This window comes from Stenotrophomonas sp. CASM106, assembly GCF_049384825.1.
In the GTDB taxonomy this organism is placed as follows: Bacteria; Pseudomonadota; Gammaproteobacteria; order Xanthomonadales; family Xanthomonadaceae; genus Stenotrophomonas; species Stenotrophomonas muris.
In genome coordinates, this window is the sequence record NZ_JBMRFS010000004.1 from 284,527 (window position 1) to 341,682 (window position 57,156).

50 protein-coding genes, 6 pseudogenes and 1 other annotated feature (2 of these 57 cut by a window edge) are annotated in these 57,156 nt (G+C 61.4%); of the genes and pseudogenes, 27 read left to right on the forward strand and 29 right to left on the reverse strand.

Annotated features, from left to right (window positions below; all coding sequences use genetic code 11):
* The 4 genes in view from cyoB to VG556_RS11820 are tightly spaced (at most 11 nt apart) and all read left to right on the forward strand, a layout consistent with a single transcriptional unit that may run on beyond the window.
* On the forward strand, positions 1-1,371 hold the 3' portion of the coding sequence (gene cyoB, locus VG556_RS11805; protein WP_032958781.1) for a cytochrome o ubiquinol oxidase subunit I. The gene continues 606 nt to the left of window position 1, outside the view; the window shows 1,371 of its 1,977 coding nt (coding positions 607-1,977); its start codon lies beyond the left edge, outside the window; the stop codon is at positions 1,369-1,371.
* Positions 1,368-2,003, forward strand: a complete 636-nt coding sequence (gene cyoC, locus VG556_RS11810; RefSeq protein ID WP_080281857.1) for a cytochrome o ubiquinol oxidase subunit III — start codon at positions 1,368-1,370, stop codon at positions 2,001-2,003. Before cyoB ends, cyoC begins: the two co-directional genes overlap by 4 nt.
* 1 nt (position 2,004) lies before the next feature.
* Entirely contained in the window at positions 2,005-2,337 is a 333-nt protein-coding gene (cyoD, locus tag VG556_RS11815; RefSeq protein ID WP_006399830.1) for a cytochrome o ubiquinol oxidase subunit IV, read from the forward strand.
* An 11-nt stretch (positions 2,338-2,348) separates the two neighbouring features.
* Positions 2,349-3,029 (forward strand): SCO family protein, encoded by a 681-nt coding sequence (locus VG556_RS11820; RefSeq protein ID WP_014648727.1) that lies wholly within the window; start codon positions 2,349-2,351, stop codon positions 3,027-3,029.
* Positions 3,030-3,288: 259 nt separating this feature from the next.
* On the opposite strand, the gene VG556_RS11825 is transcribed toward VG556_RS11820, so the two are convergent.
* Complete coding sequence (locus tag VG556_RS11825; RefSeq protein WP_111144159.1) at positions 3,289-3,867, reverse strand: DNA breaking-rejoining protein; 579 nt, start codon at positions 3,865-3,867, stop codon at positions 3,289-3,291.
* Positions 3,867-5,633 (reverse strand): S8 family serine peptidase, encoded by a 1,767-nt coding sequence (locus VG556_RS11830; RefSeq protein WP_049408020.1) that lies wholly within the window; start codon positions 5,631-5,633, stop codon positions 3,867-3,869. Before VG556_RS11830 ends, VG556_RS11825 begins: the two co-directional genes overlap by 1 nt.
* Positions 5,634-5,942: 309 nt before the next feature.
* Between VG556_RS11830 and VG556_RS11835 the strand changes: the two genes are divergently transcribed.
* From VG556_RS11835 to VG556_RS11845, 3 genes are all read left to right on the forward strand, one after another.
* Entirely contained in the window at positions 5,943-6,383 is a 441-nt protein-coding gene (locus tag VG556_RS11835; protein WP_100450738.1) for a DUF2231 domain-containing protein, read from the forward strand.
* Complete coding sequence (locus VG556_RS11840; protein WP_100450737.1) at positions 6,376-7,686, forward strand: PQQ-dependent sugar dehydrogenase; 1,311 nt, start codon at positions 6,376-6,378, stop codon at positions 7,684-7,686. The genes VG556_RS11835 and VG556_RS11840 overlap by 8 nt, the downstream gene beginning before the upstream one ends.
* Positions 7,687-7,761: 75 nt before the next feature.
* A complete protein-coding gene (locus VG556_RS11845; protein ID WP_146257702.1) occupies positions 7,762-8,442 on the forward strand; it encodes a hypothetical protein in 681 nt (226 codons plus the stop codon).
* Between the two features lie 65 nt (positions 8,443-8,507).
* Here VG556_RS11845 and VG556_RS11850 read toward each other — a convergent pair whose 3' ends face one another.
* A complete protein-coding gene (locus VG556_RS11850) occupies positions 8,508-9,164 on the reverse strand; it encodes an exopolysaccharide biosynthesis protein (protein WP_100450735.1) in 657 nt (218 codons plus the stop codon).
* A 149-nt stretch (positions 9,165-9,313) separates the two neighbouring features.
* Between VG556_RS11850 and yidA the strand changes: the two genes are divergently transcribed.
* From yidA to VG556_RS11870, 4 genes are all read left to right on the forward strand, one after another.
* On the forward strand, positions 9,314-10,147 hold the full coding sequence (gene yidA, locus VG556_RS11855; RefSeq protein ID WP_100450734.1) for a sugar-phosphatase: 834 nt from the start codon (positions 9,314-9,316) through the stop codon (positions 10,145-10,147).
* A 673-nt stretch (positions 10,148-10,820) separates the two neighbouring features.
* Complete coding sequence (locus tag VG556_RS11860; protein ID WP_111144158.1) at positions 10,821-13,139, forward strand: TonB-dependent receptor; 2,319 nt, start codon at positions 10,821-10,823, stop codon at positions 13,137-13,139.
* Positions 13,140-13,316: 177 nt separating this feature from the next.
* Positions 13,317-13,706: a hypothetical protein gene (locus tag VG556_RS11865; RefSeq protein ID WP_049408008.1), complete on the forward strand. Its 390-nt coding sequence runs from the start codon at positions 13,317-13,319 to the stop codon at positions 13,704-13,706.
* Positions 13,707-13,799: 93 nt separating this feature from the next.
* The gene (locus VG556_RS11870; protein WP_032958800.1) at positions 13,800-14,234 is read left to right on the forward strand and encodes an NUDIX hydrolase; all 435 of its coding nucleotides are present in this window, start codon (positions 13,800-13,802) and stop codon (positions 14,232-14,234) included.
* A gap of 25 nt (positions 14,235-14,259) precedes the next feature.
* On the opposite strand, the pseudogene VG556_RS11875 reads toward VG556_RS11870, so the two are convergent.
* A pseudogene (locus tag VG556_RS11875) lies at positions 14,260-14,862 on the reverse strand (ATP-binding protein); the annotation flags it as partial.
* A gap of 40 nt (positions 14,863-14,902) precedes the next feature.
* Between VG556_RS11875 and VG556_RS11880 the strand changes: the two are divergent.
* From VG556_RS11880 to VG556_RS11890, 3 genes are read left to right on the forward strand one after another with little or no spacing between them, the layout of a single operon-like run.
* Positions 14,903-16,024 (forward strand): tyrosine-type recombinase/integrase, encoded by a 1,122-nt coding sequence (locus VG556_RS11880; protein ID WP_053451501.1) that lies wholly within the window; start codon positions 14,903-14,905, stop codon positions 16,022-16,024.
* Positions 16,021-17,643, forward strand: coding sequence for a hypothetical protein (locus VG556_RS11885; RefSeq protein ID WP_053451502.1), 1,623 nt, complete (start codon positions 16,021-16,023; stop codon positions 17,641-17,643). The genes VG556_RS11880 and VG556_RS11885 overlap by 4 nt, the downstream gene beginning before the upstream one ends.
* Before the next feature lie 2 nt (positions 17,644-17,645).
* Entirely contained in the window at positions 17,646-19,448 is a 1,803-nt protein-coding gene (locus VG556_RS11890) for a hypothetical protein (protein ID WP_032964222.1), read from the forward strand.
* Positions 19,449-19,913: 465 nt separating this feature from the next.
* Here the strand turns inward: VG556_RS11890 and VG556_RS11895 are convergent, their stop codons facing one another.
* The 3 genes from VG556_RS11895 to VG556_RS11905 all read right to left on the reverse strand — a co-directional run bounded on the left by VG556_RS11895 (position 19,914) and on the right by VG556_RS11905 (position 22,749).
* On the reverse strand, positions 19,914-20,138 hold the full coding sequence (locus tag VG556_RS11895) for a helix-turn-helix domain-containing protein (RefSeq protein ID WP_032964219.1): 225 nt from the start codon (positions 20,136-20,138) through the stop codon (positions 19,914-19,916).
* 512 nt (positions 20,139-20,650) lie between these two features.
* Complete coding sequence (locus tag VG556_RS11900) at positions 20,651-22,009, reverse strand: amidohydrolase family protein (RefSeq protein WP_080374809.1); 1,359 nt, start codon at positions 22,007-22,009, stop codon at positions 20,651-20,653.
* Between the two features lie 275 nt (positions 22,010-22,284).
* The gene (locus tag VG556_RS11905; RefSeq protein ID WP_053451503.1) at positions 22,285-22,749 is read right to left on the reverse strand and encodes a carbohydrate porin; all 465 of its coding nucleotides are present in this window, start codon (positions 22,747-22,749) and stop codon (positions 22,285-22,287) included.
* Between the two features lie 306 nt (positions 22,750-23,055).
* Here VG556_RS11905 and VG556_RS11910 point away from each other — a divergent pair, with 306 nt between their 5' ends.
* Positions 23,056-23,340, forward strand: coding sequence for a helix-turn-helix domain-containing protein (locus VG556_RS11910; RefSeq protein WP_077684463.1), 285 nt, complete (start codon positions 23,056-23,058; stop codon positions 23,338-23,340).
* A 307-nt stretch (positions 23,341-23,647) separates the two neighbouring features.
* On the opposite strand, the gene VG556_RS11915 is transcribed toward VG556_RS11910, so the two are convergent.
* Positions 23,648-24,154 carry an NIF family HAD-type phosphatase gene (locus VG556_RS11915; protein ID WP_194434212.1) on the reverse strand — a complete coding sequence of 169 codons (507 nt, stop codon included), beginning with the start codon at positions 24,152-24,154 and terminating at the stop codon, positions 23,648-23,650.
* A gap of 399 nt (positions 24,155-24,553) precedes the next feature.
* Here VG556_RS11915 and VG556_RS11920 point away from each other — a divergent pair, with 399 nt between their 5' ends.
* The gene (locus VG556_RS11920) at positions 24,554-25,582 is read left to right on the forward strand and encodes a hypothetical protein (protein WP_053451504.1); all 1,029 of its coding nucleotides are present in this window, start codon (positions 24,554-24,556) and stop codon (positions 25,580-25,582) included.
* A 110-nt stretch (positions 25,583-25,692) separates the two neighbouring features.
* On the opposite strand, the gene VG556_RS11925 is transcribed toward VG556_RS11920, so the two are convergent.
* From VG556_RS11925 to VG556_RS11940, 4 genes and pseudogenes are all read right to left on the reverse strand, one after another.
* Positions 25,693-27,861 carry an AAA family ATPase gene (locus VG556_RS11925; protein WP_053451505.1) on the reverse strand — a complete coding sequence of 723 codons (2,169 nt, stop codon included), beginning with the start codon at positions 27,859-27,861 and terminating at the stop codon, positions 25,693-25,695.
* An 804-nt stretch (positions 27,862-28,665) separates the two neighbouring features.
* Positions 28,666-29,394 carry a hypothetical protein gene (locus VG556_RS11930; protein ID WP_024957969.1) on the reverse strand — a complete coding sequence of 243 codons (729 nt, stop codon included), beginning with the start codon at positions 29,392-29,394 and terminating at the stop codon, positions 28,666-28,668.
* Between the two features lie 196 nt (positions 29,395-29,590).
* Positions 29,591-30,370, reverse strand: coding sequence for a hypothetical protein (locus tag VG556_RS11935; protein ID WP_125358468.1), 780 nt, complete (start codon positions 30,368-30,370; stop codon positions 29,591-29,593).
* Positions 30,371-30,754: 384 nt separating this feature from the next.
* Positions 30,755-30,871, reverse strand: a pseudogene (locus VG556_RS11940) (antibiotic biosynthesis monooxygenase); the annotation flags it as partial.
* A gap of 35 nt (positions 30,872-30,906) precedes the next feature.
* Between VG556_RS11940 and VG556_RS11945 the strand changes: the two are divergent.
* Both VG556_RS11945 and VG556_RS11950 read left to right on the forward strand, forming a co-directional pair.
* Entirely contained in the window at positions 30,907-31,428 is a 522-nt protein-coding gene (locus tag VG556_RS11945; RefSeq protein WP_223224751.1) for a substrate binding domain-containing protein, read from the forward strand.
* Between the two features lie 130 nt (positions 31,429-31,558).
* A pseudogene (locus VG556_RS11950) lies at positions 31,559-32,721 on the forward strand (IS3 family transposase).
* Positions 31,786-31,902: a sequence feature (AL1L pseudoknot), on the forward strand. Its footprint overlaps the pseudogene before it by 117 nt.
* A 255-nt stretch (positions 32,722-32,976) precedes the next feature.
* Here VG556_RS11950 and VG556_RS11955 read toward each other — a convergent pair.
* Positions 32,977-33,279, reverse strand: coding sequence for a putative quinol monooxygenase (locus VG556_RS11955; RefSeq protein WP_024957965.1), 303 nt, complete (start codon positions 33,277-33,279; stop codon positions 32,977-32,979).
* Positions 33,280-34,047: 768 nt separating this feature from the next.
* Here VG556_RS11955 and VG556_RS11960 point away from each other — a divergent pair.
* From VG556_RS11960 to VG556_RS11970, 3 genes and pseudogenes are all read left to right on the forward strand, one after another.
* Positions 34,048-34,356 carry a helix-turn-helix domain-containing protein gene (locus VG556_RS11960; RefSeq protein WP_414608459.1) on the forward strand — a complete coding sequence of 103 codons (309 nt, stop codon included), beginning with the start codon at positions 34,048-34,050 and terminating at the stop codon, positions 34,354-34,356.
* Positions 34,357-34,566: 210 nt separating this feature from the next.
* A complete protein-coding gene (locus tag VG556_RS11965; protein WP_053451506.1) occupies positions 34,567-35,631 on the forward strand; it encodes an alkene reductase in 1,065 nt (354 codons plus the stop codon).
* 193 nt (positions 35,632-35,824) lie between these two features.
* Positions 35,825-36,432: pseudogene (locus tag VG556_RS11970) on the forward strand (conjugal transfer nickase/helicase domain-containing protein); the annotation flags it as partial.
* Positions 36,433-36,512: 80 nt separating this feature from the next.
* Here the strand turns inward: VG556_RS11970 and VG556_RS11975 are convergent.
* From VG556_RS11975 to VG556_RS12020, 10 genes and pseudogenes are all read right to left on the reverse strand, one after another.
* The gene (locus VG556_RS11975; protein ID WP_053451507.1) at positions 36,513-39,164 is read right to left on the reverse strand and encodes an excinuclease ABC subunit UvrA; all 2,652 of its coding nucleotides are present in this window, start codon (positions 39,162-39,164) and stop codon (positions 36,513-36,515) included.
* Between the two features lie 25 nt (positions 39,165-39,189).
* The gene (gene nhaA / locus VG556_RS11980) at positions 39,190-41,142 is read right to left on the reverse strand and encodes a Na+/H+ antiporter NhaA (RefSeq protein ID WP_321187947.1); all 1,953 of its coding nucleotides are present in this window, start codon (positions 41,140-41,142) and stop codon (positions 39,190-39,192) included.
* Positions 41,111-42,423 (reverse strand): annotated as a pseudogene (locus VG556_RS11985) (replication-associated recombination protein A). The gene nhaA and the pseudogene VG556_RS11985 overlap by 32 nt, the downstream one beginning before the upstream one ends.
* A gap of 161 nt (positions 42,424-42,584) precedes the next feature.
* Positions 42,585-43,109: pseudogene (locus tag VG556_RS11990) on the reverse strand (DUF3422 family protein); the annotation flags it as partial.
* 181 nt (positions 43,110-43,290) lie between these two features.
* Complete coding sequence (locus VG556_RS11995; RefSeq protein ID WP_024957960.1) at positions 43,291-43,689, reverse strand: VOC family protein; 399 nt, start codon at positions 43,687-43,689, stop codon at positions 43,291-43,293.
* 43 nt (positions 43,690-43,732) lie between these two features.
* The gene (locus tag VG556_RS12000; RefSeq protein ID WP_024957959.1) at positions 43,733-44,842 is read right to left on the reverse strand and encodes an S-(hydroxymethyl)glutathione dehydrogenase/class III alcohol dehydrogenase; all 1,110 of its coding nucleotides are present in this window, start codon (positions 44,840-44,842) and stop codon (positions 43,733-43,735) included.
* 59 nt (positions 44,843-44,901) lie between these two features.
* A complete protein-coding gene (locus VG556_RS12005) occupies positions 44,902-45,174 on the reverse strand; it encodes a metal-sensing transcriptional repressor (protein WP_050426966.1) in 273 nt (90 codons plus the stop codon).
* A complete protein-coding gene (locus VG556_RS12010; protein ID WP_024957958.1) occupies positions 45,111-46,001 on the reverse strand; it encodes a carbon-nitrogen hydrolase family protein in 891 nt (296 codons plus the stop codon). Before VG556_RS12010 ends, VG556_RS12005 begins: the two co-directional genes overlap by 64 nt.
* Entirely contained in the window at positions 45,998-46,606 is a 609-nt protein-coding gene (locus tag VG556_RS12015) for a GNAT family N-acetyltransferase (protein ID WP_024957957.1), read from the reverse strand. Before VG556_RS12015 ends, VG556_RS12010 begins: the two co-directional genes overlap by 4 nt.
* A gap of 1 nt (position 46,607) precedes the next feature.
* Positions 46,608-47,015: a ketosteroid isomerase-related protein gene (locus tag VG556_RS12020; RefSeq protein WP_024957956.1), complete on the reverse strand. Its 408-nt coding sequence runs from the start codon at positions 47,013-47,015 to the stop codon at positions 46,608-46,610.
* Between the two features lie 154 nt (positions 47,016-47,169).
* Here VG556_RS12020 and VG556_RS12025 point away from each other — a divergent pair, with 154 nt between their 5' ends.
* Positions 47,170-48,075 (forward strand): LysR family transcriptional regulator, encoded by a 906-nt coding sequence (locus VG556_RS12025; RefSeq protein ID WP_024957955.1) that lies wholly within the window; start codon positions 47,170-47,172, stop codon positions 48,073-48,075.
* Positions 48,076-48,171: 96 nt separating this feature from the next.
* Here VG556_RS12025 and VG556_RS12030 read toward each other — a convergent pair whose 3' ends face one another.
* Entirely contained in the window at positions 48,172-48,801 is a 630-nt protein-coding gene (locus tag VG556_RS12030; RefSeq protein ID WP_024957954.1) for an IS30 family transposase, read from the reverse strand.
* A gap of 133 nt (positions 48,802-48,934) precedes the next feature.
* On the opposite strand from VG556_RS12030, the gene VG556_RS12035 reads away from it, so the two are divergent.
* Entirely contained in the window at positions 48,935-49,714 is a 780-nt protein-coding gene (locus tag VG556_RS12035; protein ID WP_223224753.1) for an SDR family oxidoreductase, read from the forward strand.
* 82 nt (positions 49,715-49,796) lie between these two features.
* Here VG556_RS12035 and VG556_RS12040 read toward each other — a convergent pair whose 3' ends face one another.
* Positions 49,797-50,039 carry a helix-turn-helix domain-containing protein gene (locus VG556_RS12040; protein WP_100442916.1) on the reverse strand — a complete coding sequence of 81 codons (243 nt, stop codon included), beginning with the start codon at positions 50,037-50,039 and terminating at the stop codon, positions 49,797-49,799.
* 144 nt (positions 50,040-50,183) lie between these two features.
* Here VG556_RS12040 and VG556_RS12045 point away from each other — a divergent pair, with 144 nt between their 5' ends.
* The 3 genes from VG556_RS12045 to VG556_RS12055 all read left to right on the forward strand — a co-directional run bounded on the left by VG556_RS12045 (position 50,184) and on the right by VG556_RS12055 (position 53,714).
* Positions 50,184-51,173 carry a zinc-dependent alcohol dehydrogenase family protein gene (locus VG556_RS12045; RefSeq protein WP_024957952.1) on the forward strand — a complete coding sequence of 330 codons (990 nt, stop codon included), beginning with the start codon at positions 50,184-50,186 and terminating at the stop codon, positions 51,171-51,173.
* A 417-nt stretch (positions 51,174-51,590) separates the two neighbouring features.
* On the forward strand, positions 51,591-53,069 hold the full coding sequence (locus tag VG556_RS12050; protein WP_033834881.1) for a SulP family inorganic anion transporter: 1,479 nt from the start codon (positions 51,591-51,593) through the stop codon (positions 53,067-53,069).
* Positions 53,070-53,180: 111 nt separating this feature from the next.
* A complete protein-coding gene (locus VG556_RS12055; RefSeq protein WP_072167338.1) occupies positions 53,181-53,714 on the forward strand; it encodes an arsenate reductase ArsC in 534 nt (177 codons plus the stop codon).
* On the opposite strand, the gene VG556_RS12060 is transcribed toward VG556_RS12055, so the two are convergent.
* From VG556_RS12060 to VG556_RS12075, 4 genes are read right to left on the reverse strand one after another with little or no spacing between them, the layout of a single operon-like run.
* Positions 53,675-54,760: an ArsO family NAD(P)H-dependent flavin-containing monooxygenase gene (locus tag VG556_RS12060; RefSeq protein WP_033834879.1), complete on the reverse strand. Its 1,086-nt coding sequence runs from the start codon at positions 54,758-54,760 to the stop codon at positions 53,675-53,677. The genes VG556_RS12055 and VG556_RS12060 overlap by 40 nt on opposite strands.
* A gap of 33 nt (positions 54,761-54,793) precedes the next feature.
* The gene (gene arsB / locus VG556_RS12065) at positions 54,794-55,852 is read right to left on the reverse strand and encodes an ACR3 family arsenite efflux transporter (RefSeq protein WP_033834878.1); all 1,059 of its coding nucleotides are present in this window, start codon (positions 55,850-55,852) and stop codon (positions 54,794-54,796) included.
* Between the two features lie 20 nt (positions 55,853-55,872).
* On the reverse strand, positions 55,873-56,364 hold the full coding sequence (locus tag VG556_RS12070) for an arsenate reductase ArsC (protein ID WP_024957947.1): 492 nt from the start codon (positions 56,362-56,364) through the stop codon (positions 55,873-55,875).
* Between the two features lie 25 nt (positions 56,365-56,389).
* Complete coding sequence (locus VG556_RS12075) at positions 56,390-56,704, reverse strand: ArsR/SmtB family transcription factor (RefSeq protein WP_024957946.1); 315 nt, start codon at positions 56,702-56,704, stop codon at positions 56,390-56,392.
* Between the two features lie 39 nt (positions 56,705-56,743).
* Here VG556_RS12075 and arsH point away from each other — a divergent pair, with 39 nt between their 5' ends.
* Positions 56,744-57,156 carry the 5' portion of an arsenical resistance protein ArsH gene (gene arsH, locus VG556_RS12080; RefSeq protein WP_024957945.1) on the forward strand. 328 nt of this gene lie beyond the right edge of the window, so the window shows 413 of its 741 coding nt (coding positions 1-413); it begins with the start codon at positions 56,744-56,746; the stop codon falls past the right edge of the window.

A 57,156-nucleotide genomic window follows, 5' to 3' on the forward strand; every position in this document is an offset into this window, starting at 1 on the left:
CTGACCGGCGTCAACCTGTTCATCACCATCCTGCGCATGCGTGCGCCGGGCATGACCCTGATGAAGATGCCGGTGTTCACCTGGACCGTGCTGGTCACCAGCGTGATCATCATCGCCGCCTTCCCGATCCTGACCGTGGCGCTGGGTGCGCTCACCCTGGACCGCTACCTGGACTTCAACTTCTACACCAACACGTTGGGTGGCAACCCGATGATGTACGTGAACCTGGTGTGGGCCTGGGGCCACCCGGAGGTGTACATCCTGGTGCTGCCGGCGTTCGGCATCTTCTCTGAAGTCACCGCCACGTTCGCGCGCAAGAAGCTGTTCGGCTACAAGTCGATGGTGGGCGCCACGCTGGCGATCGGCATCCTGTCGTTCATCGTCTGGCTGCACCACTTCTTCACCATGGGTTCCGGTGCCAGCGTCAATGCCTTCTTCGGCATCATGACGATGATCATCGCCATTCCCACCGGCGTGAAGATATTTACCTGGCTGTTCACCATGTACGGTGGCCGCGTCGAGTTCAGCGTGCCCATGCTGTGGACCATCGCCTTCCTGGTCACCTTCACCATCGGTGGCATGACCGGCGTGCTGCTGGCCATCCCGGGCGCGGACTTCCTGCTGCACAACAGCCTGTTCCTGGTCGCGCACTTCCACAACACCATCATCGGCGGCGCGCTGTTCGGCTACCTGGCCGGCTTCGCCTACTGGTTCCCGAAGGTCTTCGGCTTCACCCTCAACGAGCGCCTGGGCAAGTGGTCGTTCGCCTGCTGGGTGATCGGCTTCTACCTGGCCTTCATGCCGCTGTACATGCTGGGCTTCATGGGCATGACCCGCCGCATGAACCAGTACGACAACCCGGCGTGGACGCCGTACCTGATTGCCGCCTTCATCGGTGCACTGTTCGTGTTCGCGGGCATCATCCTGATGCTGGTGCAGATCTACGTGAGCGTGCGCGACCGCAAGCGCAACCTCGACCTGACCGGCGACCCGTGGAACGCACGCACGCTGGAATGGGCCACGCCGTCGCCGCCGCCGTTCTACAACTTCGCCGTGGTGCCCAAGGCCGATGAGCTGGATGCCTTCCACGAAGCGAAGAAGCGCGGCCTGCCGCCGCCGCCGAAGACGTACGCCCCGATCCACATGCCGAAGAACACCGGCGTGCCGCTGATCCTCAACATCTGGATCCTGGTGCTGTGCTTCGCCTTGGTCTGGCACATCTGGTGGATGGCCGCAGCCAGCTTCATCGCGATGATCGTGACCCTGATCGTGCGGTCCTACGATGAGGACGTGGATTACTACGTCAGTTCCGAAGAGGTGGCGCGCACCGAAGCGGCCAACCTTGCCAAGCTGAAGGAGGTACGCGCATGAACCTGTTGACCCGCCCGGAGCTGGCCAGCGACACGCAGGCGCACGAGGACCACCACGAGCACGACCATGGCCACGAACAGGGCGGCATGAAGGTGTTCGGCATGTGGGTGTACCTCATGTCCGACCTGGTGCTGTTCGGTTCCCTGTTCGCCTCGTACGCGGTGCTCAGCACCGCCTACGCCGGCGGCCCCACCGGCAAGGACCTGTTCTCGTTGCCGTTCGTGATGGCCGAGACCTTCCTGCTGCTGGTCTCCAGCATCACCTACGGCCAGGCCGTGCTGGCCATGCATCGCCACGACACCTCGGCGGTGTTGCGCTGGCTGGGCGTGACTTTCGTGCTCGGTGCCTCGTTCATCGGCATGGAGATCTACGAGTTCTCGCACCTGATCCACGAAGGCGCGGGCCCGAGCACCAGTGCCTACCTGTCGGCGTTCTTCGCGCTGGTCGCCACCCACGGCCTGCACGTGGCCAGCGGCCTGATCTGGATGGCGGTGGTCATGCACCAGGTCTACCGCCGTGGCCTGACCCCGACCAACATCACCCGCGTGTCGTGCCTGAGCCTGTTCTGGCACTTCCTGGACCTGGTGTGGATCTGCGTCTTCACCTTCGTCTACCTGATCGGAGCCTTCTGACATGGCCCACGTCGAAACCTCGCGCGCCGGCAATGCGCACGGCTCCACCAAGTCCTACCTGATCGGTTTCGTGCTGTGCGCGCTGCTGACCGTGGTGCCGTTCGCACTGGTGATGAATCCGGTGCTGTCGCGGCCGCTCACGCTGTTCCTGCTGGTCGGCTTCGCAGTGGCGCAGATCCTGGTGCAGCTGGTCTATTTCCTGCACATGGACCGCAAGTCCGAAGGTGGCTGGAACCTGGCCAGCTTCGTGTTCACCCTGGTGATCCTGTTCATCGTCGTCGCGTTGTCGGTCTGGATCATCTGGAGCATGCACTACCACATGATGATCAACTGAGCCTGCGAACCGTGAAAGGCATTGCGTTCCCCCATCGTGGCCTGCGCCTGGCCGCAGGCCTGCTGCTCGGCCTGCTGGCCGGCTGCAGCGCGCAGTCGCGCATGGACTTCTATGCGAAGGACATCGCCTGCGAAGAACTTGGCCAGCAGTGGTCGATGCCCGACAGCCACGGCACCGTGCGTGGCCCCAAGGACCTGCAGGGGCAGGTGACCTATCTGTTCTTCGGCTTCACCAGCTGCCCGGACGTGTGCCCGACCACGATGGTCGAGCTGAGCCAGGTCAAGCACCTGATGGGCAAGGATGCCGATCAGCTACAGGTGGTGTTCGTCAGCGTCGACCCGGCCCGCGACACGCCCGAGGTCGCGCGCACCTATGTGGAAGCGTTCGATCCCAAGGCAATCGCGCTGGTTGGCAACGATGCGCAGCTGGCCGCGATGGCCAGCGACTTCAAGGCGTTCTACGAAAAGGAACCCGGTCAGGTACCGGATACCTACACCATGAGCCACATTGCCGGCGGCTACGTGTTCGACCGCCAGGGCCGCCTGCGCCTGTTCGCGCCGTACGGCATGCCGGTGGAAAAGCTGTTCTCGGACGTGCAGCGCCTGCTGCTCGAGCCCGGCCACCCGGCCGCCGGCAACGACGCGCTGGCCAGCTGCCACCTCAAGCACAGCGGCACACTGGCCGCGCGGTAACGCCGGTGGGTGCCAACCTTGGTTGGCACGTCCGAATCTGCTCCTGGTAGATGCCAGCCTTGGTTGGCACAGCTGTAGAGCCGAGCCCATGCTCGGCGCCGCGCGCACCGCGCCTGCGGCACCCCGTAGACAGCAGCCGAGCATCGGCTCGGCTCTACACGCGCACGGCCCCGGCAGGTGTCGACCGTTGGTCGGCACACCCCCACACCAATCCCCGGCCGGCCAGGAGAGCCAGCCGGCCGGGGCACCGCTCAACGCCTTACTTGGTCTCTTCCCACTGCACCACGTCCGGCTCGGTGGCGCGGATACCGGCGGTGGACAGCAGCTTGGTGCTCGCATCCAGCGCCGCGTTCACCGACGGGTACTCCACGATCGCCTGGCCCGACGCCTTGGAGACCTTCACCACGGTGCCACCGGTGGCCGTAGCCGCGCGCTGGGCCGATGCTGCATCGGTGAAGAACACCTTGACCCGCGAGGTCGCCACCACCGGCGCTCCGTCACGGGAGACCGCCGCCGCGAACTTGCCGGGACCGGCATCAGCAGGCGCCGCCGCGGCGCCATCCAGCGAACGCTTGGTACGCGAGCTGGTGGTCGCCGCCGCCTGCGGGGTGATCGTGAACTGGCCGCCGCTGGCCTGCTTTACCGTTGCCGAGGGCGACAGCTGGAAACGCGTGCCGCCCACATCGAACGAGCGGCCGGTAGCGGACGCCTTCAGTTCCTGAGCATCCACGGTCGACAGGGTCCTAGCCGGAGGGGTCTGCCCCGAGCTCTGTGCCCAGGCAGGGAAGGTCATCGCCGCGAAGGCGAGCGTGCTCAACAGAATGGTGGTCTTCATCATCAGTGCCCCAGAACGCGGATCTTGAAGAATTCGAGGTTGCCACGCGATGCAGCGGTCGCGGCCTGCCCCATGTCGGTCACTTCCAGCGTCCAGGTGCCCGTGGCGTTCTCATCCAGGAAGGCATTGCTGGACAGCAGGTCCCAGCTGGTGAAGTTGCTCTGCGCGCCACCCGTGCCCGAACCGATCGCGGTGAACGCCGGTTGCACCACGCTGCGGGTACCGCTGGGTGACACCAGCACGAACTGCAGCTGGCGCGTGTTGCGGTGGTTGACCCGGAAGCCCAGCTGCACGCTTTCGATGTTGCGCGCGCCGTTGGCCAACTGGAAGGTCAGGCGTGCAGCGGCGGCCGAGGTGTTGCCGATGGCCACGGTACGCGTGGTGTTGCGCCAGCCGCTGTCGACCAGCGCACCGAGCGACTGGAAGTTCTCGGCCACCTGCACCGCGCGTGCAGCGTTGACCACGCCGAAGCCATACCAGTTGCTGTAGGCACGGCCGGCAGCATTCACCGTCCAGCCTGGCACCAGCGTGCGCCCGTCGGCCAGCGTCACCGCCGGCTGGTTCGGGTGGTTGCGGGTGGCGGTGGTGGCCAGGATGTACTTCACATCGCGATAGGACAGGTTCGGATTGGCTTCCAGTACCAGTGCCGCCACGCCCGAGACCATCGGCGCTGACGCCGAGGTGCCGTTCATCTTGGCGGTGTAGTTGCAGGTGCTGTCGATGGCCGACAGGTTGCTGTCCAGCGTGTTCTGGCGGTTGGTGTTCTTGTTGCTGCCCTGCGCGCACCCGGTCACGTCGGTGGTGACGATGGCCGGGTCGTAGGCGCGTGCCACCAGGCCGGGGGCGTACTGGGCCTGCAGGCCGTATTCGCCGCCGAAGGCCGACACCCACAGCGCCGAGCCGGTGGAGGAATACGACGAGCGCACGCCATCGGCACGCACCGCGCCTACGGTGATCACGTTGAAAAGGTTGTTGCGCGGATCGCGTCCGGCCGGCACGCAGCCGGTGTTGCGGTTCTTGGTGTCGGTGGTGCAGACATCCTGGGTCTGGCTGATCGAGGCATTGTTGAAGTTGTTGCCCGCCGACTTCACGTAGATGCCGCCGCGGCCACCGCGCGTACCCGACAGTGCCTGCTCATACGAACGAATCGTGTTTTCGCTGTACGCCAGCGGCAGGTTCGGATTGCCCGGGCCGGCGCCCCAGCTGTTGTTGAACACCTGCACGTCGGCCGACTCCGCGCCGTCCCACCAGGCGTACTCGATGTTGCTCTGCTGGTTGCCCAGGGCTGAGCGCGAAATCGGGTTGAAGCCCTTCAGCGTCGCCGCCGGCGCCACACCACGTACGCCCAGGTTGTTGGCGCCCACCGCGCCAGCAATGCCGCCGACCATGGTGCCGTGGTTGTCGACGTCCGGGTTGGTCGGGGTGGGGTTGTTCGAGCCGTTGGTGAAGTTCTTGCCGGCCACCGCCGCCACGTTGGCCGCCAGGTCCGGATGCGCGATCTGCAGGCCATCATCGACGATGGCGATGGTGACACCCTGGCCACGGATGCCGTTGCGGAACAGGCCATCCACGTTCAGGTCGTTGCCGGCCACCGGCAGGGTGTCGGCCGGGACGGTCTGCCCGGTGTTGAGCAGGTGCCACTGGATACCCGCCAGCGGATCGGCCTGTTGGGCCTGCGCGGTGGCGGCCAGGCTGCCCAGCACCAGGGCAGTGGCAAGGGCCAGGCGCGCAGAGCGCGGTGGCGCGGAGCGTTGCGTGTGTCGCTTCATACACGAATCCTTCTGTTGTGAATCGGCATGGCAGGACGGCGGGGCGGAACTGCCCCATCGCAACGAGCCAAACGCGACACAACGGAGAACCCCCTACCTCTTCACATCCGCAATGTACGAATATGCAAATTGCGTCACAAACACTTATTCCGTGGGGTAATGACGGCTGCAGCGGCCCGCATCTGGTGGGTGCCAACCTTGGTTGGCACGCGTATCCACGCATGGCGCGAATCTACCCAGCATCATCGCGCGCCCTCACATCGCGCTGTGCTACTACAGCCCGTGCACCCTTCCGCACGGAGCACGATGATGGTCAATCCGCTCGCCCAGGCCCATCGCGGCCTCGGCACCACGCTGTTCAGCCTGTTGAACCCGATACCCTTCGGCTTCTTCGTCGGTGCACTGATCTTCGACGCGATCTACCTCAACAGCGCCGAGGTGATGTGGGGCAAGGCCGCCGCCTGGCTGATCACCTTCGGCCTGCTGATCGCCATCGTGCCGCGCCTGATCAACCTGTTCGCGGTCTGGCGCCGCAACGGCACGGCCACCCGCATCGACCGCATCGACTTCTTCCTCAACCTGGTCGCGGTGGTGCTGGCCATCTGGAACGCCTTCGTGCACAGCCGCGATGCGTATGCCGTTGCTGTGCTGGGCACGATCCTGTCGGCGCTGACCGTGGCCCTGATCGCCCTGGGCCTGATCCTGTTGTCATTGCAGCCGCCGGTGCTGCAGGGAGGTCGTCATGGCTAAGCACATCCTGCCCACCGTCGCCGCGCTGGCACTGGCCGTCATCCTGTCGGCCTGCGCGGGCAAGGCCGAATACCATCCGGCCGACCAGTCGGGCCCGCAGCCGCCGCTGCCCAAGCCGGCCAACTTCCTGATGCCGCCGATGCAGGTACCCAAGGGCGTTGGCTGGGCTGATGGACAGACCCCCACGGTGGCCGAAGGCCTGAAGATCGAGCGCATCGCCGCCAATCTGCTGCACCCGCGGCGCCTGCTGACCCTGCCCAACGGCGATGTGCTAGTGGTGGAAGGCAATGGCCCTGGCGAAGAGCCGGTCACCACGCCCAAGCAGTGGATCGCCGGCAAGGTGAAGGCGCGCTCGGGCAAGGCTGGCAAGGGTGGCAACCGGGTCACGCTGCTGCGGCGCACGCCGGGCACCAACACCTGGACCCAGCACGTCTACATCGAAGGCCTGCATTCGCCGTTCGGCATCCAGTTGATCGGTGACACGCTGTACGTGGCCAACACCGGCAACATCATGCAGTACCACTACGTGCCCGGCGAAACCCGCATGTCCGACAAGGGCCGCGAGTTCACCGACCTGCCCAGCACCATCAACCACCACTGGACCAAGGAACTGCTGGCCAGCCGCGATGGCAGCAAGCTGTACGTGGGCGTCGGCTCCAACAGCAACATTACTGAAAATGGCCTGGCCGTCGAATACCGCCGCGCGGTCGTGCTGGAGGTGGACGTAGCCACCCGTGGCAGCCGCATCTTTGCGTCGGGCATCCGCAACCCGACCGGGCTGGACTGGGAGCCGAGCACTGGCCAGCTGTGGGCCGTGGCCAACGAGCGTGATGAGATCGGTGCCGACCTGGTGCCGGATTACCTCACCTCGGTGAAGGAAGATGGCTTCTACGGCTGGCCCTACAGCTACTACGGCCAGCACGTGGACGAGCGCGTGCAGCCACAGCGGCCGGACCTGGTGGCCAAGGCGATCGTGCCGGACTATGCCATCGGCTCGCACGTGGCACCGCTGGGCCTGTTGTTCTACACCGGCCAGGCACTGCCGGCGCAGTACCACGGCGGCGCCTTCATCGGCGAGCACGGCAGCTGGGACCGCTCGCCACTGAGTGGCTACGAAGTGGTCTACGTACCGTTCAAGGACGGCAAGCCGACCGGGCGGCCGCAGACCGTGGTCAGCGGCTTCACCTCGAAGGACGAGAAGACCCTGATGGGCGCGCCGGTGGGCATGGCGATGGATGCCGAGGGTGCATTGCTGGTGGCCGACGACGTGGGCGACGTGGTGTGGCGGGTGTCGGCACGATGAAGGCCGCTGGCCGGCACCGGATGACCCGATGCTGGTCATTTCGTTACGATGCTCCCCGTCGATAGGGAGCATCGTATGAAGTTGAATCATGAAACGTCCAACGTGGCCGCGTTCAGCAGGAACCTGGAACGCGAGCTGGAGAACCTGGGGCATAGTGCCTATATCGCGCCAACCGACCATCAGGATGTTCGGCTGGGTGCGGACGTGCTTGCCTCAGATGGCCGGAACTTCTCGCTGATAGAGTTCAAGGATGAGAAGCGTGATGCAGCCAGTGAAGCAAGAAAGCCGCGCAGGAAGACGCTGTGCCGTCGCCTGGATGGGTGGTCTGACATCCATGCAAGCTGCCATCTGATCGGCTGGCGATCGCGCCAGGGGTCCAGTATCGAGTTTCCCGTGAGGAGCTACGGAACCTATGTCTGTACTCCCGCGATCATCCAACTTCCTCAGGCTGATATCACCTTCAGCAGCACCATCTCCATCCAGTGCGAGACGGTCCAGGAGTTTGCACAGGCGATGGTGTCGCAGAAGGTCGGAGTCGACTTTCAGGATTTCAGGGACTACGTGCGATGGCTGCTGTCACTGGACGATGACACCGACGATAAAGGCGAAAATGACGATGCCAACGACGTCGAACTGCTGATGTGTTGTGTCGTAGACGGTAAGCTGTACACCAAGGAGTTCGCAAACCTCGCCGAACTCAAGCTCTGGATCGACAACGCGCCCGGCCCCAGCCCGCGTAGAACCTTTGTGATGTGACGTGACGTGCGTCCGCGTCCACCGTGGCGCGGCCTTGCCCGTATGCCCAACCCCGCAGCCGAGTATCAGATTGAGTTGCCACGCACCCCGTTGAACACGGACTCGGCAGCAAACCCGACGCCGCCCAGCAGTACGCCGAAATACACCACCGTGGCCACCACGAAGCCATAACCGGCCGCCACCGCAGCGCCATCGCGCTGGATGAAGCCTATGGCGAAGGACATCAGCGCCAGTGCGGGCAGCGTGTTGCTGAAGGGAATCGGCCCGGCCGGCGCCATCAGCAGCAGGGTGGCCACGACCAGCGCCAGGTTGTTCAGGCGCATCATCCTCTTCGAGCGCACCATCACCGCCAGCCGCATCGGCCGCGACAGCCGCTCCATGCGGTGCACCCATTTCAGCGCACGGCCCAGGTTGGCCTTCAGCTTGTCGGTGGCGATCTCGCGGCGCGCCAGCTTCTGCGGCACCCATAGCGGGCGGTTGCGCACCCGGCTCAGGCCGATCAGCAGGATCGAGGCGCCGAACACGGTGCTCAGCCCGGGAATCGATACGGGAATGATGAAGATGGCCGACAGCAGGATCACGATCAGCAACAGGCCTTCATCGCCCAGCGCACTGAGCAGGGTGCCGACCCTCACCTGGTCGCCGGGCAGCTCGTCGATCATCTGCTCGATCTGCTGGGCCAGAGGGGCGCTGTCGTCGGTTTCGGGGGCACGGTAGGTCATGCGTCGCAAGCTTCTCCAGGGAAGGGCGGTCAGCGGGCCGTCCTGCGGTGGGGGACGCACAGGATCCTGCAGTATCCCGGCCAACGTGGGCAAAGAGGTGAACCGGGCATGAGGGGTTAAACTGGCGTGCCCCGCACGAGTTGAACGCAATGGACATGGGCCGCAGGCAATCGACCATCGAACTGGTCGCCATCGACATGGATGGCACCCTGCTGGACCCGTCGCACCAGCTCACCCCCCGCGCCAGGAAGGCCATCGCGCAGGCGCGGGCGCTGGGCGTGCACATCGTGCTGACCAGTGGCCGCCCGGTTCCGGGCCTGGCGCCGTACCTGCACGAGCTCGGCATCACCGGCAACGACGACTACTGCATCGCCTGCAATGGCGGCCTGGTGCAGCGCGTCGGCACGCGCGAAACCGTGGTCGAGTATCCGCTCAGCTTCGACGATTTCCTGTTCTGCGAGCAGGTGGCCCGCGAAGTGGGCGTGCACTTCCAGGCGCTGGACAGCCAGCGCATGTACACGCCCAACCAGGACATCAGCTACTACACCGTGGCCGATTCGCATCTCTCGCGGATGCCGCTGTCCTATCGCCGCGTGGAAGACATGGACCCGTCAATGTCCTTCATCAAGCTGATGATGATCGACGAGCCCGAGGTACTGGATGCCGCCATCGCGCGCCTGCCCAGCGAACTGACCGAGCGCTTCGCGGTATTGAAGAGCGCGCCGTTCTTCCTGGAAGTGTTCGACCACCGCGCCGGCAAGGGGCCGAGCCTGCAGAAGTTGGCCGAGCACCTGGGCATCGACCGCGCCAACGTGATGGCCATCGGCGACCAGGAGAACGACCTCACCATGCTGCAGTACGCCGGTACCAGCGTGGCCATGGGCAATGCCATCGATGCGGTGAAGGCGGTGGCGCGGTTTGAGACCAGCAGCAATGCCGATGAAGGCGTGGCGCGCGCGATCGAGCGTTTCGTCCTGCAGTAGCCGCGCGTCCCTATGCTCTGGTAGCTGCCAACCTTGGTTGGCACACACAATCGGCAAGCGCCGACCAAGGTCGGCCTCTACCAGGCCCCATTCGTCCCGGCAGGTGCCAACCTTGGTTGGCACACGCAGGCGGCCAGTGCCGACCAGGGTCGGCCTCTACCAGACCCCATTCGCCCCGGTAGGTGCCAACCTTGGTTGGCACACACAATCGGCAAGCGCCGACCAAGGTCGGCCTCTACCAGGCCCCATTCGTCCCGGTGGGTGCCAACCTTGGTTGGCACACACAAACGGCAAGCGCCGACCAAGGTCGGCCTCTACCAGGCCCCATTCGTCCCGGTGGGTGCCAACCTTGGTTGGCACACGAGCACCGACCAAGGTCGGCCCCCACCATGCCGGGGCTATACCCACGTATAACCCACCCATCCCCATCGCCATCGGCGCTGTACCACCGCGCAATGGCGGATGCGGCAGCGCGATGCAAGAATTCCGCACGTCGAAATCACCCCACCGAATCCCACGGCAGATGATCGTCTTCGTCTGCCACTGACCGGCACGCACCGCGCCGTCAAGCCCTCAACGCAATCGCATCGCCAGCCAGGGCGCCGACACCGGCGCTGCAACGCGCTGGGCGTGCGCCTGCGCGGCTCTCTCCCTGCACCCTGGATCTACTGCCATGAACACCCCACCCACGACGCGCCTCGCCCTGGCCATCATCGCGGCCACCACTGCACCTGCCTACGCCGCAGACACGCACGACGCCGCGCTCGACACGCCCACCACGCTCAACGCCCTGCAGGTCATCGCCACGCCGCGCGGCGCGGCCGTGGCACCGACCCAGGTGGTCGGTCCCAACCGCTACATCATCAACGCCGAGGACCTCGACGCGATGGTCACCGGCAACAATGGCCTGGCCATGCTGAAGCAGGTGCCGGGCGCGAGCTATACCGCCACCGATGGGCTGGGCCTGGATATCTCCGCCACCAGCCTGTTCGTGCGCGGCTTCCGCATGAACGAAATGGGCATCACCTTCGAAGGCGTGCCGCTGAACGACAACGGCTTCCTCTCGCTCACCGGCACCAGCGTGGTGAACGTGGGCGTGCCCGATGGCATCGGCGCGATCACGGTCAGCCCCGGCGGCGCACCGGTCAGCGTGTTCTCCAGCAGCGTCAACGGCGGCAGCCTGGAATACCGCCTGCGCGACCTGCAGGACACGCCCAGCCTGCGCGTGAAGCAGGGTGTGGGCAGCAACAGCACGCTGGTCACCACCGTATCCGGGCAGAGCGGCCAGCTCGGCGAGCATGGCCCGAAAGTGCTGGTCGACCTGCAGCGTGTGTCCGCCGACAAGTACCAGGGCGAGGGCACGCAGAACTTCCTGCGCGGCGACCTGAAGCTGCAGCAGGACGTCGCCTGGGGCGATGTCACCGTGTTCCTGTCCGACAGCAAGGCCAAGGTCTGGGGTTACAACAACATTTCCTTCGACATGATCAGCAAGCTGGGCTGGAAGGCCGACATCTTCTACCCGGACTACGCCTGGGCGTACTACGTGGCCTCGCCGGAGAACGCAGACAAATCCTGCGGCGCCTATACCTGTGGTGAACTGTCCGGGCTGATTCCCTACGACACCGGCCAGAGCACGCGTGACCGCGTGTCCTCGATCAACCACCGCTTCCAGATCAGTCCGGCGCTGAGCGGCAACGTGCAGCTGTACAACGCCAACAGCCACACCCAGGCCACGCTGACCGACCCGAACGTGCCGTCGCCCAACGGCGCGCCGTTCTCCGAACAGGTGCAGACCCCGCGCCTCAACCGGCTGGGCGGCATGGTCAACCTGCAGTTCGAGACCGGCGCGCACACCGTCACCGCCGGCTTCTGGCAGGAGAAGAGCAAGGCCGCCGCCAAGACCGAGTGGTACCAGCAGCCGCTGCTGGGCGAGGGTCCGCCGCTGAAGGCCACCGGCCCGTTCGATGTGTACGGCCCCGCGTTCAAGACCGACAACGCATCGAGCTGGGTGACCCGCTCGCGTCAGTTCTACCTGCAGGACGACATCGTGCTGAACGACACACTGAAGCTGGGTGTCGGCTTCAAGGCCGTGGACTTCCGCACCAGCGGCGGCGGCCTCGGTGATGCCAAGGACCGGCCGGTGAACGGCACGCTGCGCGCGAAGAGCAACTTCCTGCCACATGTCTCGCTGTTCTGGAGCCCGACCGAATCCACCGATGCCTTCATCGACCTGGCCAATACCATGAACGGCTACCGCGTGGCCCAGCGCGGCAACATCGGCTACACCGCCTCGGCGTGGACCATCACCGACCAGGAGGAGTTCGACCGCGTGGCCGGCACGCTGCGCCCGGAGAAGAACTGGAACCTCACCGTGGGCGCATCGCATCGTTTCGACCGGCTGACGATCACCGGCGACGTGTTCTACAACGACATCCACAACCGCTTGCTGTCGGCCGCCATCGGTACCCAGTTCGCGCAGATCAACACCGTGCGGCTGATGCCGAAGATGCACGTGATCGGCGCTGACCTTGGCATCACCGCCGACCTGAGCGACCACCTGCAGTTCTACCAGGGCGTGGCCGTGGCCCGTTCGTACTACGACAGCGATTTCGTGGTGGGTGACACGGTGTACCCGATCAAGGGCAACGCCCAGCCGGGCTACCCGCAGATCTCGCTGGTCAGCGACCTGTCCGCCCACTTCGGTGACTGGCGCTTCGGTGCCACCAGCACCTCTTACCTGCGCCAACCTTTCACCTACGAGAACGACATCCGCGTGCCGACGTTCTGGCAGGTCAATACCTATGCCGCCTACCGCTTCGGTACGGACAGCGCGGTGCCCGGCCTGGAGCTGCGGCTGGACGTGAGCAACCTGTTCAACCGCCACAGCATCGGCACCGCCACCATTGCCGGCTCGTCGTTCTCGGGGGATTACCAGACCCTGCAGCGCAGCGCGCCACGGCAGCTGATGTTCAGTACCTCGATGGCGTTCTGAGGCGATGAGGGTGGGGTCAGAGCCCTTTGCTGCGCAAAGGGATCCGACCCCGCAGCCACCCCGTGATCGGGGTCAGATCCCTTTGCGCAGCAAAGGGCTCTGACCCCCAAAACCCGCCCGGAAGCCCGCCTTGCGCAAACAACAGGGGTTTTCTGGCAGCGACGCAAGGTTCCCACAATGTTGCTGGGTCATCCTGTTGGCATGGCACAGCACAACCCGCGAACCCCGTTGTTCGGCATCCGGGGCCCAGGACGGCCCCGGCAGGCGCTGTCCGTGGCGCCGGCGATCGATCTGCAGGGCGAGTACCAGTTCTGGCAGGTCTACGAACGCGTGGTCCGCCCGCTGCCCGGCGGTGGGCTGCGCCGGGCCTGGCTGGTGTGCCAGAAGGTGTACCGGGACCGCCTGCGGTTCCCGCATGACACCCGTGAAGCCGCGCTGGCGCGTGTGCTTTTCGGCAGCAACAGCACGCCCGAGCGCGCAGCCGAACTGCAGGACCTCTTCGGCCTTGTCAGCCGCCGCATGGCGTCCGTTGCCGTCCGGCGACAGGCGCCCATCCCGGGAAAGTGAATCACTGGCCAGGAATCGACACGCGTTGATGGCTTTCTCTTGGTCCGCCTGCTTTTGGCCTATTCTGGGGCGGGCCGGTAAGGACGGGAAACGATGGAAATCAGACGATCTGCACGCCTTGTGATCGTTGCTGAGGATGCGGTGTTGCTGTTCCGGTATCACGATGAACACCACGCTCCCTTCTGGGCTACACCGGGCGGGGAGCTTCTGCCCGGGGAGGGATATGCGGACGCCGCACGGCGTGAGCTCAGGGAGGAGACCGGATTGGATCTGCCGATAGGCGTGCGGCTGGAAAAGCGCGATGCCGTCTACGCGGTCGCCCGATCAACGCCCGCGCGATGGCTGGAAGAATATTTTCTGGTCCGCAGCCCCAACCAGCCCGACATCCAGCGTGACGGGTGGACGGAGGAGGAAAATGCCACGATCAGGGCGTGGAAATGGTGGCGCGTAGAAGAGATGAGAGAACAGCCTGCTTCCCTGTTCAAGCCGGAATGGCTGCCGGATCTTTTTGAACGTGTGCCCGCATGACGCGGCCTGATTCTGCCCGCTGCGATTACGTGCTCGCCTTCCCCCGGTCCAGCTGCCGGTAGCCAATGGCCTCGGCCAGATGCGCCGTCTGGATCGTTTCGCAACCCGCCAGATCGGCAATCGTGCGCGCCACCCGCAGAATCCGGTGCATCGCCCGCGCCGACAGCTGCAGGCGCTCGATGGCCTGTTCCAGCATGTCCTGATCTGCCTCGCTCAGTCGGGTACAGGCCCGCAGTGCCGCCGGCGGCAGATGCGCGTTGAGCCCGCCACGCACCTGCTGCTTGGCATGGGCGGCTTCCACCCGTGCACGTACCGCCGCACTGGGCTCCCCCAGCGGCGTGCTCTCCCGCAACTCCACTGCGTCCATACGGGCCACACTGATATGCAGGTCGATACGGTCCAGCAACGGACCAGACACCCGCGCACGGTAACGGTTGATACGCTCGTCGCTGCACAGGCAGCGGTTGCTGCGGTCACCGGCCCAGCCGCAGGGGCAGGGATTCATCGCCGCCACCAGCTGGAACCGCGCCGGATATTGCACGCTGCGTGCCGCGCGGGCGATGCGGATGTGGCCGGATTCCAGCGGCTCGCGCAGGGTCTCCAGCGCGCTGCGGTTCCACTCTGGAATTAGGGTAGCATGGTACATGTAAACCCCCGAGGAGTGCTCAATGCATCTGCTGCGGACTTCAGAGATCCCGCTTACCGAGCTGAACAAGCTCATTCCGGCTTCTGCGGCGCTTGAAGAGACTCCCCTCCCGAGACTCGAGCCCCGCTTCCCCCTTCTGGTTTCTGAAGAAGGGCAGCTTCATTGGGGGGCCTTTGCGTTTCTCCTGGACACATTTCGAATCGACTCCACCCGTAGCAGGGAGAAGACGCTCTCCACTTACGCCGAAGGGCTGAAGAGCTGGCTGGAATTCGTCGAATGCAACGGAGGCGACTGGACGAGGCCGACTGCATTGCTGCTCAGCGAGTACCGTCGCTTCTTGTCCACGGCACCGAATCGAAAGAGAAGACTAGCTAGCGAAACGATCAACCTACGGACGACCACCGTTCGAGAGTTCTACAAGTTTCTGGAGCATTGGGACGGTGAGGGCCTGGCAGACTCAGGCGGGTCCTGGGAGACGGAGCCGATCAAACAGTTCCTCGCTCGAACTAGTCGGCTGCGGCGGGCAAAGGCTTACAAGAGAAAAGTGCGTGCCATGAGTCCGGAGGAGACTTCGCTCATGGCGGCAACCCTGAAAATGCCTTACTCACTGATGTTCCTTTGGACTCTCGGGACGGGCGCTCGTCGCACCACCGTTGCAGATCTCGATCTCACACAGCTTCCAAAGAACGCACTGAATGTCAACTACATCGAGACTCGGACGAAGGGCGGAAAAGTCATCAATCTGGTGGTGACCTCCCGCTTGGCACAACGAACACTCGATTACTGCCAGACAAGTAGGAACAAGGCAGCTGCGAACTCCACTGAGAAAACAAGCCGGGTCTTTCTGAACTCGAGAGGCAGGCCGGTCACATCGAAGTCCTACTACCAAGCCTTCAGGCGAGCTGCGAAAGTGCTTGGCCTGAACGTGACACCGCACATGTCGCGACATACCTTCGCCGCGCATATGAAGAGTCGTCTCGAGGAGATGGAGAGGCGAGGTGCAAACATCAACTCGATCAAGGTCATTCAGCATCTTCTTGCGCACAACAGTGCAGAGACAACCGAGCTTTACTTGGCCTCCGTCAGCTCCATAGATTCAGGCACGCTTAGGGCAATCCTTGAGACAGAGGAGGCATTGGGATGAGTGGCGTCTCGGAGGCCGTCTTCGCCGGCGATGCGCCTGGCGACCCAGTCAACATCTATGACTTCTCCCGGCTAGGCCTTCCCCGCAAGCCCACTCACGCGTTGCTGAATGCCTTCACCGGCGTGACCTCTACTTACAGGGTGCAGAGTCGAAAGCAAGCATGGGGCTCAATCCGAAAGTTCGCAAACTTTCTGACCGAGCTGGACGGCGACCCGTGGAAGAATATGAGGTCCTCTACGATCTCGCAGAGATACGCGGAGTGGCTTAAGGCGAAGCTCTTGCTAAAGACTGGGGGAAGCCATTTTAACCTGCTTCGACAGATATATGCTTGGCTCGCCACTAACGACACCGAGAACTCGGTGACATGGATGAACATATACTTCCCCCGAGGTCAGTTCCAGAGGGAAGAGGAGTGTTCTCGAGAAAACATCCTTTCCGAAGAGGAGATGCGTGGCATTCTCATCGCTTCAAAGAAGGGGATCGATGAGGTAAGGGCGCGTACAAGGGTGATGGCGTCATTGGCAAATGGAGCTGATGTGCAATGCCTTACAGCCAAGGATAGAGCTGACCTAGATGGCATGCGTCGAGGGATGGCCCAAGGCGTACTCGGAAAGATAAATCTCTGTGCGGCGGGCTTTACGCCATACAGCGTAAAGTACCGGCCTCTAAAGAGGTACCTATTTCTAGAGATCTGCGACTACATCCCATACCTGCTGTACATAGCAATCGAAACGGGCGGGAATCCTGGGGGTTTGATGGCCTTATGCGTTGATTGCATCAGTGATCATGCCGTCGACCCATTAAAGAAAGAATTCACCTGGGATAAATTCAGGGCGACTGAGCAGAGCTCGGCTTCAGTCAGTACCGAAGGTGCGTACGCCATCCCAAAATTGATCGGCGAGGTAGTCGAATTCACTTCGGTACTTCGTATCGCTGCGGGTGCTCGTGCGGACACGGTCTTCCTTAGTTTGTGTCGTGGCAGCATAGGTCGCGTGTCGATTCAGTCATGGCACAACGAACTGGCGCTGTTCATAGACCGGCATGGCCTACCCGACTTCAATTTTGTTGACTTGAGGTTGTCCGGCGCGAGGCTCCTTGGGAATCGAGGCGAGAAGATTGAGCGAGTCCAATCCGAGCTTCAGCACAAGAATTCCAAGACCACCGGCCTCTATATTAGGTCGCCTGAGCGCAAGGGGGCCGCACAAGCGAAATTGTTGGGATTTATGGGGAAGGTAGTCCAGTCCGCAAAAGCGGTGGGCTTGCATCCAAGAAACTACGAGACTACCCAGGGTTACGACTGCACCGACGCGCTCTCAGGTGAAGCGCCCGCATCCAAGAAGGGTCAGAAGTGCCTGGATTTCCTTTACTGCGCCTTCTGCCCCAATAGCGTAGCTGTGCTGGATAGTCCGCGGCACGTTGCACGCATGATTGCTGCTCAACGGGAACTTGACGAAATCAAGAGACTGGCGGTGACCTCTCGTGACGTGGCTGCCAGGTACAAGCACGCGTACGAGAATTCGCACGAAATCCTGTCTGCGTTGCTTGGCAGGGTTACGAAAGTGGTTCTTCGTGAAGCAGAGAAGCTCTCCGTATCTGTCCCTGTTATTGGTCTGGAGTAGCCATGAAATCCTTGCGCCAAGCCACGCCGCCGGTCAGCGAATTGTCTCTCGACGGTCTCGGTATCAACTTCGAGGATGATGAGTGGTTCCTCAGACGAAACGTTATCGACGGGATTGTGGAGACGCGAAGGCTCGATTTCTCGTGCATCCCTGATGGCTGGAAAGTGCCGATAAAGATCTATTTGGCACTTGCTATGCTTGGTAGGCTGGAACGATCGACACGCTATGCTCTTGTCCTCTACGAACGATTTATCGTCCTTAGAAGCTTTGCCGTTTGGTGTTATGAGGAAGGCGTGGATTCGCCAAGCGATCTGAGTCCCGAGCTCATTTGCCCATGGACCGATGCTAGTCGCGCAGTCGGCCGTGTGGAGGCGGGTGCTACTCGGATGCGGGCCAAATTCATCTGTGTCGAGGATTTTCTACTCAACGTGGGAGATGTGTCTGCAGTAGTGCGCGCAGAGATGGTCCGCGTAGGAAAAAGGATGTCGAAGGAGGCATCAGTTGCAGCTAAGAAAAGAAAGGTGGATGACGACCTGAGTGAGCAGGAATGTCTCATGCTCTTGGCAGATGCAATCAAGCTAATAGAGGAAGATGGGCCCACAATAGAAGCCTTCATGGGTGAGGTAATGGCGATAGAGGCTGGGAGGCTGTGCTCAGCAGGCCGAAGGATGAACTCCTTCTACATCGCTAAGCGATCTTTGCCCTTCAATGGTTTCAGGTCAAAAGCTCTAGCTAAGTTGGATCCAAGAGTTGGCTATGGCGAGCAAATAATGCTGAAGATCGCTGAGGGAGCGGCGATCTTCATTATATCTTTGCTCAGTTCCATGAGGCCATCCGAATCTCGTCGGCTCACGACTGCAAGCGTAAAGCCATCCAATGCGCTCGGTATGCCGGCGGGTGCAGAGACCTCCGATTTGATCGAAGGGGTTCTGAGCAAATCTGGTAGGCCGCATGAATGGGTCGCAGCGCCAGCAGTCTCTGACGCAATTGCATTCTTGGAGCGATTGGGGCGCCCGATTCGTGATCATGTCGGGACCGCCGCGCTCTTCGTGCTGAATATGTATAGAGGACGCGGACCGGCTGAAGCTCGAGATGATCAGCGTGGTGCTAGAGTCGATGGCTATGTTGCACTCCGCAGGAGCATGAGAGCATTCGCTGAGGCTAGTATTCCTGGGCTTGATTCTGAGAAATTGAACTTTCGACCATTACGCCGATTCATGGCGCGCTTCATTGCGCGGCGCGACCGCTCGAGTTTGGGTGCTCTGGCATATCAGTACGGACACTTGGAAGCCAGGATCACTGACACCTACTATGTTGGTCTGGATCGTGATCTCTCAACTTTGCTTGAGGAGGAGAACGCAAATGAGGTAGTGAGCGCTATGGATGATTTGATTAGTGCTGAGCACGTCTATACGAACTTGCCTACACCTGTTATCGCGGAAAGCATTTCACGGATGAACGGGGTCTTGGAGCGAGCATCGACAAATCTTGAAGTGATGAGGATGCTGGGTGCCGGTGTGGTACTCGGTCCTTGCGACTGGGGCTATTGCTTCTATCGCGAGGCGCGAAGTCGCTGTGACGGCGATGCGAATGGCCCAAATCCCGGCAAGCGCACTCCTTCCACATGTGCTGGTTGTCTCAACTTTACGGCTACAGCCAAGCACGCCCCTTGGTGGGAGTTGCGAAGGCAAGATCTGATCAGTTTCCTCAAGCTGAGGGGAATTCCCGAGCAGTCTCGTCGCATTGCTGAAGAGCGCCTGGCTTCGACGGAGCTGATCCTGAAGAAAATAGGGAGTAGCCTCTGATGCGCCAGATAGTTCTAGCCGAGACTGAGGCGCAGATTGCTCGCTGGAGGGCGGGTGGCCCTAAGCCTACGGTGGTCTCCATCGCTTCCGCATGCGGTATCAGTAGACAAGCTTTCTATAAATCACACAGAGTGGCCTTGGGCAAGCTCAATGATGCGGTATCTGCGCAGGATGCTCCGAGCGCCCGGGCGGCTGATGCTCTGAAGCTGGAGATGTTGAGAGTCAGATATGAATCTGAGAAGGCGAAAGTGAAGGTACTTACAACGCTGTGTGGGGAGCTGGCCTGCGAGCTGACAGATGTTCGCGAGAAGCTCGCGCAGGAGCGTGCGCGTAGTGACAGGCTCAAGCGGCGTACCGACAAAGGACCGAAGCTAGTTCGATAGTTGGATCCTCATCGGTAGTCGTGTCGCTAACGTCACGACCCCGCGTGCTAGCGCCAACTTGCTGGCGTGACTGGTTGGCCCATCAAAGGCCAGCTGATGTAAGTAAGGACGAAGCCGGCACATCCAGAGCCGTTGCAATCCGGATGATCGTGGAGAGCCGGCAGTCCTTCTTGCCTTGCTCGATATGGCCAAGCTGCGTCCGATGCATACCGAGTTGAGCTGCAAACTCTTCCTGGGAGACGCCCAGCGCCAGCCTGCCCTCCTTAATGGCAGTCCCTAGAGCTTGCTGGGGCGGTGGCGCTTTCACGCCCTAAGCTTTCGTCGTGCAGTACTTTTGGTCTACAGTACTTACGGTAGCGTCCGGCCGGCACTGGTGATCGAGGCCTTGGCGCTGGTGACTGTCCCGTAACCTGCTGGGGTGCTGAAATGAGCTTCTTCTTGGTGGATTCAGACTCAGAGTTCACGTTGGAGCTCTCCCTAACCAAAGAGTCGGAGCTCGACCTACGTCGTCAGCTCGAGAAGCTCCAGCAGGGAGGCCATTCAGGTGCGATCTCGAGGCGACTGGCTGCCGAATTCTCGCGCCTGGTGCCGGAGCTATTGGACTGGGACATAAAGCGGCCAACCAAAGCCCAGATCGCCTATGCAAGATCAATCTGCTATCGATTGAGAATCGAGCTGCCATTGGAGGCCATGGAGTCAAGGCAGGCCATGCACCTATTCATTTCCTCTCGCGGGGCGTGTTCCCACCAATCTCTCGAGCCCTCTATTGGGGATAGCACTTAGCACTACTAGCTGGGACGTGGATGTCCTCGAAGGCTATCAATCGCGTTCCGCTACCCTTGACGTAAGAGCACGCGCAGATCCTTCCGCATCCTGCAGAAGCTTGGGTCGATCTACATCGACCAAGTCGCCATCGATCTTGACTACCCGTCCGCCGATTATCACTGTGTCAACGTCGCTTGGGTGTGCCGAGTGGACCAGCAAGGCTGAAGGGTCTCCGCCGCCAAAGCCTGCGAGATTCAACGAGTCCAAGCGGATGATCTGCAGGTCAGCGCGCTTACCCACGGACAGTGTGCCAATTTCGCTTGCCATACCGACGACCTCTGCGCCGCCTATCGTTGCCAATTCAAGCAAGGACCGCGCATCCGGTGCCGTTTCGCTACGTGCCCCGCCACTCCAAGTAAGGGATGCAAGTCTCATGGTGGCGAACATCTCCGCGCTGCCAGCTAGCGAATTACCATCGATGCCGAGCCCTTGCTTACTGACGAGTGCGAACTGATCAAAGCGGGTTAACCCGTATCCAACGCGCTGTTCGCTGATAGGCGTCACGGCCAGGCTGCTGCCAGCTGCCTCTAGAACTCTGAGTTGTTCCGCGCTGGCATCCGGGGCATGAACCACGGTCAGGTTTGGATATAGGTACTCACGCTCAATGAGTGCATCAAGCATTGGGCCAGGTTCGCCACTCACATGCACCTGGATAGGCAGTCCCAGCTCATTTGCTGTATCGAACTCTTGCTGACGCATGGCCCAGTTGCGAGCATCGGTACGATTACGTGGTAGCCGCCACGCCAAGCCGACGCCCACTTGGGCACTCTTGTCCAGCCTAGAGGCAATAGAGCGAAGTTGATCGAGATTCATCGGGTGCTTCGTGGTCTTATCTGGTCCCCCGTAGTACAGCGTCCCACGAATTCCAGATCGCTGAAGTGCGCGCAATCCCGCCTCCCCATGCGCGGGGCCAATAACGTTGTCGAAAAAGTCTGCCGTGGTGGTGATTCCGCTGCTGATCAGCTCCAGTGCACCAAGATGCATTGCGGTTTCGACATCATGTGGTGTCATTGATCCTGCAAGCTTCGAGCTCACAGGAAAGAACTGACCTTCCTTGTTCCGGAACTGACCACGCATTGTCGTGACGTAAAGATGGGAGTGGGTGTCAACGAATCCCGGCAACACGATCGCACCCTTTGCTTGGATGCGCCTAGCGGTGCCCGCCTTGAGGCCTCTGCCGATGGCAACAATGCGTCCTCCCTTTATCAGAACGTCAGTCTGTTCTAGATCGCCGACGCCGGGATCCATCGTCATCACATATCCGCCTTCCACCAGAATGTCCTCGGCGTATGACGTCGAAACGGCAGTCAGAAAGACGGAGCTGGCAAGAATGGTCGCGCTAGTAAGCCGCATGCGTACGTCCTCAGGAAGTCGTGGATGACTAGATTGGCTGCGGTCGCTTTTTGAGCATTATTGCCATAAGGAATCTCATGCCAGCTCACACGAGCTTCATATGGGAGGCTCTGTCGCCGCCCAAATGAAGTAGAGAACTTGAGGGGGAACTAGCAAGCGATACGGGCACTACCGTCAGACACGTTTTTGGTTCTGAAGTAAGCTACTTACGCCGAAAGGCGTGCAGAACCGATGGCGCGCAAGCGGATGATCACCTACCTACGCTTCTAGCGGCCTCAGAACGATACGGACGTACGGGCACCGATGATGACGACATCTCCACGGTCTCCGTTGCCGCCGGGCCTTTTGATCCACTGGAGATCTGGGCTGAATGACAGGTGCGGCCCGAGTTTCACTCGGTAGTAGAACTCCGCCGCGAACTCATCGTTGCCTGGCCGGACGCCAGATCCGTAGACTTCCCGCAAGCGGCGGTCTGCTGAAACCCGGCTGTTCAGATGGCTGGTTGCGATGGATAGGCCTAGCTCGTCATCCGGCCGTGTGACGAAGCCTGAGAGCGACGCGCCAATAGCAATCGTGCGGTCAACGGTGCTCGTTCTCCGGTCAACCACTGTGCCATTGAGGTACAGGCTCAACCGTCTCTGATAGCCCTCATGGGATAGGTGGACGTCGTGCACCGCGCTGAGGCGCCCGGAAGCTGTGCTATCGATGATCTTAGACGCCTCAGAAATAGCGTCCAGCACTAAATGGCACGTAGCCCGACCTCCTCAGGAGCACCGGCTCCGAGGCGCTAGCGCTAGAGAAGAACTCGGCCGCCGCATGGTCATGGCGGCCGCCCGCTTGCCCTCGGGAGGACATGATGGTCGCTACAGTGCGAGCATTAGTCGGAACCGCTAAGCTGGCTGCCCTTATCCGAGTGTAACAATGGGGCGCTGCCTTGCTTTCATTGCCATTTTTACGGGGCACGGAGAGGCTGGGATTGCGCAGCATTCCGCGCACAACCTGTGAAGAGAGGCCCTAATGAGCACTTTTGCGCGCAAATGAGTCACATGCCAGTCCAGTCTCCTGAAGAGATTGCGGAAGCCCTGGGAAAGCGGTTGAGGGCGCGTCGCCTTCTCTCCAACGTGTCCCAGGCAGCGTTGGCCGATAAAGCCGGGATCTCTCGCAGAGCATTGGTGCAGCTTGAGAGTGGGCAAGGATCAACGGTTCACACGCTGATCTCTGTCCTCAAGGCATTGGGATTAGAACAGCACCTGACCACGCTAGTACCAGTGCCCACCGTTAGTCCAATGGCCATGCTGAAGGCTAAGCGATTGCGCAGCCGGGCGAGCTAGAGGTTGGAGCGGCCTTGGGTCGGCGCCTGCGCTGCACGAGTAACAATTCCCCGACATTGGCTGATTACTTGAGGCTCGAACCAGTTGCAAGGTCCTTGTGGTCATAGCGCTCCAGGTGGTCGATAGCACACCGAACTTCGGCCGACCTGGCGCTTCATTCAGTACGCGATTTCGGCGACAGAAAGAGCCGTAGTGTATGGAAGGACATGCCGGGACGGCTTGCGCCCAGTATAGCGTCGGCCGTTCATAGGGTTGAGGGCCGAACGCCGCCATGGCGGTCGCGGATAGCTGCAGGGCCGACGCATGTTCAATGCGGCTCTGTTCGGCGAGTTTCGTTGCTCGCGCTGATAAGCTCGCTGATTCGTGCGCGAATAAGGCGCGAGGCTACCTCTAGTCCGTCATCGTCTGGCGGATAAGGAGACCCGAAGAGTGGAATCTCAACCCAGAGATGTTCTTGTCCGGGATGGACGTACGGACCATGGTCATCGAGTAGCAGCGCATTGCCAAGGTATGGGGAGACGTAGCGCAGGTCCTTGGTTTTTCCCGACCAATCAATGTATTGAAGCCCAGAGAACCAAGCAGGGACGCTGCCTTCTTTCGCTAAGAGAGTTCCAATTGCTTGCGCACGATCTTTCGGCACGGTGGTAAAAAGGACAAGACTGTCAAAATTTGAACGCATTTCGTCCAGAAAGCTACGCAAACCTGGTCGGGGGATCTGGCTGATGGCATTGGATATGAGAGTTCCCTCAAGATCCAATGCGAGTATGGTCGGCCGCACGGGAAGTTCCGTCTTACAAATGGTCACAGCGCACATTGCGCGCATCGAGCGGCCTTGTCCACATCGTGAGCCTCCTGGTACGCCCGGCAGAATGGCGCGTGAGCGCACGGGCACGCGTAAGTGTCCAATTGCCTCTAGATGCCAAGTCTATTGGCCAGTTCAGATGCATCCGCGCAATGCCAAGCTAGTGCGCCGAATGGATTCAAGGCCGTCGGATGACCGCTTGGCGCGAGGGGGGCACACCCCCAGTTCCCGTATGACCTGCTGCTTGCGGCCCTTCGTCAACTCCCCAGTGAGCAGGAGGAAGCAACTCGAGTCTGAGTGGAGCGCTCGCCTGCCTAGGTAGCAGGGTAAATCATGCACGGGATTGTAACGGACAGATTAGATCGTAACCGCTCTGTGATACTGTCAGATTACTTTGTTACATACGGTTGTATGAACGACCTCCAGGCTGCTGCCCACTACCTCCAGAACTTACTACCCGACATGGTCGCGGAGTTCGAGCCCAGGCCTAGTTCCAAGGCGCGCTTCTTGCCCCACTCTCTCAACAGCATGTTCCGCCTAGCCGAGATTGATCTGCTGGGCCTGCGGGTGCTGCTGGCCAAGGTCCCGACACAGGCGGAACCCACGCCACCTTCTCGGCTGATCGCACAGGTGCACCTGCTGGCTGAAAAGGCCGGCTTGAGGGTCGTTCTCGTGCTCTCGGGCGTGTCGCCATACACTCGCTCCAGGCTCATCGAGTCTCGTGTGGATTTCGTTGTGCCTGGCAGCCAGCTGTTCGCTCCGAGTTTCCTGATGAGCCTGCGCGAGCGCGATTCGTCTCCACCGGTGCCCCTATCCGTTGGGAAGCACCTGAGCCACCCAGCGCAAGCAGTTCTGATCGCCGCTCTACTGCGGCCCGATTTTGAGGAGCGCGGCATCCCTGGGAGCGTCCCGTGGGTGCCGCTCGAACTTGCGCGCGAGGCAGGCTATTCGCGAATGACCGCCTCGCGGGTAGCCCGCGAACTGGTGGCGGCTAACTTGGTCAGCGCCCGGCGCAAGGGACGGGAGACGAGCCTGCGGTTCCTGCAAACGCGACGGTCCTTGTGGGAGGCGGCGCTGCGGCGGCTGCGCTCGCCGGTGCTGCGCACAACCGGCATCGGCAAGGGTGGCTTGGCCATGCTGCCGGCCGATGATTGTCGTGCTGCAGGGGAAACCGGTCTGTCCGTGTTCACCGAACTGGCAGCGCCAGCGCGGCCGGTCGCGGCGATTCCGCGAGACTACTTCCGTGGGCATCCGGAACCAGAATGGTTCCCCGTGGCCGGCGAGGGCTACGCAGATGTGCAGCATTGGGCCTATTCCACCCGCTTGGGCGGCGCGGGCGCCGCCGTGGACCGGTTGTCGCTGTACTTGTCCCTGCAGGGACAGGGCGACCCGAGACTGGACGGCGCGCTGCGGGACCTGCTCGATGAGGTCTTCGCTTGATCGCCGGCGCGCCGGAGTTTGGCCAGTGGTTTGCGAAACTCCGGGACTAGTTCGTGGTCATCGGCGGCGGTGCGCTGGTCGCCGTAATGCAGGAAGCACAGCCTCCGCCGCTAGACCAATGCGGCGACTTCCGTGTAGACGCGGCGAAGATGCTGATCGGACATGTCCAAGATTGGCTCATACATGAAAGAGTTCAGATGAATGTTCTCCGGCGTCATCAGTAGGACGCGCTGAATGACGCCAATGTTGGGAAGTTCGGCAGGAAAGTCGTTCCGATAGCGCTTCAGTAGCGCCTGAGTCTGGTTGGTTGTGATCGCAGCCAGCCAAGCTGAATCGTTGATCCTCCCCGCCATGAATCGCTCTGCTTGCAGGCGCGTAGCAATCGCCAGCACAACCTTATTCTCGAAGTTGATTCCATCCGGGGCCTGCAGACAAGTAGCGACTTCAATGCCTAGAATATCGATGAGTCGCTCTCCAGGGTTGCCAGACTGTCCGTTGATGCCAAAGAGCCTGGAGTAGATGCCATCAAGATCCGCCACGGTGATCTGATCTGTACCGGCCTTCCAGTGAAGCAGGGACGTGAGGAGAAGATAGTCTGGATCTTGTTCGTCCTTCATGTACTCAATCAGGTTGCGCATGAAGGGAATACAGCAGATTTTCTTGCGGTTATCGGTGAAAAATGCGGGTTTCCACACATTGATGAAGACGTTACGCACGCCCTGGGCAGCCTCCAGACTTATCCCAGTGGCTGTCTTTGACACCATGAAGCAGTTCTTCCGATGAACGAGACGACGGCTCTCGATGGTCCGATAGAAATCAAAGTTGTGGGTCAAGATGAGCAGTTTGAAATTCTGGCCTTCAGCCAAGTCGGAAAGGTACTGGATGATGGCGTACTTGTTCTTGTAGTCAAAAGAGTCGGCGATGTCGTCAACAACTAGGAGTGTCTGCTTGCCTGCCGAGCCGCGTACCTCAATGTCAAACAACATAGTCAATACGTGAAACGCTCTTCTTTCTCCAGTACTTAACGTCTGTAGAAGCGTGTCTCGTTCGACTTGTGCTTGATCACCCCCCTCCTTGAAGACAAAGCCCAGGCGCGGTGCTGTCTCCGTTCCCAAAACAACTTGAACCTTGTTGGCCACCTCGAGATGGAACGGGACGATGAAGCGGCTATTGAAGATATCAATCACACCCTGCCATTGTGTGTGCTCTTGGCCGGCCTGCGCCTCAATCTTGGCTGAGCGAACCGCAGCGTTCTCGATCTTGTTGATGAGGTCAGTGTATAGATCGTGATTCGCCTTCAGATAGGACAGCCAGAGCTTCTTGTTCAGGGCCGCTGGATCGGCCAGCTCGGGCAGCAGTTCCTCGTGCCCCTGCATGTACGCCTCAAACTCGCGAACCTGCGCGTTCTTCTGGATCTGCTTTTCAAGCTCTTCGTACTTCCTCCGAAGAGCAGCATCCTCAGAGATTTTGGCGCGCTCTGCATCAACAAGAGCTTGGAGCTCTGTCTCGGATTTGATCTCCTTCTCTTCGTCTCCGCTGAGTCGAACGGTATGATTTGCCTTAAAGAAGCCACTGATCTTCAGCTCCTTGGCGACGTTGGTAGCCGCGTAATAGTTGAAGCCTCCCTTCTTGAAGTACTTCGACGCGGCGAGCAACTCGTTGTACTTCTTCGTGTACTCGTTGATCGCCGTGCGGAAATCACCTTGGCCCAAGAATGCCACGACTTTCTCATCGTTTAGCACGTCGTAGGGGACATCCTTGAAGTCTGGCTTCAAGTCCTTTGACAGCTCATCCTTAAGCTCAACCAAAGCAGTGTTGAAATCTCCGTCTGCAGGCGCAAACGTTGACAGAATCTCGCGCTCCACAGAGCGCCTGGTTTTCGAGGTGGTCTTGATCGCCATGACAAGTGCTGCTCGCGCAGCGGTGATTCCAGTGTGCAGCGCTTCATACTCCTCACGAAGTGTGGCATTCACCAAGAGCGTAGCGGTGGCGTTTCCATTGCTGGCGAAATCCTCAAATGGCCTAAGCACGAGTACATCGCTAGCAACGAGGTCGGCATTGTTCTCATCGCTGACCACGCGGACCGTCGCGCGGTTCGGGAAAATTCTGTCGCGCGATGGGTTTCCATTGGCGATGTCCTGAAGGGTGCATGCCAAAGAGCTCTTCATCGAGCCGTTTGGTGCGTAGATGGCGATAGCTGCCGTGCCGGCGAAGTCCAGCACGACGTCCAACTTGCGGATTCCGTAGCAGTTCTCCAGTTGGAGCTTGAGCTTTTCCATTCTCTCTCTCTCCTAATTTTTAGTTCGAGCTTCCTAGGTCATTCTTTGCGGTTCGAAGCCAGATTTCCCCGAGTCAGAGTGGCAAGATCCAAGACGTCGGCCGGGGGATATTGTGGAACATCAGTTTGGCCTAGATGCCAGCGTATCCTGTAATTTGGCAGTGCAGCTCGGCGTGGGGCTGCACCGCCAGTCGGGTTCGGCCAGATCGGCTAGAGCCAACTGAGACCGATCAGCTGTCACATTGCACGGGCCGTACGGATGGCTCGGAAAGCTGATGCGGTCACTTAGGCCTGGACTTCCGGCAGGGGGGGGCCTCTGAGAGGTCGCCACCCTTCGCCGATGGAATCTCGCTGATGGACCTCAATCTATAGTAGGCGTAGAGGTGCACCAAGCGGCGGAGACCCGCGACAGGTGCCGGTAGAGACTTGTAGCACCGTCGCTATCAGCCCTGCCTTAAGCTAGGTGCGGGTAGCAGGAGCACGCGAGTAACCCGGTACCGATCACCGCGCCAGCCAATCGTGTTGTAGGGATCGGGAAGCCACCGTTGCTTGGCACCGAAGGTAGTTTCCTTCGTGAAGGACGCCTACACCCGCCTATGTTGCTGATCGAAGAGGATTGTCACTGCTAGATGGAGAGCTGAGTCCCCGGAAAAATCTGCTTAGATTCTACTGCAGAGTGTCGAGAACACCTCAATTTGTGCACCTTTGGATAGTCGAGGTCCAGTCTTGGCCGGAAGCGGACACTGCGCCAGTGGTCGATTTCCTGCCACCAGAAAGATGACGTTGCGGATGAACTCTCACGGGTCTAGATCCGCATATTTAGTCCCATCGGATACAACGTGGAAGTCTTGATCAGTTGCCTTTCGATCATTTTGGCTGAGGCCTCAGGGATCCCATAAGCCGAGATGTCGTGCACACAGATCACGTTCTGGCCCTGCATCCCCCGCATAGCCTCGTGAAAGCGGCGGTTCGAGTTCTTTTCCAGCGCTTCTTCAACGTGCTCCATGTATCTTTGCTGCCACGAGCGCCGAGATCGGCCGACATAGCTCATGCCTTTGATCGTCTCGTAGCCGATACGGCTTTTGGTGAAAACAAACGCCTTAACTTGCTCTTCTGCGGTTCCACTCTTTTTAATTCTCTCAAGCTCTTCTTGAGTGAACAGTGGCCGTTTGTAGGTATGCCGATAGACGATGTGATCACCGGTAGGTGTGTACTCCGTCGAGCAGTAAAGCAGGGGCACGCACACCAGTGTGCTGCCTCCGAACAAGCGATGTTTGCTTTCAGCGAAAAAACTTACCCCGCTCATATGACCGGGCTCCAGCATCAAAGTGAAAATCGAAGACCCGGTGTCCACGTCGTGATGGCCGACAAGCCGGATACCCGTGTGCGGGACACCTGTGGTCGCTGAATCACGAAGTTCGCCTTTGAGGACATTCACGCCTTGGTACCGCATGACCGCGTCCATGGCGACATCCACGTCGAAATGGGGGCCGAAGAAGAGCCGCAGAGCGTCAGGGTTGAGAAAGCTCGACATGTGCGAGTGAGAAGGTTACTGAGGTGAATCAAGTATGCCTGTTGCCAAATAGTATCTGTAGTATGCCTTGTCGAAAATACGTGCCTCCGAACCGAGACACTCTGAAGTGCTCAATTAACGTCCAATCATGTGACGTCACATGAATCGGAATGCGTACGAAGCGGATCCCGCCTCAGCGAACCATGGAAGCAAGGTTCTATTCGGAGTGCGGCGGATGACTCCTTGTCGTATGCACGCCAGAAGCCTTTTGTGTCGATTCCGCAACTTCCGGTAGCGCGGGCAACCAGTCTCTGTACTGATCGAACGCTTCCTTGAAATTTGCCCTGTTCTCTTCTGCCTCGATTCCGTAGATGCTGAAGAGTGCAATGGTTCCTACTGGAACACCCTTGGGAGCTCGGCCGGCTTTACGCATGTTCTCTTCGTGGAGCACGGCACGCAGCGACTCTTTGTGATCAGTCCGCAGGTAGTTCGCCAAGTTCGAGATCTCTTGGTAGACCTTGCCTGCGTAATCGAATGCTTCGCCTGTCGTTGGAATCTCGCCTTTGTGGAGCGCCGCGTACCGGGCAGTAGCCAGTTTCTTGTCGAACTCGTAGGGCTTTCCGGTCGCAGCAAGATAGAGAAACAAGAAAGCACCGAACTGCCGCTCAGACTGCGAGGCCACCTCCTTCCACGAAGCCTCGAAGTTGCCCGGATCAACACCGCTGGACCGGGCGAAGACACGGATCGCAAGCTCGAAAAGTCGCTCGCGCGACGCAGCCAGGCATGCGACAGCTTGAAGCGTCTGATCATGGATCAATGCGTCTGCGGCAGCGGTCAGCAGCGTTTCGAACTTTGGGTTCTGGACGATGGAGAATGCTGCGTGGCCGAGCGGACATGTGGCCTCGACCGTGTGTCCATCGTAGTAGTCGCCTACAAACAGGTACGGTTGGACGCTGCCCGACTTGGTGCACTCAACGCACTGCAACAACGATTTCATCCAGGAATCTACCTCGTAGCAGAACTGATCGACACTAATTTGGGTGATCGAATCGCGTGAGCGTGCTTAGTCCAGTACACCGGCCCGGCCGATCTCGATCAGCTCGTCCGCGTCCGCTCAGTCGGCATGATGATGCATACGATTGCTTGGAGTTCCCCCTAGAGTCTGCTTCTGGCGGAAAGCGGACATGGGCCCAGACCGACCGTAAGGGAAGGTGGCAATGTCCGCTACCGACCCAAAGCGGACGATGTGTCGTGCGCCTCTGCAATTCTGTCGAGCCGCCCATCGAAGGGGTGGTTTTATTTGCACTGGCCCCTGTTTTCGAGCCAGCAGCCATTGAAACCGCCCGAAGGCGGTTTCGGCTGTCTACGCCTGCCGAGTTGCCTAGCCGGGCAGCTTTGCCGCAAGCACCTCTACCTTCTCGATGGTCGGCGGCTCGGAGAATAATTCCCCGGCCTTTGCCATCAAGGCCGCCGCAACCTTGCCGGAGAGATGGGCTTTGCCAAACGTCATCCCGACATCATGTTGGTGTGCGCTTGTCTGATCGCATCAGCAATGCGGTCGACGACAAGATCGATGTCGGGGTCAGGGTCGGGTTCATGCGCGACAGTCGTTTCGTCGCGCGCAAGGCTGCCGATATGCGCCTTACAATCGTTGCAGCTCCGCGTCTGACCAAGAAGGTGGGAACACCGGATGGAGTCGATGAACTGGCCGGTTCTCCGGTGACAGCGGCCATCGACATCATTACCGGGCGACCGTGGTCCTGGCACTTCAGTGCAGGACGCCAGTGGACGCCTGTGTCGCCAGCCTTCATCGCGGACAACGCCGACATGGAAATGGGCGCCGCATTGGCCGGAATTGCGTTTGCTCAATTGGCGGACTACATGGCGGCCCCCTATATCGCCAGTGGAAAACTGGTGCGGGTTCTGCAGAAGGAAGAGCCCCCGGCTTGGGGCTTGTATGTCTATCGGCCTCAGCGCGCCCCTGTGCCAGCGAGAGTCCGGGTCGTGTTCGATGAATTGCAGACAGCTATTGGGTCGTTGCCGGCTTTGCCTTAGGGAAGGTCTGAACAAGTCACTCGTTTGACTGTATGAATCGCCCCGGCTTCCCCGGAGGCTCCATCACTTGAGAGGATGGAGCCATGAGAAAGTCGAAGTTTCCCCCGAGGTACAGGAGCGGGCCGTCCGGATGGTGCTGGAGCACCAGAAGGACCACGACTCGCAGTGGGCCGCGATCGGTTCGATCAGCGGCAAGATCGGCTGCACGGCCGAGACCCTTCGTCGTTGGGTTCGGCAGGCCGAGCGTGACCAAGGCATGCGTGCCGGGCCGACGACGTCGGATCTGGAGCGATTGAAGCAGCTCGAGCGCGAGAACCGCGAACTGCGCCAGGCGAACGAGATCCTGCGCAAGGCGTCGGCGTATTTTGCCCAGGCGGAGCTCGACCGCCGCACCAAGTGATGCGCTCGTTCGTCGACGAGCACCGCGACGTCTACGGAGTCGAGCCGATCTGCCGCGTTCTGCAGATCGCTCCGTCGTCGTACCGGGAGCATGCTGCGCGGCGCCGGGACACGCTCCGGGCGTCGCCGCGCGTCCGGCGTGACCTTGCGCTCATGCCGGAGATTCAGCGTGTCTGGACGGAGAACCACGAGGTCTACGGGGCCGACAAGACGTGGCGCCAGATGAACCGCGAGGCGATTGAGGTGGCGCGATGCACGGTCGAACGCTTGATGCGAAAACTCGGGATTGCCGGGGTTGTGCGCGGAAAGTCGGTTCGGACGACGCATCCGGATCCGGCCCGACCCTGTCCGCTGGACCTGGTGCATCGCACGTTCAAAGCGGACCGTCCGGACCAACTGTGGGTCAGCGACTACACCTTTGTTTCGACTTGGCAGGGATTCGCCTACGTCGCCTTCATCATCGACGTCTACGCACGGCGAATCGTCGGCTGGAAGCTGTCGTCGAGCCAACAGACCCAATTCGTGCTCGATGCGCTCGAACAGGCGCTTCACGCGCGGCGTCCGGGCGACGCGCTGGTGCATCACAGCGACCGCGGATCGCAATATGTGTCGATTCGCTACACCGAGCGCCTGGCCGAAGCCGGCATCGAGCCGTCTGTCGGAAGCGTCGGAGACAGCTACGACAACGCGCTGGCCGAAACGATCAATGGGTTGTAAAAGGCCGAGGTCGTGCATCGTCGTTCCTGGCGCAGTCGCGAAGAGCTGGAACTGGCCACGCTGCGCTGGGTGGATTGGTACAACCACCGGCGACTACTCGGATCGATCGGCTACATCCTACCCGCCGAAGCCGAAGCGAACTACTATCAACAGCGACAGCACGTCACGGAGACGTGACTCACGCCAACGAGCCTCCGGGAATCCCGGGGCGATTCAGGCTTACGCTACACCGGGTCCAAGGAACTGCGGTCAAGACAGGAGGGCCTCCGCGCTGGGAAGAACTCCCAGGCGTATCGTGCGCACAGCTACCATACGAAAGTCCCACCCGAGGCTATTGAGAAACTCATTCGTCATCACACGAGTGAGGGGTCGCACGTAGGGCTGTGTGACCCCCATCCTGCAGCGTGAGCTGATTGGGTCAAGGCCGAGTTGTCATGCAGGCAGTTTGGCTGCAAGCAGTTCGACCTTCTCGATATTGGGCGGAGAACTGAGCAAGGTCACGGCGTTGGCCATCAAGGCCGCGGCGATCTGGCCGTTCAGATGCGCCTGGCGACCTGCCTCATCGGCAAAGGCATCGAACACACCAAACGTCGAGGGGCCAAACTTCAATGCGAACCAGGCCGTGGTGCCGGACTCGGCGTTGGCGAGCGGCAGTGCGCTGGCCAGGAAGTCGGCAAGCGCAGCCTCCTGGCCGGGTTTGGCTTCGAGGCGAACAAACAGAGCGAGCTTGGTCATGATGTATTCCTTTGGGTAAATGGGTTAGGTGAATGGATCAACGAGCCTGCAATCTAAATCCTCATAACAACCATCTCTATAGGCAATAATGACAACTTTGATATCATTGTTGCCATGAAACTCCACATCCTTGTTTGTGATGGCGTGTTTGATCTGGGGCTTGCGGCGCTCACTGACACAGTGGGCTTGGCCAATGCGATGGCGGGCTCGCTGCCACAGGCTCCCGCGCACATAGAGCTCACGCTGGTGGGCGTGCGGCGTCGCATCCGAACTGCGCAAGGCTTGACGGTCCCCGTGGTCACTGCGCGTGGTATGCCGGAACCAGACGTCGTGCTTGTGCCCGCGTTTGGTGACAAGATGCCTGACACGCTCTCGGCTCGGCTCACACGCCCCGACGTGCCCGACGCGGTCGCGGCGCTACAGCAGTGGTCCACCGCTGGCGCGCACCTAGGTGCCGCTTGCTCCGGTAGTTTCTTGCTTGCAGAGAGTGGCCTGCTTGATGGGCATCGTGCGACGACGTCATGGTGGCTGGGGCCGATGTTTCGGCAGCGCTATCCGAACGTCACGCTGGACGAGTCACGCATGATCGTGAACTCGACACGCTTCACCACCGCGGGTGCCGCTTTGGCCCACGTCGACCTGGCCTTGCGCATCATCCGGGAGCGCAGTCCGGCGCTGGCGGCCCTGGTGGCACGCTATCTGCTGGTCGAGACACGCAGTTCGCAAGCCGAGTTCGTGATTCCCGACCACCTTGCGCATGCCGACCCGATGGTGGAGCGCTTCGAGTGCTGGGCCAGACGTCGGCTCGCGAAGGGGTTCTCGCTCGCCGAGGCGGCCAGCGCCGCGGGCACAAGCGAGCGTACCTTGGCGCGGCGGCTGCAAAGCGTTTTGGGCAAGACACCGCTGTCGTATTTCCAGGACCTGCGCGTGGAACATGCCGTGCATCTCCTGCGCACCGGAAACGCGAGCGTCGACCAGGTCGCCGCACAGGTCGGGTACTCGGATGGGGTGACCCTGCGGGCCCTGTTGCGCCGTAAGCTGGGCCGGGGTGTCAGGGAGTTGCGACGCGGTGGATGACCAGAGGCGTTTGGTGTATGTACGGCTGGAGACCGCCGGGAAACTGTCCGAAGCAAAGGCCTACCCACTTGCGTCTACTACATCGTGCGTTGGGTGCGAAAGCACCAGCCGTGCCAAAATAGTTTTCAGTGACCTTTCAAAGGTCAGAGTATTGGGAATACTGTTAGCTTTACCACTGTTTTCTGTTCACTAATCTGGGTTTTCATCCACATGCTATTCAATCCACTTCAAGTAGGTTCTCTCAACCTGCCCAACCGCATCCTTCTGGCACCACTGACACGCGCCCGTGCCGACGCTGGCCACATGCCCAACGCGCTGATGGCCGAGTACTACAGCCAGCGAGCCACCGGCGGCCTGCTGATTTCCGAATGCACCATGGTGGCGCCCGGTACATCGGCCTTCGTCAATGAGCCTGGCATCTACAACGACGCGCAGATTGCAGCCTGGAGGCAGGTGACCGACGCGGTGCACGCCAAGGGCGGACGCATCTTCATGCAGATCTGGCACGCTGGCCGCGCAGCCTACCCTGGCGCTGCCGATGGCGCCCCCATTGTCTCCAGCAGCGCCACCGCTATTGAGGGTGAGATCCACACGCCCCAAGGCAAGGTGCCGCACGCGGTGCCCCGCCCCCTGGCCGTCGAAGAGATTCCCGGCATCGTGGCTGCGCTTGCTCAAGGCGCACGCAACGCCATTTCCGCCGGCTTTGATGGTGTGGAAGTACACGGCGCCAACGGCTACCTGATTGACCAGTTTCTGCGCGACACGCCCAACCAGCGCACCGATGCTTACGGCGGATCGCCGGAAAACCGTGCACGTTTGCTGTTCGAGGTACTCACTGCCGTGACCCAGGCGATCGGTTCCGAACGTGTGGGTCTGCGCCTGTCGCCCCTCAACAGCTTCAACAGCATGAAAGACAGCGACCCGCTGGCCTTCATCGGCTTCGTGGCCGATAGGCTCAATGCCTTCAAGCTAGCCTACCTGCACGTGATGCGCGCCGATTTCTTCGGCGTGCAGAAGGCCGATGTCATGCCCGTAGCGCGTGAAAAGTACAAGGGTGTGTTGGTGGGCAATATGGGTTACAGCGCTGATGAGGCAGAAGCAGCTATTGCCGAAGGTAAGCTTGACGCTGTGGCCTTTGGCACCGCCTTCCTGGCTAACCCGGACCTGCCCGCACGCATCAGGGCCAAGGCACCGCTGAACGCGCCTGACTCCAACACGTTCTACGCAGGTGGCGCCAAGGGCTATACAGACTATCCGACACTGCAGGTCGCGTAAGTCACCGCCCCAGAAGACCGAAGAAACGAGCCACTTTATACCCAAGGCTCTGCCCTTCGATCTTGCGAAGCTGTGAATCGATGGCGTCTACCGAGTGTTGTGCGCCATCACGATCTTTAATTGATAAGTTGCCTCGGTTTGCTTCGCCGCCCGCCGAACTCGTACATCGTCTCCGGCTCAGGTAGTGCCGAGGCCGATTTGGGAGGGCGACAGCACCACCATCGTTTCACCGCCCGCAGCCCAGCCCGTGCCCGACGTCATGGAGGATTTGCTCGCGATGGTGGGCTTGGGTGATTCGGCCGGCGTTGGCCAGGATGCCGAGGAGTTCCTCCACACCCCCGCGCCAGCAACAGCCGCGACGTCCATTCCATCGCCTGCACCCGCGCCTACGCCTGGGCCATCGGCAACGAAGCCATCCGGGGAACAGTTCATGGTTTGGCTGAAGCAGGGAATCGCCTCACGACGGTTCATCATCAACGACGCGAAGGTACTCGTGCATACGGTGAATGACACGGCCTGCCTGGTCAGCCCGGGTGTGTTCCACACGCTATGCGCAGGAGCATCCCGAAGTGGCCGCACTCGCCAAGCAGGAGAATCAACAGGATTGGCAGTGGGTGCAGAAGAGCTTCGAGAAGCTGCAGCTACATCGAAAGCAGCCCAGGACTGAACACTTGGACCTGTGAAGTCACGGGCCCGAGGAAGTCCCGCCGACTGCATGGCTACCTCCTCGAAGATGGGTCCTTGGCACTCGCCGAAATACCGCCCAACAACCCCCATCTTGCTCTGACTCAGGAAGGATGACGCGATTCGGGCATTGATCGCCACCGTCGTGTGGCGACGATCAAGTCCCCGCGAAAATTGGCAACATTTGGCGAACTGAGCTACTCGGCCCGCGCCAACTCCTGTGCAAGGAACGGAGCGGTTCTGCTGCCAGACGTTCGGGCCACCTGCTGAAGGGAGCCCGCCACCACGATGCTGCCGCCGGCAGCGCCTGCACCAGGCCCCACGTCGATCACCCAATCGGCCTGGGCCACCGCGCGCATATCGTGTTCGATCATCACTACGGTATTGCCGGCATCGACCAGGCGCTGCAACTGTACCAGCAGCCGGTCGGCGTCCGACGCATGCAGCCCGGTAGTCGGCTCGTCGAGCACGTACAGGCTTCGGCCGCGCTGGCTGCGCTGAAGCTCGGTCGCCAGCTTGATACGCTGCGCCTCGCCACCGGAAAGCTCGGTGGCCGGTTGCCCCAGGCGCAGGTAGCCCAGTCCGATATCGCGCAGCAGTTGCAGTGGCCTTGCCACAGCGTCTTCACCCGCGAAGAATTCGCTGGCTTCGTCCACGGTCATCTGCAGCACCTCGGCGATGTTGCGCCCGTTCCATTGCACCTTCAGCGTGGCCTCGTTGTAGCGTGCGCCATGGCACGTCGGGCACGGCGCGTACACGCTGGGCATGAACAGCAGTTCCACGCTGACGAAGCCCTCGCCCTCGCAGGTCTCGCAGCGCCCCTTGGCGACGTTGAACGAGAAGCGCCCGGCGTCATAGCGGCGGCGTCGCGCATCGGGCGTGGCAGCGAACAGCTTGCGCACATGGTCGAACAGGCCGGTGTAGGTGGCCAGGTTCGACCGCGGCGTGCGCCCGATCGGTTTCTGGTCCACCTGCACCATTCGCTGTATGGCGTCCACGTCGCCTGCCAGACGACCGCCAGTCGCTTCGATCACTGTCGGCCCTTCGCTGGTGGCGGTTTCGGCCGCATCGTCTTCCGGCTCGTGGCCCAGGTGCAGCAGCACCAGCTCCGGCAGGGCCTGCGCGACGAGGCTGGACTTGCCCGAGCCGGAGATGCCGGTGACGGCCGTCAGCACGCCCAGCGGAATGCGCGCATTCACGCCATGCAGGTTGTGGCGGTGAATGTCCTGCAGCTCCAGCCAGCCGGTCGCTTCGCGTGCCCGGCTTCCCGGCGCGGGGATCTCATCGAACAGGTAGCGTGCAGTACGCGATTCGGCAATCTTGCGCAGGCCATCCGGCTCGCCGCTGTAGAGCACGCGGCCGCCACGCTCGCCGGCATCCGGCCCGACATCCACGAGCCATTGTGCACGGCGCATCAGGTCCAAGTCGTGCTCCACCACGAACACCGAGTTGCCGGCCTCGCGCAGACGGTCGAGCGCGTCGTACAGGGCTTGGCTGTCGGAGGGGTGCAGGCCCGCCGAGGGTTCGTCGAGTACGTACACGACACCGAACAGCATGGAACTCAATTGCGTCGCCAGCCGCAGGCGCTGCAACTCGCCGGCTGAAAGCGTCGGCGTGGCTCGGTCCAGCGTCAGGTAACCCAAACCCAGCCCACGCAGTTGACGCAGGCGCGCCATCACGCCACCGGCCAGGCGCTGCGCGGCGAGGCGCTTTTCTTCCGATAGCGCCGAGGTGCGGCGCACGTCGGGCGATACCGCATGGACGGCGCGGCCGGAGGCCGCGCGTTCGGCACGGTCGCGTAGGGTCGCTTCCTTGTCCGTAGCCGCCCCCGCTGCATGGGCGCGGAAATCGCCCTGGGCGATGGGTTCGAGCAAGGCCGCCAACTGGTCCAGCGGCACCTGCATGAACTCGCCGATGTCCACGCCGGCGAACGTGACCGACAGCGCCTCGGGCTTGAGCCGCTTGCCGTGGCAGGTGGGGCACGGTTTGCCCTCCATGAACCGGGACACGCGCTTTCTCATCAGCGCGCTCTGGGTGTTGGCAAAGGTCTGCAGCACATACCGTCGGGCGCCGGTGAAGGTGCCCATGTAGCTCGGCTCCATCTTGCGCTTGAGCGCGGCGCGGGTCTCGGCCGGCGTGAGGCCGGCGTACACCGGCACCGTCGGTGTTTCCTCGGTGAACAGAATCCAGTCGCGATCCTTCTTCGGCAGGTCCTTCCACGGTCGGTCAACGTCGTAGCCCATGCTGACCAGGATGTCGCGCAGGTTCTGGCCTTGCCAGGCGGGGGGCCAGGAGGCGATCGCCCGCTCGCGGATGCTCAGGGAGGGGTCGGGCACCATGTTCGCCTCGGTCACCTCGTACACATGGCCCAGGCCGTGGCAGGTCGGGCACGCTCCCTGCGGCGTGTTGGGCGAAAAATCCTCGGCGTACAGCATCGGCTGGTTGGCCGGATAGGCGCCGGCACGCGAATACATCATCCGCACCAGGCTGGACAGGGTGGTGACACTGCCCACGGAGGAACGCGCGTTGCTGGAGCCTCGCTGCTGCTGCAGCGCCACCGCCGGCGGCAGGCCGTCGATCGCATCGACGTCCGGCACGCCGGCCTGGTCGATCAGTCGCCGCGCATAGGGAGCCACCGACTCGAAGTAGCGCCGCTGGGCCTCGGCATAGATGGTGCCAAAGGCCAGCGAGGACTTGCCGGAGCCGGAGACACCCGAGAACACCACCAGCGCGTTACGCGGGATGGAGACGTCCACCTCCTTGAGGTTGTTCTCGCGCGCGCCACGCACCTGCACGAGGCCGCTGGCCGCAGCGGCACAAGAGGATTCACCGAAAGAATTGTTTGGCATGTTCTTGACTTGTAGTTCGTCCCGCTCAGGACGGGACTTCCTGAGTTCGGGTGCCGCGGCGGCTGGCTTCCAGTGCTGCGGTGACAGAGCGGGCGTCGTAGCTGCCGCGCAGGCGGCGACCCTCGACGAAGAACGTCGGCGTGGCGTGCGCACCGCTGGCGACCGCACTGGCGAGGTCGCGCTCGACACGCTCGATCACCGCAGGGCTGTCGAGATCGGCGATGAACCGATCGACGTCGAGCCCAAGCTCTGCGGCGTAGCCGATCAGATCCTCGCGCTCCAGCGCGTGCTGACGGGTGAACACGAAGTCCAGCCACGGCCAGAACATCCCCTGGTTCGCCGCTGCCTCGGACGCACGCGCGGCAATCGGCCCGTGCGGGTGGTGCGGAAGATGGCGCACCACATACCGCAGGTCGTCACCGAAGTGGGCGCGAAGATCGTCCCACGAACCGGTGGCGTGCGCACAGTACTCGCACTCGAAGTCCACGTACTCGACGAGTGTGAGCTGCGCGTCCTCCGGCCCGCGGATGTGATCGATCTCCGGATCGACCGGCGGCTCAAGCACCATCGGCAGGTCCGCGGTCTTCTCACCCCACCGCTGGGCGGCGACCTTGAAGATGAGCCACCCGAGCAACGTGGCGAACACCATCGACACGAGCACGCCGACCGTCGCCTGGCGGCCCAGGTCCGAGGTCGTGCCGAACGCGAGCCCGATGATCAGCAGCGACACGGTAAAGCCGATCCCGGACAGCGCCGCCCCACCGAACACGCTCCCCACCCCGACGCCCTCGGGCAGCCGGCCCAGGCCGAGACGGATGGCGACGAGCGTGGTGAGCCCGATGCCCAGGAGCTTGCCGAGCACGAGCCCTGCGATGATGCCCCACGTGACTGGCGAGCCAAAGGCCTCGGCGAGCAGCCCGCCACGCAGGTCCACCCCGGCGTTCGCCAAGGCGAACACCGGCACGATCAGCAGCGCCGTCGGCAGCCGCAGGAACTCGTGCAGCCGCTCGTTCACCGAGATACCCCGGGACAGCCCGTAGTCCACCGCGCGGGCCGATGCGGCACTCGGAGACTGCCAGAAGTCACGGAACAACTGTCTTGCCGCAACGACCCCGTGACGTTGCGTCGCATAGGCGGGGATCAGCAGCCCCGCGGCCATCCCGGCGAGGGAGGCATGGATGCCGGAATACACGGTTGCGAGCCACAGCACGATCACGATCAGCACATACGGCATTGCCCGCCACTGGCGGGTGCGCCCCAGCAACCACAACCCGACGAGACTGGCAAGGGCGATCAACAACGGGACGACGCGGATCTCCTCGCTATAGACGATGCCGATGATGGACACGGCGAGGAAGTCATCGACCACGGTCAGGGTGAGCAGGAACACACGCAATTGACCAGACAGCCGCGGACCGACGATCGCCAGGGTGCCCAGCATGAACGCCGTATCGGTGCCGACCACCGCCCCCCACCCGTGCAGGCCCTGACCTCCGGCCAGCCCCACGAGCAGGACGTACACCAGCGCGGGAAGCACAACACCCGCGACCCCCGCGATCAGGGCGAGACGGGCACGGCTGGGGTCCCTGAGCGACCCGTGGGCGAATTCCTGACGCACCTCCAGGCCGATCAGGAAGAAGAAGATGACCATCAGGCCATCGTTGACCCAGTGATGCAGGTCCATGTGCAGGCCCAGCGGCCCAAAGTTGAACCCGACGTCCAGGTGCCACAACCCGAAATAGGCATCGGATAGCGGCGAGTTCGCCCACGCCAGCGCCACAACCGTGACGATCACCAGCAGCACCGCCGCCCCAGACTCCGTGCGTAGATAGCGGGCAACTCGACTCCGTCTGATATTCGCAGAGGATTCACCGAGAGAAGCGTCTGGCATATTCTTATCCTGTAGTTCGTGAGGTAGCAATGGGCCGATTTCGGGGGGATGTCGGTCAAGCGTCCGGGCTTGGCGGCGTCGCGTCATCGAGCGAGCGCAGCCAAGCAAGCCTTTCTCCCAGCCTTCGCTCGACGCCCTGTCCGTTGGCTGGTACCAGCCCGGCCGCGCCACGCCCTCGGGAAAATAGGTTTGCCCAGCGGCATAGCCGTTGGGCTCATCATGCGCGTAGCGGTAGCCTTCGCGATAGCCCATCTGCTTCATCAGCTTCGTCGGCGCATTGCGAAGATGGAGTGGCACTGGCTGGGAACCGCTGCGCTTGACGAATGCCTTGGCCTGATCCCAGGCCGCATAGGCGGCATTCGACTTGGGGGTCAGTGCGAGGTAAGTCACCGCCTGGGCCAGCGGTATCTCACCTTCGGGTGAGCCCAGCCTGTCGTAGGCCAGCGCGGCATTGAGTGCCAGTTGCAGCGCCTGCGGGTCGGCATTGCCGATGTCTTCGCTGGCCATCACCACCATGCGGCGGGTCACCTGGCTTACGTCGCCGCTGCCGTCGAGGATGCGGGCCAGCCAATACAGGGCCGCATCGGGGTCGGAGCCCCGTAGCGACTTGTGGAAGGCTGAGAGCTGCCAGTAGAACTCGTCACCGCCCTTGTCGAACCTGCGCAGCGATGGACTGGTGGACAGCCTGGCAAACTCGCCATCGACCACGGTCTTGCCAGCGCCCGACGCCGCATTCGTCACCTGCTCAAGCAGATTGAGGAAGCGCCTGCCATCGCCATCGGCAAAGCCCTTGAGCAGGTCAAGCGCGTCCGCGTCCAGCGTGACGCCCTGGAGATGCGGCAGTGCGCGTTCGTAGAGCTGGTTCAGTTCGTCGCTGGACAGCGGTTCGAGGGTATAGACCTGTGCGCGCGAGAGCAGTGCGGAATTGACCGCCAACCCCGGATGCTCGGTCGTCCCCCCCACCAGGGTCAGGAGACCGGACTCGACATGGGGCAGCAGGGCATCCTGCTGCGCCTTGTTGAAGCGATGGATCTCATCGACGAAAAGCACCGTCGATCGACCATGGTTGTCCAGTTCAGCCTGGGCCTCGTCGATGGCTTGCCGGATGTCCTTCACCCCGGCCAGCACGGCCGAGATGGCGATGAATCGGCTGTTGGTCGCACTGGCGGCCAGGCGCCCCAGGGTGGTCTTGCCCACGCCTGGCGGCCCCCAGAGGATGAACGAGTGCAACTTGCCCGCCTCGAACGCGAGACGCAGCGGCTTGCCGGGGCCGAGCAAGTGCCGTTGCCCAACGAATTCATCCAGCGCCTTGGGCCGCAGGAGTTCGGCCAAGGGAGGCTTGGGCTTTGTCGTGAATAGATCGGCCAAGTTCCTCACCCTGGCATCTGTGATAGTTGACGTTCCGATAACGTTGGCACCTCAATCCAGGGAGCCGGATTTGTCCAACGCCGTGGGCTCTTTGTCGGCAATCGCATGCATGATGATGCGAGAGCCGCGGTAGCCGATGCTGTGGTTCCATACCCAGCTCAAAGCGACGCTGAGCCGTTCTCCACCAGCGAGTAGCACAGGCTGGCAGGATCGAAGCGATCGACCTCCTTCTCCGTTTCCTGCGTCCACGGAAGAAGTCTCAAACGGATGCCGGATACGACCGGGCCGGGAGGAACAAATCCATGCTTGAACGGATTTTCGCCGCACGGCTCTCCCGTCTCGGAATCCAGCGAAGCGCACCAGAGATACGTCGAGAACTCGGTGTGCTTTTCGCAGTGCAGGTCTCCTTCATCCCATGTCACGCCGTGAAGCGGCGTAGCATGGTCGGGTTCGGCAACGCCGAAGCGATGGGACAACTCGCTCATCGCCATCTGATCCCTGGCCTGGTCGCCTTCGGTCATGAAAGCGAGCTGCAATATGCCGCGGGGGGCCTGAATCAACAGATGCGGGCGCGCGTGCACTTCACCCGCGGCGGCAGCACGATCGGTATAGGCCGGCATGCCGTACACGGTGGCGGTCGCAGTGGGGTGTACGGTCGTCGTATTGATGTTGGCCGGCTCTTTCACAACGACCTCATTTCTTCTTGGTGAAAAAACACGCTTCAAAGCAAATGCCCGCAGCCATGCGTTTGGCACATGGCTGCGGGCCATCTTCATGAGCGGGCACCGCTCTACACGGTCCGTCCAATAGGCTGGCCGTCTAGAGGCTTGTGCTGGCCTTTTCAGAACGCCCTCAGCTTCCGGGCTTTCAGACGAAGGTGTACGCGCAGACCTTGTTGCCCGCCGGATCACGCAGGTAGGCCGCATAGGCACCCGGCAGGTGGCCACGCGGGCCGGGCTGGCCCTCGTCGGTACCGCCTGCGGCAAGGCCGGCGGCGTGGAAGGCGTCCACTTCGGCGGGAGTGGCGGCCGCAAAGCCGACCGTCACGCCGTTGCTGGAAGACGCTTCACCATTGCCCGGACGGGCGATGATGAAAGCCGGCTTTTCGCGACCGAAAAGCACCCATCCGTTGCCGAAAGGACCGAGGTTCTTGATGCCGAGAGCACCCAGAGCGGCGTCATAGAACGCGGTCGACTCCTGGAGGTCGGCGGCGCCGACGAAGACGTGCGAGAAGATGCCGTCGCCGGAAATGACAGGATTGGACATGGTTGATTTCCTTGGTGGCTGATGTTGAATGGATAGTGGGTGATCAGTAGTGGATCACCGTGCGAATCGACTTGCCTTCATGCATCAGGTCGAAGGCCTTGTTGATGTCGTCCAGGCCCATGGTGTGGGTGACGAACGGGGCGAGATCGATCTCGCCTTTCATTGCGTCTTCCACCATGCCGGGAAGCTGAGTGCGGCCCTTGACCCCACCGAACGCCGAACCCTTCCAGGTGCGACCGGTGACCAACTGGAACGGGCGGGTCGAAATTTCCTTGCCAGCACCAGCCACGCCGATGACGATCGACTGGCCCCAGCCGCGGTGGGCAGCTTCCAGAGCCGAACGCATCACGTCGACGTTGCCGATGCACTCGAAGGTGTGATCGACACCCCAGCCGGTCATCTCGATCAGAACCTCGTGAATCGGCTTGTCGAAGTCCTTCGGGTTGAGACATTCGGTCGCGCCGAAGGTACGAGCCAGTTCGAACTTCGCCGGATTGGTATCGATGGCGATGATGCGCCCCGCTTTGGCCTGGCGTGCACCTTGAATCGCAGCCAGACCGATGCCGCCGAGGCCGAAGATGGCCACCGAGTCGCCGGGCTGTACCTTGGCCGTGTTGTGCACGGCACCGATGCCGGTGGTCACGCCGCAGCCCAGCAGGCAGACGTGCTCGTGGTTGGCGTCCGGGTTGATCTTGGCCAGCGAGACTTCGGCGACGACCGTGTATTCGCTGAAGGTCGAGCAGCCCATGTAGTGGTAAACCGGCTGACCGTTGTACGAGAAGCGAGTCGTACCATCGGGCATCAGCCCCTTGCCCTGGGTTGCGCGAACCGCGACACACAGGTTGGTCTTGCCGGACTTGCAGAACAGGCACTCGCCGCATTCGGCGGTGTAGAGCGGAATGACGTGATCGCCAGGCTTCACGCTGGTCACACCTTCACCCACCTCCACGACGATACCCGCACCTTCATGACCCAGCACGACCGGGAAGATACCTTCGGGGTCCTCGCCCGACAGGGTGAAGGCGTCGGTATGGCAAACGCCGGTATTCGTGATCTTGATGAGCACCTCGCCCTTGCGTGGTGGCTCGACGTCGATCTCGACGATTTCCAGCGGCTTTCCTGGCCCGAAGGCTACTGCTGCACGTGATTTCATGATGTCGCTTCCTTTACTGCCTAACTGAATTTGCCCTCATCGAGGGCACCCTGGTGCCTCTATCGCAGATAGGAGCGGACGATAGAGATGGTCTCGTCAATGGACTTGTTCTGCGAATCGCTCCTGATTTCGCTACTGGGAAATTCTTCCCGCAGATAGCTCTCCAGAACGGTTTCCATCCATCCGTTGACTGCTCCACGAACGGCCGCAAGCTGCTGAGCAGCTGCAGGGCATTGCGCACCTGCATCAAGCGCTTGCTCAAGAGTCGCTAGGCGACCTGATGACCCGAGTGGCGAGCTTTCCGCAGTGCAGGCAACATCTGTCCGTCCCAGTCACGATCGACCGCAACCTGGGCCTGTTCTTGGTTTCGTTCCAGTGCCTCAACGTCAAGATCACTGATCGCCCATGTCTGCGTGCCGCAAGTAGTCGCGAGAATGCCGTCCTCGGGGAATCCACGATCCATGGGTGCATAGATCGTGGCCTCGCCAGTGTTCGTGTCCAGCGCCGGACTCCAGTCAGCGGCTCCCGTCGTCACGGCCTGTGCGACGAACATCCGGTTCTCCAGTGCCCGCGCCATGCAGCCCACACGAACCCGGGTTGCACCTGCCCTCGTGTCCGTACAGCTCGGGACCAACAGCAGGCGTGCACCCGCCTCTCGCTGGGCTCGCACGGGCAATGGAAACTCACTGTCGTAGCAAACAGCGATGCCGGCACGCACGCCATTCAGGTCGAACACCTTGAGTTCGTCGCCCCCCTCGATGACGCCAGTGTCTTTCTCGAACCCCGTCAACTGCAATTTGTCCTGGTAATCACGCGTGCCGTCCGGCGCAAACCACCACGCGCGGTTGCGATAGCGATCCGGTCCAACCCGGGTCAAGAACGTACCAGCCTGAATGGTCATGCGCAGCTCGCGCGCCAGGTCGGTGTACAGGTCCAGCCACGCAGGCTGCAAGGCCTGCAGCGCGGCCAGCGAGGCGTTGAAATCCTGGCGGATGCCAGGCTCGAACATCGCAGCCAGTTCGAGGGACAGATATTCGGGCAACACGGCCAGTTCCGCTCCGGCACGGCTCGCCTCCTCCAGAACCTGCCGCTGCCGCGCTGCGAATGCCTCGAAGTCCGTGGGCTGACCCACGGCGTATTTCGCAACTGCTACTTTCATTTCGCGTTCTCCAGGGGGCGCAGCCACATCGTGAGCGTCTGCTCGGTTTCGCTCGGCTCACCCACCTGTTTCCAGGGCAGCGTAACCTTCATGTCCGACTGCCGCACGTAGCCACGACGGGTCCAGAAGGGATCATTACTGCGGTAGTTGGAAGGACGCCGGGGATCGTCGTCTGCTCGATCCACCGACGCGAACGATGTCCACTGCATGCCCCCCAACGAACGGGCATGCGCTTCGCGTTCGTCAAAGAAGCGATGGCCCAGGCCAAGGCCCCGGAAGGCCGGAAGCAGGACTGATTCGCCGCAGTAAAACACTGTCTCCATCGGGATTCCTCGATCGGCGAACGGCACGTGGAAGGCCGGCTCCGCATCGCCGAGCGGCAATCCCGTGGACGCACCCACGACCACGTCATCAGCGAGCGCGAGTACCAGCAGGCTGTCTGCCGAACGGGCGTACATAGCGAGGTAGTGCTTCTCGTATTCGGTGTCGCCCTCGTACAGGTAAGGAAAGCTGCGGAAGACGCTCGCCCGCAGGCCTGCCACGGCATCGAACCATTCGGCAATGTCCGGACCACGACGAACCAGCACCTGCACGTCGCTGGTCATCTCAGGCGTCCCCTCCAACCTGTGCGATCCAGTCGCCGAGGTTGTAGTAGTTGGTGACACGAGCGATCTTGCCATCGCGGATGTCGAAGAACGCGCCACCCGGCAGCACGTAACGCTGGCCCTTGGCTTCCGGCAGCCCGTCGTCCGTCACTTTGTATTCGCCATGCACCACGTACTCCGCGCCTGCGCGCAGGCCGTCGGCGCTGACCATCACCACGATCCCGCGCAGTTGCTCGCCATAGCAGCGGTCCATGCGCTGCAGGAAGGCGCGGAAGGCTTCGCGACCGACCTCACGAGCGCCCTGGTTCAAGTCGTGCGCGACGTCATCGGTCAACATGGACAGCATGGCCTCGCGGTCGCCGCGGTTGAAGGCGTCGTAGTAGGCAGTGATGAGAGTGGCAGCGTTCATTCGCGTTCCTTATTGGGTTGTTCGGAGCGGAGCATTCCGGGGTGCTGTTAGTCTGGGCAACCGCTCCCCGCTTGTATATGGAATTGTTTCGATTTTATAATTTCACAATCTGGAACAATCAACGAGCAGCAGAACCGGCCATGAGGCGTGCGTCATGAACAAGGAAATGGAACTACTGCGTATCTTTCGGGTGGCGGCCGAAAGCAGCAGTTTTCGCGATGCGGCCGCCCGGCTGGGGACTTCTCCGCAAGGTGTAACCCGTGCCATCCAGCAACTGGAGCAACACTACGGCGAGGTGTTGTTTCATCGAAGCACGCGCCAGGTGCGCATCACCGCCTTCGGCGAAGGGCTGCTAGACCGAGTGCGCCCCGCATTGGAGCAGTTCGAGGATCTGTGGCGAACGCCTGGCTCCGACCAGCAGGCCTCTCTGTCCGGTACGGTTCGCATCACCGCACCGCACAGCCTGGGCACCAGAGCGGTGCTACCGGCACTGGAGCGCGTGGCCGAGCGTCATCCGGGCATCACGCTGGATGTGCGCCTGTCCGATCGCATCAGCAATACGGTTGACGAAGGGATTGACGTCGGGATCAGGGTCGGATTCATGCGCGATAGCCGCTTCGTCGCACGCAAGGCCGCCGACATGCGACTCCCCATCGTTGCCGCTCCGCGCCTGATCAAGAAAGTGGGCGTACCTGCAAAAATCGATGCGCTAAGCAGCCTGCCAGTTACCGTGGCCTTGGATATCAATACCGGCCGTCCCTGGCCTTGGCACTTCAAGGCGGGACGCCAGTGGACACCTACCGCACCCACTCTCGTCGCCGACAATGCCGACATGGAAATGGGAGCGGCGCTGGCCGGGATCGCGTTCGCGCAACTGGCGGACTACATGGCCGCCCCCTACATTGCCAGCGGGAAGCTCGTGCAAGTGCTGGAGAACGAAGAACCTCCGGCATGGGGGTTGTACGTCTATCGGCCTCAGCGTGGCCCAATTCCGGGAAGGGTTCGAGCGGTATTTGATGAAATGCTGGTCGCCGTTGGATCGTTGCCAGCTTTGCCCTGACGCGTCGCAAGACTCTGTAGGGCACACACCTTGAAAAGCGGGGCACTGAGGCTCGGTGGCTCACCCCTCCGGTTGAATGGTAATCCCCCGGCGAATTCAACGTTGAAGTGCAATGTGGTTGGGGTTGAAGAATACCTCGCTTGGGGTTAGGTAGCCGAGCCTCTTTCTGGGCCTGTCGTTGAGACGATCCTCGGCGGCTTGTAGCTCTTCCATGGTGATGGTCGAGAAGTCGCGGCTGCGCGGGAAATACTGTGGCAGCAGGCCGTTGAGGTTCTCGTTGCAGCCGCGTTGCCACGGGCTGTGCGGATCGGCGAAGTAGATCGCAGCCTTGAGTGATCTCTCCAGCCTGCGGTCCTCGGCGAACTCGCTGCCTCGATCGAAGGTGATGGTGTGGATGTAGTCGGCCAGCCGATCCATGCGGCACTCGATGGCTTGCGAGACGGCATCGGCGGTGCCGTCCGGACTCCAGGTCAGGCGCACGAAGCCGCTTCGCCGCTCGACCAATGTGATCACCGCGCCCGTGCCGCGTGCGGGACGCACCGAGTCGCCTTCCCAGTCGCCAATGCGGCTTCGCTCGGCGACTTCAGGCGGTCGAGCCTGAATCGGCTTGCGGTCGGCGAAGCGGCCCGTGCGGCGCTGGCCGTAACCGCGACGCCGCTTCGGTTGCCGCAAGTGCGAGTGCAAGCCGAGCTCGCGTGCATACCGGTAGACCGTCGTGTGGCTCACCTTGCCGGCTTTGAGCGGTTAAGCATGTTGCCCTCCTATTTGTTCCATATTCAGGAATAGCTTAATCCAATAATTTCCATTTATTGAGATCAATCATGGGGCTAAGATTTGTTCACTGCCAGGTTAATCAGCCATGGCGAAATACAAACCCGCCGATGAGGTTCTCAACATGAGCAATAACATTTCTGGAAAAGTTGTCGTTATCACCGGCGCCAGCAGTGGCTTGGGTGAAGCGACTGCACGCCACCTTGCTGCGCTTGGCGCGCGCGTAGTGCTGGCCGCACGCCGCAAAGATAAACTCGACGCATTGGTGACTGAGCTGACCAATGCAGGTGGTCAGGCAATCGCGTATCAGACCGATGTCACCTCTCAGGAAGAAGTCAAAGCGCTCATTCAAGGTACCGTGGACACCTACGGGCGCATTGATGTACTGGTCAACAATGCCGGGCTGATGGCGATTGCACCGCTCAGTGATGCTCGCACTGACGAGTGGGATCGCATGATCGACATCAACATCAAGGGGCTGCTGTACGGAGTCGCGGCTGCATTGCCGGTCTTCCAGAAACAAAACAGTGGCCACTTCATCAACATCGCATCGGTTGCAGGCCTGAAGGTATTCAGCCCTGGCGGCACGGTGTACAGCGGCACCAAGTTTGCTGTACGGGCCATTTCCGAAGGACTGCGTCACGAAGTCGGTGGCAGCATTCGCACCACGACTATCGAACCGGGTGCTGTGGACTCCGAGTTGAAATTCGGCAGCACCCACCAACAGAGCCGCGATTTCGTGGTGGACTTCTACAAGCATGCAATTCCCGCTCAATCCGTCGCTCGGGCTATCGCCTTCGCAATTGAGCAGCCTGCTGAAGTGGATATTAACGAGATCGTTCTGCGCCCAACGGTGCAGGAATTCTAATGAGCTTAGGGCCTGCCGCTTCGGCGTCAGGCCCCGCTTATATCGAGTGAAAAGCTGTGTGAATCGCCCCCTGGTTCTGTAGTTACCAGATAACCGCGTTTGGCCGGTTTGAGTTTGTTGCATCAGATGGGTGTCGGCCAATAGCCGCCATTGTGTTCCCGGTGAGGCTTTGCCTGCGCGTAGTCCGATGCAGCAAGGAAACCCCCAGGTGTTGTTCGAGCATTTTTACCTGCTTTCCCACCAACTGAGGGGATAGGTTGAGGTCATCCGCAGCAGGGCTGAATGATCCCAGCTCTGACGAACGTAGCCATCTGGGTCGGGCGATCCATTAAAAACTCTCTGTTTCAAATATTACGTCATAGTAGGCCTTTATCCGCTACCAACCAATGATTACATTTTATTCACTCTTCGATTAGCCGCAGACCTTTCCTGCGCACTTCGAAGCCCATTCAAAAACGAGGTATCCGCAATGGCACGCATTGTCAGAATCCATGAATACGGTGACGCCAGTGTTCTGAAGCTGGAAAATTTGGACGTATCGGCACCGGCGGCAAACGAGGTGCAGATTGGCGTCAAAGCGATTGGCTTGAACCGAGCCGAGGTGATGTTTCGCAATCACGCATACCTACAGGAAGCCGAGTTCCCTAGCCGCCTGGGCTACGAGGCCGCAGGCATCGTGGTTGCAGTGGGTAGCGCAGTAACCGGGATCAAGGTGGGTGATGCAGTCGCTCTCATCCCGCCTCTGGACATCGCCCGTTGGGGCACCTACGGAGAGCTGGCCAATGTACCTGCTCATCTGGTGGTGAAGAGCCCCGAGAGGTTGTCCTTTGAAGAGGCTGCTGCGTCCTGGATGCAGTACGTCACCGCCTGGGGTGCACTCATCGAGCAGGCCAAACTCGGGCAACACGACTTTGTCCTTGTCACCGCGGCATCAAGCAGTGTCGGTCTGGCTGCCTTCCAGATAGCACGCATGGTCGGCGCCACACCAATTGCAATCACGCGAACCCGTGCGAAGAAACAGGCCCTTCTGGATGCTGGTGCCGCGTATGTGATCGTGAGTGACGAAGAGGATATCGTCGAGCGCGTGATGGAGATAACGGCCGGACAAGGCGCCCGCGTTGTGTTCGACCCGGTTGGCGGGCGGTCCTTCGAGCCCCTCACGCAGAGCATGGCCCGAGGTGGCATTCTGCTGGTATACGGTGCACTCAGCTCGGAACCGACGCCATTCCCGCTGTTTACCGTGCTGGGCAAAAGCCTAACCCTCAAGGGCTATCTCTATGCAGAAATTGTGGCCGACCCAGAAGTCCTTGAACGTGCCAAGGCGTTTATTCTGCAGGGGCTGGAGTCTGGAGCACTGAGCCCGATAATCGCCAAGACCTTCCCTCTGAGTGACATCCAGGAAGCCCATCGTTTCCTTGAGGCCAATCAGCAGATTGGAAAGATCGTGGTGACAGTCTAATCGCCATTTCTGGGGCTGAGAGCAGAATCTTTCGGCCCCAGTTCAACCCGTCCCACTGACCGCTTTTGGCCGATAGCGGACATAGGCCCCGCGGCGAATGTCCACCTCTTCTTTGGCGATTCGGTCAGAGCTCAATTCAATCTGATCAACTGCCTACCAGCTTGTCGACTTCGCCTGCGAAATGATCTTGGGATCTGGGAAGCTACCCTTGAGAATACACCGACGCGACCGCGATGCCGGCCGGATTTCCCCTCAGGCGCTATGCAAGTCTACAATATACCGTCAAGTACCCAACGGATCGGCTAGCGATGACTCCACCCTGACGCTTGATTGAAGAAGCGACCCAGACACATAGGTCTGGAAGGGTGCCTGTTTCTTTCGTTTGGCGCGCACGGCTGTGCGCGGAGATCATTTTCTATGTCTGCAATTTATCCCCTGCGCCAGCAATGGCTCGGTAACATCCGTGGTGACCTGCTGTCGGGCATTGTCGTTGCGCTAGCCCTGATTCCTGAGGCAATCGCGTTTTCCATCATCGCCGGCGTCGACCCAAGGGTAGGTTTGTATGCCTCGTTCTGCATCGCCGTCATCATCGCCATCGCCGGTGGCCGCCCTGGCATGATCTCGGCTGCGACCGGCGCCATGGCGTTGGTGATGGTCACGCTGGTGCGCGAGCACGGCATTCAGTATCTGTTTGCCGCCACCATCCTGGCCGGCGTCCTGCAGATGCTGGCCGGCGCCCTGCGGTTGGGCTCGCTGATGCGCTTTGTGTCGCGCTCGGTGGTGACCGGATTTGTGAATGCACTGGCGATTCTCATTTTCATGGCGCAGCTTCCCGAGCTCATCGGCATGCCGTGGATGGTGTATGCGATCTGTGCTGTGGGTCTGGCAATCATCTACCTGCTGCCGCTGCTGACCAAAGCCGTTCCTTCGGCATTGGTGGCGATCGTGGTTCTCACGGCCGCTTCCATGTATTTCGGCTTCCAGGTACGCACCGTAGGCGACATGGGGGCGCTGCCTGACAGCCTGCCGTCGTTCCTGATTCCGGATGTGCCATTCACCTGGGAAACACTCCAGATCCTGCTGCCGGTTTCGGCGACTTTGGCGGTCGTTGGCTTGTTGGAATCGCTGATGACCGCGCAGATCGTCGAAGACATGACCGATACCCCGAGCCAGAAGAATCGCGAATGTGCGGGCCAAGGCTTGGCTAACACCGTAACGGGCTTCTTTGGGGGCATGGCAGGCTGTGCAATGATCGGCCAGTCGGTGATCAACATCACTTCCGGTGGCCGGGGCCGTCTCTCGTGCCTTGTGGCCGGCGTGGTTTTGCTCCTTCTGGTTGTTTATGGGTCAAACCTGGTGAGTCAGATTCCAATGGCCGCACTGGTCGCAGTGATGATCATGGTCAGCATCGGCACCTTCAGCTGGCGCTCGCTGCGCGAGCTGGCCATTCATCCCAAGAGCTCTTCGGTCGTGATGATTGGCACGGTCATCGTGACCGTGGCTACCCACGACCTCGCCAAAGGCGTGTTGACAGGCGTGATCCTGTCGGCGGTGTTCTTCACCCGCAAGGTCGGCAAGATGCTGATCATCGACGACACCCAGGTCGAGACCGACTCGCGCGTCTACGTTGTGAAGGGGCAGGTGTTCTTTGCGTCTTCTGGACAGTTCGTGAGTAGCTTCAACTATCTGGATGTCCCCAAGGAGGTCATCATCGATCTGAAGGACGCCCACTTCTGGGACGTGACCGCCGTTGATGCGCTCGACCGGGTAGTGATGAAGCTGCGCGAGCACGGCGCGACCGTTGAGGTGTTCGGTCTCAACGATGCAAGTGAGACCTTGGTAGACCGCTTGGGAAAGCATCGTACGCCAGGCGCCACACGGTCGTCGGGTCATTGAACAGATGAGCGAAGCGGGCACCGAGGGGTGCCCGCTTCCTTTTCGGCAGTCATCGAGTTGACATATGGCAAGGCAATACTTCGATTATTCTAGATAAATGGTTGCGATGACATGCGTCCCCTGAATGTTCTGTTCCTTTGCACAGGCAACTCGGCGCGCAGCATTCTTGCCGAAGCACTGGCCAGCCATTTAGGGCGCGAACGTATCCGCGCTTACAGTGCGGGCAGTCATCCCAAGGGCGTAGTTCATCCGGTGGCCCTGCAGGTGCTCTCGGAGATTGGCTTCGACGTTGCCGGACTGTCGAGCAAGCCGTGGGATGCATTCGCAGGTCCGGAAGCACCGCAGATGGATCTCATCGTAACGGTGTGCGATCGTGCCGCGGGTGAAGCGTGTCCCGTGTGGCCGGGCCACCCGGCTACCGCCCACTGGGGCATCCCCGACCCGGCCGCAGTGCAGGGCAGTGCTGATCAGGTCCATAAGGCGTTCCTGAGCACGCTTCACCAGCTCCAGCACCGTCTCGGATTGCTGTTGGCGCTTAAGCCTGAAGCGCTGGACCGCATGGCCCTGCAATCGCAGGTGCGGGCGCTGGGCAATGGCGCCGAGGCTCACGCGCCAGATAACACCGGAGAAGCCTCCCCGATGTAGTCGCTGATCTGCCTTACTGCCTCGCGCGCGTATCGGGTCACCCCGATCAGCGTGGCCGATGCTGCGCCATTCCAGTCGCCATAGCCGAGCAGCCAAACCGATGGCGCTGCGACCGACCGAACCTGGGTGTCATCCACGTCGATCCGACCACGAGCGTTGACAATGCCCAGTCCTTCCAGGTGCGACAATACCGGCCGGAAGCCGGTGCACCAGATCACCGCGTCGAAGTTGCGTTCGCTGCCATCTGCCCACTGCATGCCGGTGGCGGTGAAACGGACGGGTGGCGGCATGGAGACCAGTACACCGCGGCGCCGTGCGTCCACCACCGGCGGCACCATCACGATGTCGCCAAAACCATCCCGCTGAATATCCGGCTCACGTCCTTCCTGCTGAGCCCTCCACTTCTCGGTTGCGCGTGCGAACAGAACGCGCCCGTCGACATCGTCGGCCAGGAAGGCTGGCGCCCGCTGGGTGATCCACGTGGTCTTGGCCACCTTGGAGACCTCGGCCAGAATCTGTGCGCCTGAGTTGCCGCTGCCGATGATGGCCACGCGCATTCCGGCGAAGGGTTCGGGATGGCTGTAGTGGGCCGAGTGCAGCTGCACGCCGCCGAAAGCGTCCAGACCTTCATATCCGGGCGTGCAGGGATGCCGCCACGTACCCGTGGCGCTGATCACTGCACGTGTCTGCCACTGCCGGCCGTCATCTGCTTCCACCCGCAGCCGGCTCCCCGAGCGGCTGATGCGTTTCACCTGCACGGGACGGATGACGGGCAGCGCATACTTATGCTCGTAGCGCGCGAGGTAGTCGAGCACTTCCGCCTGCGACGGGCACGGTTCCCGGGTAGCAGGCATCGGCCAACCGGGAATCGAGCTCCAGCCCGCCGGCGAGAACAGATGCAGGGATTTCCACGCATGCTGCCACGCCCCGCCAGGTGACGTTTCGGCATCAAGAATCACATAGGACAGCCCGCTGCGACGCAGGAAGTAGCCAGCCGAAAGACCCGCCTGGCCACCTCCGATCACCACGACATCGACGCTGTCCATCGGGACTTCCTCATGCTGCAGCACCTAGGCGATTCAGCGGCTCCGTGCATCGGCAGGAAAGTAGCTTTTGCCCAGGCGCAGGGCGACGTGGACCAGCAGAATCAGCACGGGCACTTCCACCAGCGGGCCGATAACAGCCGCGAAGGCTACCGGGGAAGCCAGCCCGAACGCCGCGATCGCCACGGCGATGGCCAGTTCGAAGTTGTTGCCTGCTGCGGTGAACGCGATCGCGGTGGTGCGGGGGTAGTCTTTGGCGATCAGCTTGCCCATGAAGAAACTGATGACGAACTGGATGATGAAGTACAACGTCAGCGGGATCGCGATGCGTACCGCGTCCATCGGAATCCTCAGCACATCGCCTCCCTTCAGGCTGAACATCGCCACGATGGTAAACAGCAGTGCGGCGAGGGTTACCGGGCTGATGGCGGGCAGGAACGTCTCTTCATACCATTGCACGCCCTTGCGCGCCTTCAACCATCGGCGGGTGAGGAAGCCCGCCAGGAACGGGATACCAAGGTAGATCAGAACAGCCTCGGCGATGGTCCAGAAACTGACATCGATGACGCTGCCCTGCAGACCGAACACCGGCGGCAACCAGGACAGGAAGAACCACGCATAGACGCTGAACAGCGCAATCTGGAAGATCGAGTTGAATGCCACCAGCCCGGCGACGTACTGGCCGTCACCGCGGGCAAGCTGATTCCAGACCAGCACCATGGCGATGCACCGTGCCAGCCCGATCAGGACCAGGCCGGTCATGTACTCGGGGTAATCGCGCAGGAACAGCACGGCCAGGCCGAACATCAGGAACGGACCGACGATCCAGTTCTGCAGCAGCGAGAGCATCAGTACCCGTTTGTCGGCGAAGACCCGCGGCAGTTCCTCGTACTTCACCTTGGCCAGCGGCGGATACATCATCAGGATCAGACCAATCGCGATCGGGATGTTGGTCGACCCTATGGAGAGGCTGTTCAACGCGCTGGGTACACCTTCGAACAACGCCCCCATGCCGACGCCGAGCGCCATGGCGGCGAAGATCCAGAGCGTGAGATACCGGTCCAGGAAGGACAGGCGGGAGGTATCAGTGGTCATGGGGATTTCCGGAAAGACGGTCAGTTGATCTGTGCGATCGGGTCGAGCCGGGCCTTGAGGGCCTCGCTGTCATCCCAGACGCTGTCTGAGATCTCCAGAAACGCCTTCAGGCGCGCCTTGATGATCTGGTGCGCGCGATCGAACGCTTCGGCTTTCTGTCCGTCCGAGCCTTCAACGCCGGCCGGATCGAACAGGCCCCAGTGCACCCGTACAAAGTCGCCGAACACTACCGGGCATGCCTCGGCCGCCGCGCTGTCGCAGACGGTGACGATCAGATCCATCGGCGCGGCATCCGCTTCGGCGAACTCGTCCCACGACTTGCTGCGAAGGCCGTCCACCGGGAAACCCTCGCGCTGCAACTGAGCAATGGCAAACGGGTTGACGCGGCCGGCCGGCTGGCTGCCGGCGCTGAAGGACTCGTAGCGGCCTTGGCCCCACTTTTTCAGGGTCGATTCGGCCAACACGCTGCGAGCGGAATTACCGGTACACAAGAACAGGACGCGACGGGTCATCTGAGCGATCTCTAAGGTGGGTTGGTCAGCAGCCAACGGGTCGTTCGCAGGCCTGTTCGTCGGCACAACAGTTCTCCGTGAGATAGGCCACCAATGCGGTCATCGCCTCGAACTCGGCCCGGTAGCAGATCGTCCGACCATGTTGCTCGGCGCTGATCAGGCCCGCAGCCAACAGTTCCTTCAGGTGGAAGGAGAGCGTGGCACCAGGCAAGCAGAGCGTCTGGGCAATGTCACCGGCCAGCTTGCCGCCGCTGCCGGCCTGTACAAGCAGGCGGAAGATCGACAGGCGGGTGGCGTGGCCCAAGGCAGCAAGAGCGTGGGTTGCAGCGTTATGTTCCATGATTCTAGAATAATAGAATCGATTCCGTAGGACAACCCCGTGCAGCAGATCCCCAACTTGGTCCCAGGTGCCTTGGACATCCCGACGGCCACCAAGCTCAACGACCCGGCCGCGCAGCCGCACCGCCCGCGCATCCTGATCCTGTACGGGTCGCTGCGACCTCAGTCGTTCAGTCGCAAGCTGGCGCTGGAGGCGCAGCGGCTGCTGGAACAGCTCGGGGCGGAAACCCGCCTGTTCGATCCACATGAGCTGCCGATGCTTGACTCGGTGCCAGCCACCCACCCAAAGGTGCAGGAGCTGCGCCAGGCCTCGCTGTGGTCGGAGGGACACGTGTGGGTCAGCCCGGAACGCCATGGCACCCTTACCGCGGTATTCAAGAACCAGATCGACTGGCTGCCACTGGAAGAGGGCAGCGTGCGCCCCACCCAAGGCCGCACGCTGGCCGTGATGCA

Coding starts and splice junctions, on each gene's coding strand:
- VG556_RS11910 (WP_077684463.1), top strand. CDS start 23,056: ATGCCAGTCCAGTCTCCTGAAGAGATTGCGGAAGCCCTGGGAAAGCGG.
- VG556_RS11915 (WP_194434212.1), bottom strand. CDS start 24,154: ATGTGCGCTGTGACCATTTGTAAGACGGAACTTCCCGTGCGGCCGACC.
- VG556_RS11900 (WP_080374809.1), bottom strand. CDS start 22,009: ATGCGGCTTACTAGCGCGACCATTCTTGCCAGCTCCGTCTTTCTGACT.
- VG556_RS12070 (WP_024957947.1), bottom strand. CDS start 56,364: ATGACCCGTCGCGTCCTGTTCTTGTGTACCGGTAATTCCGCTCGCAGC.
- VG556_RS12075 (WP_024957946.1), bottom strand. CDS start 56,704: ATGGAACATAACGCTGCAACCCACGCTCTTGCTGCCTTGGGCCACGCC.
- VG556_RS11825 (WP_111144159.1), bottom strand. CDS start 3,867: ATGATGAAGACCACCATTCTGTTGAGCACGCTCGCCTTCGCGGCGATG.
- VG556_RS12045 (WP_024957952.1), top strand. CDS start 50,184: ATGGCACGCATTGTCAGAATCCATGAATACGGTGACGCCAGTGTTCTG.
- yidA (WP_100450734.1), top strand. CDS start 9,314: ATGGACATGGGCCGCAGGCAATCGACCATCGAACTGGTCGCCATCGAC.
- VG556_RS12025 (WP_024957955.1), top strand. CDS start 47,170: ATGAACAAGGAAATGGAACTACTGCGTATCTTTCGGGTGGCGGCCGAA.
- VG556_RS12060 (WP_033834879.1), bottom strand. CDS start 54,760: ATGGACAGCGTCGATGTCGTGGTGATCGGAGGTGGCCAGGCGGGTCTT.
- nhaA (WP_321187947.1), bottom strand. CDS start 41,142: ATGACGCGACGCCGCCAAGCCCGGACGCTTGACCGACATCCCCCCGAA.
- VG556_RS12000 (WP_024957959.1), bottom strand. CDS start 44,842: ATGAAATCACGTGCAGCAGTAGCCTTCGGGCCAGGAAAGCCGCTGGAA.
- VG556_RS11955 (WP_024957965.1), bottom strand. CDS start 33,279: ATGACCAAGCTCGCTCTGTTTGTTCGCCTCGAAGCCAAACCCGGCCAG.
- VG556_RS11925 (WP_053451505.1), bottom strand. CDS start 27,861: ATGGAAAAGCTCAAGCTCCAACTGGAGAACTGCTACGGAATCCGCAAG.
- VG556_RS11885 (WP_053451502.1), top strand. CDS start 16,021: ATGAGTGGCGTCTCGGAGGCCGTCTTCGCCGGCGATGCGCCTGGCGAC.
- VG556_RS11845 (WP_146257702.1), top strand. CDS start 7,762: ATGAAGTTGAATCATGAAACGTCCAACGTGGCCGCGTTCAGCAGGAAC.
- cyoD (WP_006399830.1), top strand. CDS start 2,005: ATGGCCCACGTCGAAACCTCGCGCGCCGGCAATGCGCACGGCTCCACC.
- VG556_RS12050 (WP_033834881.1), top strand. CDS start 51,591: ATGTCTGCAATTTATCCCCTGCGCCAGCAATGGCTCGGTAACATCCGT.
- VG556_RS12010 (WP_024957958.1), bottom strand. CDS start 46,001: ATGAAAGTAGCAGTTGCGAAATACGCCGTGGGTCAGCCCACGGACTTC.
- VG556_RS12015 (WP_024957957.1), bottom strand. CDS start 46,606: ATGACCAGCGACGTGCAGGTGCTGGTTCGTCGTGGTCCGGACATTGCC.
- VG556_RS11965 (WP_053451506.1), top strand. CDS start 34,567: ATGCTATTCAATCCACTTCAAGTAGGTTCTCTCAACCTGCCCAACCGC.
- VG556_RS11960 (WP_414608459.1), top strand. CDS start 34,048: ATGGTGGAGCGCTTCGAGTGCTGGGCCAGACGTCGGCTCGCGAAGGGG.
- arsB (WP_033834878.1), bottom strand. CDS start 55,852: ATGACCACTGATACCTCCCGCCTGTCCTTCCTGGACCGGTATCTCACG.
- VG556_RS11870 (WP_032958800.1), top strand. CDS start 13,800: ATGGAAATCAGACGATCTGCACGCCTTGTGATCGTTGCTGAGGATGCG.
- VG556_RS11880 (WP_053451501.1), top strand. CDS start 14,903: ATGCATCTGCTGCGGACTTCAGAGATCCCGCTTACCGAGCTGAACAAG.
- VG556_RS11920 (WP_053451504.1), top strand. CDS start 24,554: ATGAACGACCTCCAGGCTGCTGCCCACTACCTCCAGAACTTACTACCC.
- VG556_RS11835 (WP_100450738.1), top strand. CDS start 5,943: ATGGTCAATCCGCTCGCCCAGGCCCATCGCGGCCTCGGCACCACGCTG.
- VG556_RS11890 (WP_032964222.1), top strand. CDS start 17,646: ATGAAATCCTTGCGCCAAGCCACGCCGCCGGTCAGCGAATTGTCTCTC.
- VG556_RS12020 (WP_024957956.1), bottom strand. CDS start 47,015: ATGAACGCTGCCACTCTCATCACTGCCTACTACGACGCCTTCAACCGC.
- VG556_RS11935 (WP_125358468.1), bottom strand. CDS start 30,370: ATGAAATCGTTGTTGCAGTGCGTTGAGTGCACCAAGTCGGGCAGCGTC.
- VG556_RS11995 (WP_024957960.1), bottom strand. CDS start 43,689: ATGTCCAATCCTGTCATTTCCGGCGACGGCATCTTCTCGCACGTCTTC.
- VG556_RS12035 (WP_223224753.1), top strand. CDS start 48,935: ATGGCGAAATACAAACCCGCCGATGAGGTTCTCAACATGAGCAATAAC.
- VG556_RS11865 (WP_049408008.1), top strand. CDS start 13,317: ATGTTGCTGGGTCATCCTGTTGGCATGGCACAGCACAACCCGCGAACC.
- VG556_RS11850 (WP_100450735.1), bottom strand. CDS start 9,164: ATGACCTACCGTGCCCCCGAAACCGACGACAGCGCCCCTCTGGCCCAG.
- VG556_RS11840 (WP_100450737.1), top strand. CDS start 6,376: ATGGCTAAGCACATCCTGCCCACCGTCGCCGCGCTGGCACTGGCCGTC.
- VG556_RS11830 (WP_049408020.1), bottom strand. CDS start 5,633: ATGAAGCGACACACGCAACGCTCCGCGCCACCGCGCTCTGCGCGCCTG.
- cyoC (WP_080281857.1), top strand. CDS start 1,368: ATGAACCTGTTGACCCGCCCGGAGCTGGCCAGCGACACGCAGGCGCAC.
- VG556_RS11975 (WP_053451507.1), bottom strand. CDS start 39,164: ATGCCAAACAATTCTTTCGGTGAATCCTCTTGTGCCGCTGCGGCCAGC.
- VG556_RS11860 (WP_111144158.1), top strand. CDS start 10,821: ATGAACACCCCACCCACGACGCGCCTCGCCCTGGCCATCATCGCGGCC.
- VG556_RS12055 (WP_072167338.1), top strand. CDS start 53,181: ATGCGTCCCCTGAATGTTCTGTTCCTTTGCACAGGCAACTCGGCGCGC.
- VG556_RS11930 (WP_024957969.1), bottom strand. CDS start 29,394: ATGTCGAGCTTTCTCAACCCTGACGCTCTGCGGCTCTTCTTCGGCCCC.